This window comes from Streptomyces sp. B15 (assembly GCF_018070605.1).
Classification (GTDB): Bacteria; Actinomycetota; Actinomycetes; order Streptomycetales; family Streptomycetaceae; genus Streptomyces; species Streptomyces smyrnaeus.
Genome location: NZ_JAGPXJ010000011.1, coordinates 56546 through 111223 on the forward strand (window position 1 = coordinate 56546; position 54678 = coordinate 111223).

At 72.1% G+C, this 54678-nt stretch carries 59 protein-coding genes (2 of these 59 only partly in view); 35 read left to right on the forward strand and 24 right to left on the reverse strand.

What is annotated here, in order from left to right:
- A protein-coding gene (locus KBY19_RS07865) for an acyl-CoA dehydrogenase family protein (protein WP_099884975.1) crosses the window boundary here: on the forward strand, positions 1-492 show its 3' end. It extends 1188 nt beyond the left edge of the window; only the last 492 of its 1680 coding nucleotides appear in the window; the start codon falls outside the window, past its left edge; its stop codon occupies positions 490-492.
- A 125-nt stretch (positions 493-617) separates the two neighbouring features.
- Here the strand turns inward: KBY19_RS07865 and KBY19_RS07870 are convergent, their stop codons facing one another.
- Positions 618-1229, reverse strand: coding sequence for a TetR/AcrR family transcriptional regulator (locus KBY19_RS07870; RefSeq protein ID WP_210955729.1), 612 nt, complete (start codon positions 1227-1229; stop codon positions 618-620).
- Positions 1230-1321: 92 nt separating this feature from the next.
- On the opposite strand from KBY19_RS07870, the gene KBY19_RS07875 reads away from it, so the two are divergent.
- Together KBY19_RS07875 and KBY19_RS07880 are read left to right on the forward strand one after the other, a co-directional pair.
- On the forward strand, positions 1322-2287 hold the full coding sequence (locus KBY19_RS07875; RefSeq protein ID WP_210965457.1) for a beta-ketoacyl-ACP synthase III: 966 nt from the start codon (positions 1322-1324) through the stop codon (positions 2285-2287).
- 34 nt (positions 2288-2321) lie between these two features.
- On the forward strand, positions 2322-2732 hold the full coding sequence (locus KBY19_RS07880; protein ID WP_099884972.1) for an NUDIX domain-containing protein: 411 nt from the start codon (positions 2322-2324) through the stop codon (positions 2730-2732).
- A gap of 4 nt (positions 2733-2736) precedes the next feature.
- Here KBY19_RS07880 and KBY19_RS07885 read toward each other — a convergent pair whose 3' ends face one another.
- The 6 genes from KBY19_RS07885 to KBY19_RS07910 form a co-directional block, all read right to left on the reverse strand.
- A complete protein-coding gene (locus KBY19_RS07885; protein WP_210965458.1) occupies positions 2737-3693 on the reverse strand; it encodes a carbohydrate kinase in 957 nt (318 codons plus the stop codon).
- 138 nt (positions 3694-3831) lie between these two features.
- Positions 3832-4935: a metallophosphoesterase gene (locus KBY19_RS07890; RefSeq protein WP_210965459.1), complete on the reverse strand. Its 1104-nt coding sequence runs from the start codon at positions 4933-4935 to the stop codon at positions 3832-3834.
- A gap of 106 nt (positions 4936-5041) precedes the next feature.
- The gene (locus tag KBY19_RS07895) at positions 5042-6490 is read right to left on the reverse strand and encodes an MFS transporter (protein WP_210965460.1); all 1449 of its coding nucleotides are present in this window, start codon (positions 6488-6490) and stop codon (positions 5042-5044) included.
- Positions 6487-7116: a TetR/AcrR family transcriptional regulator gene (locus tag KBY19_RS07900; RefSeq protein WP_210965461.1), complete on the reverse strand. Its 630-nt coding sequence runs from the start codon at positions 7114-7116 to the stop codon at positions 6487-6489. The genes KBY19_RS07895 and KBY19_RS07900 overlap by 4 nt, the downstream gene beginning before the upstream one ends.
- Positions 7117-7149: 33 nt before the next feature.
- On the reverse strand, positions 7150-7581 hold the full coding sequence (locus tag KBY19_RS07905; RefSeq protein ID WP_307843465.1) for an ATP-binding protein: 432 nt from the start codon (positions 7579-7581) through the stop codon (positions 7150-7152).
- On the reverse strand, positions 7578-7820 hold the full coding sequence (locus tag KBY19_RS07910) for a hypothetical protein (protein ID WP_210965462.1): 243 nt from the start codon (positions 7818-7820) through the stop codon (positions 7578-7580). Before KBY19_RS07910 ends, KBY19_RS07905 begins: the two co-directional genes overlap by 4 nt.
- Before the next feature lie 181 nt (positions 7821-8001).
- Here KBY19_RS07910 and KBY19_RS07915 point away from each other — a divergent pair, with 181 nt between their 5' ends.
- The 5 genes from KBY19_RS07915 (at position 8002) to KBY19_RS07935 (ending at position 10290) form a co-directional block, all read left to right on the forward strand.
- On the forward strand, positions 8002-8856 hold the full coding sequence (locus tag KBY19_RS07915; protein WP_210955736.1) for a helix-turn-helix transcriptional regulator: 855 nt from the start codon (positions 8002-8004) through the stop codon (positions 8854-8856).
- Entirely contained in the window at positions 8837-9058 is a 222-nt protein-coding gene (locus KBY19_RS07920; protein ID WP_210955737.1) for a DUF397 domain-containing protein, read from the forward strand. The genes KBY19_RS07915 and KBY19_RS07920 overlap by 20 nt, the downstream gene beginning before the upstream one ends.
- Before the next feature lie 37 nt (positions 9059-9095).
- Positions 9096-9401, forward strand: coding sequence for a DUF397 domain-containing protein (locus KBY19_RS07925; protein ID WP_210955738.1), 306 nt, complete (start codon positions 9096-9098; stop codon positions 9399-9401).
- A 71-nt stretch (positions 9402-9472) separates the two neighbouring features.
- Positions 9473-9832: a DUF4180 domain-containing protein gene (locus tag KBY19_RS07930; protein ID WP_210955739.1), complete on the forward strand. Its 360-nt coding sequence runs from the start codon at positions 9473-9475 to the stop codon at positions 9830-9832.
- A complete protein-coding gene (locus tag KBY19_RS07935; RefSeq protein WP_307842401.1) occupies positions 9829-10290 on the forward strand; it encodes an SMI1/KNR4 family protein in 462 nt (153 codons plus the stop codon). Before KBY19_RS07930 ends, KBY19_RS07935 begins: the two co-directional genes overlap by 4 nt.
- 314 nt (positions 10291-10604) lie before the next feature.
- Here the strand turns inward: KBY19_RS07935 and KBY19_RS07940 are convergent, their stop codons facing one another.
- Both KBY19_RS07940 and KBY19_RS07945 read right to left on the reverse strand, forming a co-directional pair.
- Positions 10605-11336 (reverse strand): dienelactone hydrolase family protein, encoded by a 732-nt coding sequence (locus tag KBY19_RS07940; protein ID WP_210965463.1) that lies wholly within the window; start codon positions 11334-11336, stop codon positions 10605-10607.
- Positions 11337-11587: 251 nt separating this feature from the next.
- On the reverse strand, positions 11588-12520 hold the full coding sequence (locus KBY19_RS07945) for an NAD(P)-dependent oxidoreductase (RefSeq protein WP_210965485.1): 933 nt from the start codon (positions 12518-12520) through the stop codon (positions 11588-11590).
- A 179-nt stretch (positions 12521-12699) separates the two neighbouring features.
- Between KBY19_RS07945 and KBY19_RS07950 the strand changes: the two genes are divergently transcribed.
- Both KBY19_RS07950 and KBY19_RS07955 read left to right on the forward strand, forming a co-directional pair.
- Positions 12700-13029 carry a helix-turn-helix domain-containing protein gene (locus tag KBY19_RS07950; protein WP_210965464.1) on the forward strand — a complete coding sequence of 110 codons (330 nt, stop codon included), beginning with the start codon at positions 12700-12702 and terminating at the stop codon, positions 13027-13029.
- A 77-nt stretch (positions 13030-13106) separates the two neighbouring features.
- Positions 13107-13646, forward strand: coding sequence for a GNAT family N-acetyltransferase (locus tag KBY19_RS07955; RefSeq protein WP_210965486.1), 540 nt, complete (start codon positions 13107-13109; stop codon positions 13644-13646).
- Positions 13647-13651: 5 nt separating this feature from the next.
- Here KBY19_RS07955 and KBY19_RS07960 read toward each other — a convergent pair whose 3' ends face one another.
- Positions 13652-14494, reverse strand: a complete 843-nt coding sequence (locus tag KBY19_RS07960; RefSeq protein ID WP_210965465.1) for an aminotransferase class IV family protein — start codon at positions 14492-14494, stop codon at positions 13652-13654.
- Between the two features lie 63 nt (positions 14495-14557).
- Here KBY19_RS07960 and KBY19_RS07965 point away from each other — a divergent pair, with 63 nt between their 5' ends.
- Positions 14558-14911 (forward strand): MerR family transcriptional regulator, encoded by a 354-nt coding sequence (locus KBY19_RS07965; RefSeq protein WP_099884959.1) that lies wholly within the window; start codon positions 14558-14560, stop codon positions 14909-14911.
- A gap of 47 nt (positions 14912-14958) precedes the next feature.
- On the opposite strand, the gene KBY19_RS07970 is transcribed toward KBY19_RS07965, so the two are convergent.
- Both KBY19_RS07970 and KBY19_RS07975 read right to left on the reverse strand, forming a co-directional pair.
- Entirely contained in the window at positions 14959-15420 is a 462-nt protein-coding gene (locus tag KBY19_RS07970; protein WP_210965466.1) for a TIGR03618 family F420-dependent PPOX class oxidoreductase, read from the reverse strand.
- Positions 15421-15497: 77 nt separating this feature from the next.
- Positions 15498-15686: a hypothetical protein gene (locus KBY19_RS07975; RefSeq protein WP_210965467.1), complete on the reverse strand. Its 189-nt coding sequence runs from the start codon at positions 15684-15686 to the stop codon at positions 15498-15500.
- Between the two features lie 121 nt (positions 15687-15807).
- Between KBY19_RS07975 and KBY19_RS07980 the strand changes: the two genes are divergently transcribed.
- The 3 genes from KBY19_RS07980 (at position 15808) to KBY19_RS07990 (ending at position 17570) form a co-directional block, all read left to right on the forward strand.
- On the forward strand, positions 15808-16299 hold the full coding sequence (locus KBY19_RS07980) for a MarR family winged helix-turn-helix transcriptional regulator (protein WP_185019557.1): 492 nt from the start codon (positions 15808-15810) through the stop codon (positions 16297-16299).
- A 159-nt stretch (positions 16300-16458) separates the two neighbouring features.
- Positions 16459-16764: an acylphosphatase gene (locus tag KBY19_RS07985; protein WP_180289787.1), complete on the forward strand. Its 306-nt coding sequence runs from the start codon at positions 16459-16461 to the stop codon at positions 16762-16764.
- Entirely contained in the window at positions 16761-17570 is an 810-nt protein-coding gene (locus KBY19_RS07990) for a Mut7-C RNAse domain-containing protein (RefSeq protein WP_099884955.1), read from the forward strand. The genes KBY19_RS07985 and KBY19_RS07990 overlap by 4 nt, the downstream gene beginning before the upstream one ends.
- Before the next feature lie 38 nt (positions 17571-17608).
- Here KBY19_RS07990 and KBY19_RS07995 read toward each other — a convergent pair whose 3' ends face one another.
- Positions 17609-18043 carry a protein-tyrosine phosphatase family protein gene (locus KBY19_RS07995; protein ID WP_210965468.1) on the reverse strand — a complete coding sequence of 145 codons (435 nt, stop codon included), beginning with the start codon at positions 18041-18043 and terminating at the stop codon, positions 17609-17611.
- Positions 18044-18263: 220 nt separating this feature from the next.
- On the opposite strand from KBY19_RS07995, the gene KBY19_RS08000 reads away from it, so the two are divergent.
- Positions 18264-18794, forward strand: a complete 531-nt coding sequence (locus KBY19_RS08000; protein WP_185018370.1) for an SRPBCC family protein — start codon at positions 18264-18266, stop codon at positions 18792-18794.
- Positions 18795-18849: 55 nt separating this feature from the next.
- Here KBY19_RS08000 and KBY19_RS08005 read toward each other — a convergent pair whose 3' ends face one another.
- Entirely contained in the window at positions 18850-19983 is a 1134-nt protein-coding gene (locus tag KBY19_RS08005; RefSeq protein ID WP_099884952.1) for an MFS transporter, read from the reverse strand.
- A gap of 310 nt (positions 19984-20293) precedes the next feature.
- Between KBY19_RS08005 and KBY19_RS08010 the strand changes: the two genes are divergently transcribed.
- The 14 genes from KBY19_RS08010 (at position 20294) to KBY19_RS08075 (ending at position 33598) form a co-directional block, all read left to right on the forward strand.
- Complete coding sequence (locus KBY19_RS08010; RefSeq protein ID WP_210965469.1) at positions 20294-22141, forward strand: ABC-ATPase domain-containing protein; 1848 nt, start codon at positions 20294-20296, stop codon at positions 22139-22141.
- Between the two features lie 124 nt (positions 22142-22265).
- The gene (locus KBY19_RS08015) at positions 22266-22841 is read left to right on the forward strand and encodes a GNAT family N-acetyltransferase (RefSeq protein ID WP_210965470.1); all 576 of its coding nucleotides are present in this window, start codon (positions 22266-22268) and stop codon (positions 22839-22841) included.
- Positions 22842-22843: 2 nt separating this feature from the next.
- The gene (locus KBY19_RS08020; protein ID WP_210965471.1) at positions 22844-23704 is read left to right on the forward strand and encodes a hypothetical protein; all 861 of its coding nucleotides are present in this window, start codon (positions 22844-22846) and stop codon (positions 23702-23704) included.
- A 117-nt stretch (positions 23705-23821) separates the two neighbouring features.
- Positions 23822-23905, forward strand: a complete 84-nt coding sequence (locus tag KBY19_RS37750) for a putative leader peptide (protein WP_344569275.1) — start codon at positions 23822-23824, stop codon at positions 23903-23905.
- 233 nt (positions 23906-24138) lie between these two features.
- Positions 24139-25863 carry a nitrite/sulfite reductase gene (locus KBY19_RS08025; RefSeq protein WP_221506060.1) on the forward strand — a complete coding sequence of 575 codons (1725 nt, stop codon included), beginning with the start codon at positions 24139-24141 and terminating at the stop codon, positions 25861-25863.
- A complete protein-coding gene (locus tag KBY19_RS08030) occupies positions 25860-26057 on the forward strand; it encodes a hypothetical protein (RefSeq protein ID WP_099884947.1) in 198 nt (65 codons plus the stop codon). Before KBY19_RS08025 ends, KBY19_RS08030 begins: the two co-directional genes overlap by 4 nt.
- On the forward strand, positions 26057-26773 hold the full coding sequence (locus tag KBY19_RS08035) for a phosphoadenylyl-sulfate reductase (RefSeq protein ID WP_210965472.1): 717 nt from the start codon (positions 26057-26059) through the stop codon (positions 26771-26773). The genes KBY19_RS08030 and KBY19_RS08035 overlap by 1 nt, the downstream gene beginning before the upstream one ends.
- A 51-nt stretch (positions 26774-26824) precedes the next feature.
- Positions 26825-27367, forward strand: coding sequence for an adenylyl-sulfate kinase (gene cysC / locus KBY19_RS08040; RefSeq protein WP_185018367.1), 543 nt, complete (start codon positions 26825-26827; stop codon positions 27365-27367).
- Positions 27364-28299 (forward strand): sulfate adenylyltransferase subunit CysD, encoded by a 936-nt coding sequence (gene cysD, locus KBY19_RS08045; RefSeq protein ID WP_099884944.1) that lies wholly within the window; start codon positions 27364-27366, stop codon positions 28297-28299. The genes cysC and cysD overlap by 4 nt, the downstream gene beginning before the upstream one ends.
- 3 nt (positions 28300-28302) lie before the next feature.
- Positions 28303-29709 carry a sulfate adenylyltransferase subunit 1 gene (locus KBY19_RS08050; RefSeq protein WP_210965473.1) on the forward strand — a complete coding sequence of 469 codons (1407 nt, stop codon included), beginning with the start codon at positions 28303-28305 and terminating at the stop codon, positions 29707-29709.
- Positions 29710-29957: 248 nt separating this feature from the next.
- The gene (locus KBY19_RS08060) at positions 29958-31031 is read left to right on the forward strand and encodes an ABC transporter substrate-binding protein (RefSeq protein ID WP_247690738.1); all 1074 of its coding nucleotides are present in this window, start codon (positions 29958-29960) and stop codon (positions 31029-31031) included.
- Positions 31031-31813, forward strand: coding sequence for an ABC transporter ATP-binding protein (locus tag KBY19_RS08065; RefSeq protein WP_210955746.1), 783 nt, complete (start codon positions 31031-31033; stop codon positions 31811-31813). The genes KBY19_RS08060 and KBY19_RS08065 overlap by 1 nt, the downstream gene beginning before the upstream one ends.
- Positions 31800-32807, forward strand: coding sequence for an ABC transporter permease (locus KBY19_RS08070; RefSeq protein ID WP_210955747.1), 1008 nt, complete (start codon positions 31800-31802; stop codon positions 32805-32807). Before KBY19_RS08065 ends, KBY19_RS08070 begins: the two co-directional genes overlap by 14 nt.
- Positions 32807-33598: a sirohydrochlorin chelatase gene (locus tag KBY19_RS08075; protein ID WP_185018363.1), complete on the forward strand. Its 792-nt coding sequence runs from the start codon at positions 32807-32809 to the stop codon at positions 33596-33598. Before KBY19_RS08070 ends, KBY19_RS08075 begins: the two co-directional genes overlap by 1 nt.
- 136 nt (positions 33599-33734) lie before the next feature.
- Here KBY19_RS08075 and KBY19_RS08080 read toward each other — a convergent pair whose 3' ends face one another.
- Together KBY19_RS08080 and KBY19_RS08085 are read right to left on the reverse strand one after the other, a co-directional pair.
- The gene (locus tag KBY19_RS08080; RefSeq protein ID WP_099884940.1) at positions 33735-34973 is read right to left on the reverse strand and encodes a S8 family peptidase; all 1239 of its coding nucleotides are present in this window, start codon (positions 34971-34973) and stop codon (positions 33735-33737) included.
- A 145-nt stretch (positions 34974-35118) separates the two neighbouring features.
- Positions 35119-36444 carry an SAV2148 family HEPN domain-containing protein gene (locus tag KBY19_RS08085; protein WP_247690739.1) on the reverse strand — a complete coding sequence of 442 codons (1326 nt, stop codon included), beginning with the start codon at positions 36442-36444 and terminating at the stop codon, positions 35119-35121.
- Positions 36445-36640: 196 nt separating this feature from the next.
- On the opposite strand from KBY19_RS08085, the gene glgX reads away from it, so the two are divergent.
- Positions 36641-38794 carry a glycogen debranching protein GlgX gene (gene glgX, locus KBY19_RS08090; protein WP_210965474.1) on the forward strand — a complete coding sequence of 718 codons (2154 nt, stop codon included), beginning with the start codon at positions 36641-36643 and terminating at the stop codon, positions 38792-38794.
- 62 nt (positions 38795-38856) lie between these two features.
- Positions 38857-41265: a malto-oligosyltrehalose synthase gene (treY, locus tag KBY19_RS08095; RefSeq protein ID WP_210965475.1), complete on the forward strand. Its 2409-nt coding sequence runs from the start codon at positions 38857-38859 to the stop codon at positions 41263-41265.
- On the opposite strand, the gene KBY19_RS08100 is transcribed toward treY, so the two are convergent.
- Positions 41262-42170 carry a LysR family transcriptional regulator gene (locus tag KBY19_RS08100; protein WP_099884937.1) on the reverse strand — a complete coding sequence of 303 codons (909 nt, stop codon included), beginning with the start codon at positions 42168-42170 and terminating at the stop codon, positions 41262-41264. The genes treY and KBY19_RS08100 overlap by 4 nt on opposite strands.
- A gap of 105 nt (positions 42171-42275) precedes the next feature.
- Here KBY19_RS08100 and lpdA point away from each other — a divergent pair, with 105 nt between their 5' ends.
- Both lpdA and treZ read left to right on the forward strand, forming a co-directional pair.
- A complete protein-coding gene (gene lpdA / locus KBY19_RS08105; RefSeq protein WP_210965476.1) occupies positions 42276-43730 on the forward strand; it encodes a dihydrolipoyl dehydrogenase in 1455 nt (484 codons plus the stop codon).
- Between the two features lie 58 nt (positions 43731-43788).
- Entirely contained in the window at positions 43789-45546 is a 1758-nt protein-coding gene (gene treZ, locus KBY19_RS08110) for a malto-oligosyltrehalose trehalohydrolase (protein ID WP_210965477.1), read from the forward strand.
- Here the strand turns inward: treZ and KBY19_RS08115 are convergent.
- The 5 genes from KBY19_RS08115 to KBY19_RS08135 all read right to left on the reverse strand — a co-directional run bounded on the left by KBY19_RS08115 (position 45543) and on the right by KBY19_RS08135 (position 50622).
- A complete protein-coding gene (locus KBY19_RS08115) occupies positions 45543-47054 on the reverse strand; it encodes an MFS transporter (protein WP_247690740.1) in 1512 nt (503 codons plus the stop codon). The genes treZ and KBY19_RS08115 overlap by 4 nt on opposite strands.
- 157 nt (positions 47055-47211) lie before the next feature.
- The gene (gene msrB / locus KBY19_RS08120; protein ID WP_099884934.1) at positions 47212-47625 is read right to left on the reverse strand and encodes a peptide-methionine (R)-S-oxide reductase MsrB; all 414 of its coding nucleotides are present in this window, start codon (positions 47623-47625) and stop codon (positions 47212-47214) included.
- 52 nt (positions 47626-47677) lie between these two features.
- Positions 47678-49093 carry a UDP-N-acetylmuramate--L-alanine ligase gene (murC, locus tag KBY19_RS08125; RefSeq protein ID WP_210965478.1) on the reverse strand — a complete coding sequence of 472 codons (1416 nt, stop codon included), beginning with the start codon at positions 49091-49093 and terminating at the stop codon, positions 47678-47680.
- Positions 49094-49226: 133 nt separating this feature from the next.
- On the reverse strand, positions 49227-49700 hold the full coding sequence (locus KBY19_RS08130; RefSeq protein WP_099884932.1) for an indole-3-glycerol phosphate synthase: 474 nt from the start codon (positions 49698-49700) through the stop codon (positions 49227-49229).
- Positions 49701-49800: 100 nt separating this feature from the next.
- Positions 49801-50622 carry a pyrimidine reductase family protein gene (locus tag KBY19_RS08135; protein ID WP_210965479.1) on the reverse strand — a complete coding sequence of 274 codons (822 nt, stop codon included), beginning with the start codon at positions 50620-50622 and terminating at the stop codon, positions 49801-49803.
- Positions 50623-50686: 64 nt separating this feature from the next.
- On the opposite strand from KBY19_RS08135, the gene zapE reads away from it, so the two are divergent.
- Positions 50687-51811, forward strand: a complete 1125-nt coding sequence (gene zapE, locus KBY19_RS08140; protein WP_099884930.1) for a cell division protein ZapE — start codon at positions 50687-50689, stop codon at positions 51809-51811.
- 219 nt (positions 51812-52030) lie between these two features.
- Positions 52031-53428, forward strand: coding sequence for an alkaline phosphatase PhoX (locus KBY19_RS08145; protein WP_210965480.1), 1398 nt, complete (start codon positions 52031-52033; stop codon positions 53426-53428).
- Positions 53429-53475: 47 nt separating this feature from the next.
- On the opposite strand, the gene KBY19_RS08150 is transcribed toward KBY19_RS08145, so the two are convergent.
- Together KBY19_RS08150 and KBY19_RS08155 are read right to left on the reverse strand one after the other, a co-directional pair.
- The gene (locus KBY19_RS08150) at positions 53476-54153 is read right to left on the reverse strand and encodes an ABC transporter (RefSeq protein WP_099884928.1); all 678 of its coding nucleotides are present in this window, start codon (positions 54151-54153) and stop codon (positions 53476-53478) included.
- Positions 54150-54678: the 3' portion of an ATP-binding cassette domain-containing protein gene (locus KBY19_RS08155; protein WP_307843466.1), read on the reverse strand. The gene runs 347 nt beyond the window's last position; the window shows 529 of its 876 coding nt (coding positions 348-876); its start codon lies off the right edge, out of view; it ends in the stop codon at positions 54150-54152. The genes KBY19_RS08150 and KBY19_RS08155 overlap by 4 nt, the downstream gene beginning before the upstream one ends.

Below are 54678 nucleotides of genomic sequence, written 5' to 3' on the forward strand. Positions count from 1 at the left end.
GCGAAGTACTGGGTGACCAAGCGGTGTGTGCCGCTGGCGGGCGAGGCGCTGGAGTGCCTGGGCGGCAACGGCTATGTGGAGGAGTCGCCGATGCCGGGGCTGCTGCGCGAGTCGCCGCTCAACTCGCTGTGGGAGGGCTCGGGCAACGTCCAGGCCCTGGATGTGCTGCGGGCGCTGCAGCGCTCCCCCGAGTCGTTGAACGCCTTCCTGACCGAGATCGGGCAGGCGCACGGCGCCGACCACCGGCTGGACGCCGCGACCAAGGACGTGTTCTCCCAGCTGGCCGACCTGGAGGGGATCGAGTCCCGGGCGCGGCGGCTGGTGGAGCGGATGGCGCTGGTGCTCCAGGGGTCGCTGCTGGTGCGGTTCGCGCCGCCCGCGGTCTCCGACGCCTTCTGCGCCTCCCGGCTGGGCGGCGACTGGGGGGCCGCTTTCGGCACCCTGCCCTCGGGCCTCGACCTGGCGGCGATCGTGGAGCGGGCGCTGCCGTAGGCTGCGCCCGCTCAGCTGCTGGGGAGGGGTGCCCCTGTCGGTCACTCGCAGGCTGCGAGTGCTTTGTGGTTTGTCGCGCAGTTCCCCGCGCCCCTTCGGGGCGCGTCCCCTGCGGCGTCTGGGGATCAGGCACTGGGACCCAGCAGCCGGTCCAGCGCCCGGCGCGTCCGCGCCGGCGCGGTGGCGTCGGCGAAGAGCTGGAGCTCCTGGTTGAGCCCCATGTAGAGCCCGTGCAGTTCGAAGGCGAGCTGTTCGGGCTCCACATCGCCGGGGAGCTCCCCCACCTCGACGGCGATGCGCAGATCGTTCACGAGCAGCCGCCGGCCGCGCAGCATGAAGCGCGCCACCGTGTCGTGGACCGGGCCGCCGCGGGTGTCGAACTCGACGGACGCGGCGGTGAACAGGCAGCCGCCGGGGAAGGCCGTGCGTTCCACCTCCAGATAGCGGATCCATGCCTCGCAGAAGGCCCGCAGCCTGATCAGGCCCGGTCGCAGTCCGGCGACGGGCTCCCACACCAGCCGGGTGAACAGCCCGGAGGCGCCGTGCAGCGCGGCGAGCTGGAGCGCCTGTTTGGAGCCGAAGTGACCGAGCACGCCCGCCTTGCTCATGCCGAGGTCGGTGGCGAGCCGCCCGATGGTCAATCCCTCCAGCCCCTCGACGGAACCGATGGCGACGCTGCGCTCGATGATCCGCTCCCGCGTTCTGCGGGCCTCGGCGGCGGACTTGCGTGGGCTCATGCACCCATCGTAACCAGCCCACCCGTTTAACTTCCGATCGATCGGTTGCTATATTCCCGCCATTCCATTCCCTCAGCGAGGAGAAGAACACCGTGCCGGGAACCCGCATCGCAGCGCTGGGCCACCACCAGCCCGAACGCGTCATGACCAACGACGAGCTGGCGGACATGGTGGAGACCAGCGACGCGTGGATCCGCCAGCGCACCGGAATCGTCACCCGGCGCATCGCCGCCGAGACCGAGACGGTCGCCGACCTGGCCACCGTGGCGGCGGGCAAGGCGCTCGCCGCGGCCGGACTGGACCCCGCCGACATCGACCTGGTCGTGCTGGCGACCTGTTCGGCGCGGGACCGCTGCCCCAGCAACGCGGCGCAGGTCGCCCGCGCCCTCGGCATCCCCTCCGCCGTCGCCTACGACCTCAACAACGGCTGCGCGGGCTTTTGCACCGCGCTGGCCTCCGCGAGCCATTCGGTGAGCGCGGGCGCGGCTCGGCACGCGCTGGTGATCGGCGCGGAGAAGATGTCCGACGTCACGGACTGGACCGACCGCACCACCTGCGTCCTGCTGGCCGACGGAGCGGGCGCGGCGGTCGTCAGTGCCGTCCCGGAGGCCGAACAGCAGGGCGGGCCGGAGGGCATCGGGCCCGTCGAGTGGGGCTCGGACCCGTCGCGGGGCGACACGGTACGGCTGCTGGACGACTGGCAGCCGCGGTTCGCACAGGAGGGGCAGGCCGTCTTCCGCTGGGTCACCACCGAACTTCCCGCACTGGCCCGCCGCGCGTGCGAACGGGCCGGGCTCACGCCGGGCGACCTGGCGGGTGTGGTCACCCACCAGGCCAACCTGCGCATGATCGAGGCCCTGCTGCGCCAGCTGGATCTCGCCGAGGACGTGGTGATCGCCCGGGACGTGGTGGAGTCGGGCAACACCTCGGCCGCCTCCGTACCGCTGGCCCTCGCCAAGCTGGTGGAGCGGCGCGAACTCGCGCCGGGCGCCCCCGTGCTGCTGCTCAGCTTCGGCGGCGGCCTCTCCTGGGCGGGCCAGGTGGTGCGCTGCCCGTGAGCGAGGACCGGGCGGCGCCTGGGATGATCGCCCCATGAATCCCGCAACCGCTCGGCAGGCCGCCGCCGCCGAACTCGTCGTCTCGGCGGCGGCCGTCGTACAGGAGGGGCGACTGCTGGTGGTGAGCAAAACGGCGGCGCCCCACCTCTTCTACCTCCCCGGCGGCAAGCCGGAGCCCGGCGAGAGCCTGCGCGCGGCCCTGGACCGCGAACTGCGTGAGGAACTGGGCGTCACACCCCGGTCCGTCACCCCGCTCATCGAGATACGGGCGACGGCGGCGCTGGAGGGCGTACCGATGCGGCTGGCGGTCTTCCGCGCCACGCTGGACGGACAGCCCGAACCCGCCGCCGAGATCGCCGCCCTCCGCTGGACCGACGGCTCGGGGCTTTCGGGCGTCACCCTCGCCCCTGCCGTACGGAACCATGTGCTGCCGTTGGTGCTCTGAGCCCCTACTCCGCCGCCCGGAGCTCCTTCGCCCAGGGCGGGTTGGCTCCGCGTACCGAGACCACGGCGGCGGCCACCCGTACGCCGAACTCCAGGGCTTCGGTTACCTGCTGCCCGGTGAGGCCGTCCAGTCTGCCGCCCAGCGCCCCGGCCGTGTGCAGGGCGTGCAGGAAGCCGGCCATGAAGGAGTCGCCCGCACCCACGGTGTCCACGACCCGGGTGGGCGGCGTCGGTACATGGACGCGGGCGCCGTTGAGCGAGGCCAGGACGCCCTCGGCGCCCAGGGTGACCACGACCAGCGGCACACCGTCCGCGTGGAAGATGTCGGCGGCGTCCTCGGGAGCGGCGCCGGGGTGCAGCTGGGCCAGATCGTCGTCGGACAGGCGCAGGATGTCGGCCGCCGCGCACCAGCGGGGCAGCGCCTCGCGGTAGACGGCCGGGTCGACCAGCAGCGGACGCACATTGGGGTCGATCGAGACGGTGGCGCGGTCGCGTATCGCCGCCAGCAGCCGCTCGACGGCCGGACCGCCGGGCTGCTGGACCAGCGCGAGCGAGCCGGTGTGCAGACAGGTCAGGGGGCCGGCGGTTGCGGTGGCCAGCTCGTCGTCGGTCCACTGCCAGTCGGCGGTCTGCTGCGCGTGGAAGGCGTAGTCGGCGGTGCCGTCCTCGGCGACGTCCGCCACGGCCAGGGTGCTGGGTTCGGCCGCGCGCACCGTGTGGCTCAGGTCGACCCCGGACTCCGCGAGGTGGGAGGTGAACAGCCGCCCGAACACGTCGTGCGAGAGCCGGCCCAGGAATCGGGTGGGGGTGCCCAACCGCGCCAGCGCCACCGCCGTGTTGGCGGGGCCGCCCCCGGGGAAGACGTCCAGCGCGAGCGGCGCGGCAGCCTCGCCGCCCGGCGGTGCGACGAACGCGTCGGCAACGCACTCGCCCAGCACGGCGATGGGGTGTTCAGCGGTCATCTCGGCCCTCTCGGTCTCGCCTCGAACGCGGCTCCGGTCACGACGGGGTACACGGTACGGCCCTGCTCCGGGCGGTGAGCCCCTGGTGGGGCCCACCGGTCGGGGCGCGCGACGGCACCGGAGGGGAGGGCGGAGGCGTCAGGCGGTGGGCAGCCGGTCGGTGCGGGTGTGGTGGTAGGCGTGGGTGGGTTCGCCCGTGCCGGGGTCGACGGTGTAGGCGTCCACGGCCACCTGCTGCGCGTTGATGGTCAGCAGCATGAAGCCGAGCGTGTCGTACGCCTCCCAGAACGCCTTGTTGCTCGGCTCGTCCGCGCGCCCCTTGGTCTTGGCGGCGGCGCCGCACACGATCTGCTGGGTGCCCTGGTAGTCGGCACCGGTGTCCAGGATCTGCAGCGTGTGGTCGTGGCCGGAGAGGATGAACTCGGCCTTGCCGACCACGACTTCCTCGTACAGCTTCTTGACGTGCTTGCCGCTCAGGTAGTCGCCGCAGCTGATGCCCTCGTACTCGCCGGCGTTGCGGTGCGTGCCGTTGTTGCGCAGCGGGTGATGGGCGAACACGAACTTCCAGCGGGCGCGGGAGGCGGCGAGCGACTTCGCCAGCCAGGCGCGCTGCTCGCGTGCGAAGGGCCCGTTCCAGTAGTACTCGGGGTCGGTCTGGAGCACGTAGGAGGACAGCGGCGTGGTGTCGAGCGCGAAGAACTCGGCCACCGGCTCGGCGGCGCCGCCGGGTACGGCCACGGAGTAGTAGCGGCTGGGCATGTACCAGCGCGCCGAGTGCGCGTGGTACGCCACCTCGTGGTCGCCGCGTGAGGGCCACCCGCCGCTGCCGGGGATGATGCCGCTGGTGTCGTGGTTGCCGAGCACCATCAGCCAGGGGACGTCGATACCGGTGTTGGGGCGTTCGAACTTGGACTGGAACTCGTCGTCCGTGGAGCTCTCGGGACCGTTCTCGTAGATGTTGTCGCCGAGCCCGATCGCCAGGTCCACACCGCGCCGGGCGCACACCGCGCGGGCGGCGTCGGCGACCTTCCACTGGCCGGCCTCGCCGGTGCCCGCGTCGCCGGTCAGCAGCACGGTCAGCTCGGCCTTGTCGGGTATCGGCAGCTTGTCGGCCCCGCCCCCGGCGGCGTGTGCGGGGTGCGCCAGTGCGCCGCCGCCCAGTACGGCGGCGGCGCCCGCGCCGCCGACCCCCGCGAGCACCGTCCGTCTGCTGACGCCGCTGCCGGTCCCCTCGGTCCCCATGCGTCTCTCCTCCCGCGCCACAGGTGTCCTGCGCACACGCCACCTCCCACAGCTGAAGGTGGCATGTACACGGCGCAGCTAAGAGTGGGCGCGGCGGTGACAGGTGTCAATACTTGCCGGTAACCCCGCTTCGCTCCCCGACGGCGGCCGGACTTCCGGACCCGCGCACACTCTGGCCCGGGACGGTGAGCCGGGCGGCCGGCAGCAGACCGGCACCCGCCGCCAGCGCCAGCGCCGTCAGAGTGGGGCCCGCCGCCGCGACGAACGCGGCGTCCGCCGACCGTCCGACAGGCGTCCAGGCGGACATCAGCGTCGTCGCCACCGCGACACCCGCCGCGGGCCCGAGGTGCATCACCGTCTGCTTCAGTCCGCCCGCCACCCCCGCGTGTTGCGCCGGGGCCCGGCGTACGACGACGGACGTGGCGGTCACCATCACGGCCGCGAACCCCGCACCCAGCGCGAAGAACGCCACCCCGACCGCACCGGCACCCGTGTCCGCGTCCGTACGGGACAGCAGCCCCACCCCGGCCGCGAGCACCACCACCCCTCCCCGGGCGACGCGGCGCGGACCGTACCGCCGCAGCAGTACGGCGCACAGCGGTGCGCCCGCCACCATGGTCGCCGCCAGCGGCAGCGTGCGCAGCCCGCACTCGAAGGGATCGAGTCCGATCACGTCCTGCAGCAGGAACGTCCCGATGAACAGCGTCCCGTGCAGCGCCGCCGAAGCCAGCAGCAGCAGTGCCAGCGCAGGCGAGATGCCCGGCGTACGCAGCAGCCCGGCAGGCAGCAACGGCTGGGCCCGGGTTCGGCGTTCGTGGCGTACGAAGGCGACGGCCGCCGCCGCGCCCGCGACCGCCGCGAGCCCGCTGATCGCCGTCCAGCCGCCCTGCGGTACGGCGATCAGCGTGTGCACCAGACACAGCAGCGCCACCGCGAACAGACCGGCGCCGGGCAGGTCGAGGCCGCCGGGCGAGGCGGACACCGGGGCGCCCCGTCTCACCAGCAGCACGGGCAGCCCCACCGCCAGCGCGGCCGGGACATTGAGGAAGAACACCGCACGCCAGCCCAGTTCGGCCGCCACCACCCCGCCGAGCACCGGGCCCGTCGCGGCGGCCAGCCCGATGACGCTCGTCCGCACGGCAATCGGCATCCCGAGCCGCTCCGGCGGGAAGGCCGTGCGCAGCATGCCGAGCGTGGCCGGCTGCAGCAGTGCACCGAAAACCCCCTGCACGGCACGCAGTCCGATGACCCAGCCGATGCCGTCGGCGACACCGATCCCCGCCGAAGCGGCGCCGAAGCCGAGCATGCCAAGGGCGAAGAGCCGCCGGTGCCCGTACCGGTCGCCGAGCCGCCCGGCGAAGACCAGCAAACCGGCGACCGCGACCAGGTAGCCGGTGCTCGTCCACTGCACCTGCGCGAGCGTCGCTCCCAACTCCCGCTGCAGCGACGGCTGGACGACGACGAGCACGGTGCCGTCCAGCGCCACGACGGCGGCCCCGGTGGCGCTGGCGACGAGGGTGAGCGCCCGTATGCCCCGCCCGGAGGGCGCACTCACGCGCCCTCCGGACCGAGATACGCCTCCAAAGCGGCACGCAGCACTTCGTCCTCCTCGGCCCCGGTGGCCAGTTGGAGGCTGCGCCAGGCGCCCAGCTGAGCGATACCGTGCAGGCTCGCCCAGAGGGCGCCCGCGACGGTACGCGGGTCCGCCACCCCCGGGCCGCCGTCGCGGTTGCCGCTGCCGCCGATTCCATCGTCGCGCCGAGCACGTGCGACCAGGTCCGCCAGGACGTCGAACAGCGGCAGGCTCACCTCGCGCAGCCCCAGCTCGCCGCTCTCCAGCAGATCGTGGCGGAACATCAGCTCGTACATCCCGCGCTGGTCCCGGGCGAAGGCCAGGTAGACGCCCGCCAGCGCGGTCAGCTGTGCCCGGGGGCCGTCCTCCTCCCGCTCGGCCAGTACGCGTCCGGCCTCAGCCGCCAGCCGGGCGAACCCCTCGCGGGCGATGGCGGACAGCAGCGAGAGATGGGTCGGAAAGTACCGGCGTGGCGCCCCGTGGGAGACACCCGCGTGCCGGGCGATCTCCCTGAGGGAGACCCCCCGGGCACCTTCCCTCGCGACCAGCTCCACCCCTGCGTCGACCAGCCGTTCGCGCAACCCGGCCGCCGTGTTCGATTCATCCATAGACACTGTCTACCAGCTCGTCGTAGACACTGTCTACGCGGTCGGCGCCGCAGGCACCTCGCACCACACCGTCTTCGCGTACGCCCCCTGCTCCACTCCCCACCGCAGCGCCAGCGCGTCGATGAGCGCGATCCCCCTGCCGCCCTCCGCGTCGGGCGCCGCCGCGAGGAGAACGGGGAGCGGGCGCGGGTCCGGATCCGTCACCCCGACCCGGACCCGCTCACTCCCGCACCAGGTCACCCGCACGGTCGCGGGAACGCCCTCCCCCACGTGCAGCACGACATTGGTGAGCAGTTCGCTGACACAGAGCGCCGCCACCTCGGCCGCCTGCGGCGCTCCCCACCGCGCGCAGTGGGCGGCCACCTCATGGCGCACCGCGCCGATGTCCGCGGCTCGCGCCAGCACCGCGAGGGAGAGCGCGGGCCGCTGCGGGGTGGCGGTGATCCGCCATGTCTGGGTCCTCACCCCTCGACCCGCCCCTCCCCCGCCGCGTGGCGCAGCACTGCTGCGAGGGCACGAGCGGTGGCGGTGTTGCAGTTGCCCAGCGAGATCAGCGTGTACGGCTGCCCTCCGGCATACGTCACCGGATCGACGCCGAGCGAGGGCAACGTGAGCCCATGGGCGCGGAGCGCCGCATCCAACTCGGCGATACAGTCCTCGCTTTCCCCGTCGCTTTTCGATCGCCCGTACGCACATTCGTTCATTTGTCGCACCCTTCCTGAGCACTGCGTGACGAACCCCTCACACAATGGCCCCAGTGCGGGTAGCGTTGCTGCTCATCGGGCTCCCGCAAGCGAACTGCCCATCAGCTACGACCAATTGCGGACCCACCGGGAATGGCTCCCACCCGAACGAAAACAGCCATCACTCTCTCGGCGGTGAACCGTGCCAGGACCCAAGGACATCGACGGCTCAGCAGGCGTGCCCACCTTCTACGGGAAGGAGCTCCGCTGGAAGCGCGAGCAGGCCGGACTGACCCAGCAACAACTGGTGGAGGGCAGCTTCTACGGCTACAGCCACCTCAGTGAGATCGAACGCGGGGAGCGGCGCATGCCCCCGGACCTCGCCGCGCACGTGGACGACGTATTGAAGACGGATGGGTTCTTCAGTCGCCGGTGTGAGGATGTGCGCAATGCGCGCAGGAGGGGGCACGCCTGGTACTTCGAGAAGGTGCTGGAGGTGGAGAAAGGAGCCGAATCCATTGAGGAATGGAGTCCTACGCTGTTCCCCGGCCTCCTTCAAACTGAGGCATACGCACGCGCGGTCGTTCAGGCAACTCATCCAATGGCGAGCGATGAAGAGGTCGCAGTCAAGGTCGGTGCCCGAGTGGAGCGGGCGCAGCTCTTCGAGAAGGACGGCACGAAACCTCTGTACTGGGCGGTCCTTAGCGAAGCGCTGCTACACCAAACGATCTTGCCGCCGCATGAGATGGCCGACCAGTTGGAGCACATCCTAGAGTTGGTTGAGCAGCGGCTCGTGGTTCCACAAGTAATGCCGCCCAACGCTGGAGCTCATCCGCTCATGCTGGGCACCGTCACGTTGATGAGCTTCTCGGATGCTCCTCCGCTGGTCTACACCGAGTCGGCCTACAGCGGCAGCACGATTGATGATCCAGCCATCGTGAAGATGTACTCGAGGGCATACGATCTGGTCAGGGCCGCCGCACTGCCTCCGAAGGCGTCCCTCACCATCATCCAGGAAGCCGCAGGGGAACACCGAAATGGTAAACAAGAAGAGTGATGTCAGTGCCCTCAAGTGGCGGAAAAGCAGCTACAGCAACGGAGATGGCGGCAACTGCGTAGAGGTCGCTGCCGGTGCCACCGACGGCATCGTCCCGGTCCGCGACACCAAGACCGCCCCCACCGGCCCTGTCCTCACCTTCCCCATGTCTCAGTGGAGGCACTTCATCAGGGCACTGCACAATGAGGACTTGAACGCCTGACACCAGGCGGGTGCACTCCCATACAGAGGAGCCCAAGATGCCAGGAATCCGACCTGACCTCAGCACCGCACGCTGGCGAAAGAGCACTCACAGCAACGGCAGCGGCGGCGACTGCCTCGAAGTCGGGCAAGACTTCCCCGGAGCCGCGCACTGGCGCAAAAGCTCGTACTGCAACGGCGACGGCGGCGAATGCGTGGAGGTCGCCATCGAGGGGACCGGTGGCGGCATCGTCCCGGTCCGCGACAGCAAGACCGCACCCACCGGCCAGGTGATCACCTTCCCCGCAACCCAGTGGACGCACTTCATCGGGGCGCTCCGCAGCGGAGACGTGAGCGGGGCCTGACATCGGCGACGGCGGCGGCGGCGCCACAATTGCGTCGCCGTCGGCGGCGAAGCCGTCTAACCTCGGCAGCCATGAGCAGCCTGGAGACGATCAGCGGCGTCACTGTCCTCGTCCACCCCGCCGAGGGGCAGACCATCGCCGGTGAGCGCGATGCGCTGGACATCATCGGCGACACGTCGTACCAGGGTGCCGAGTGGGCGGTCGTCCCCGTCTCCCGGCTGGACGAGGGGTTCTTCCGGCTGCGTACCCGCCTCGCCGGCGACATCATCCAGAAGTTCGTCCAGTACCGGGTCGGGCTCGCGGTCGTCGGTGACCTCTCCGCGCAGTTGGAGGCGAGCTCCGCGCTCCGCGACTTCGTGACGGAGTGCAACCGTGGGCGGCAGACCTGGTTCCTGGCCGACATGGAAGAGCTGCGGGAACGGCTGGCGTGACGTTGCGACCCGGGCCGTGGAGGCAGGCCGTCCACCAGTCGTGCCCGGAGGCCGAATTCGGGGAGCCGGTCCACCCGGACAGGGTGGCGGACGCGGAGCAGCGGCTGGGTTGCCGTCTGCCGTCCCAGCTGGCGGATCTTCTGCGGGAGACCGACGGCATCGTGGGGCACGACGGGGTGGACACCGTCTGGACATTGCACCGGATCGTGGAGGACAACCTCCGCTTCTGGTCCGACAGCGGCTTCGCGGCCCTCTACATGCCGTTCCAGCCGTTGCTCTTCTTCGGCGACAACGGAGGCGGCGACCAGTTCGCCTTCGTTCGCACGCCTCCCCGGGCCGACATCTTCGTATGGGAGCACGAGGACGACAGCCGTCGGTGGGTCGCCGGGGATCTGCGGGACTACCTCGGCCGGTCGCTCGCGGACGGCGACGACGACTGGTACCGCCACCGCGCTTGAATGCGTAAGGCCGGCCGACGGCCGATCGCCGAGGACGGCGGGCACGGCGGGCACGGCGAGGACACGGCACGACGGGCGCCTCGGTCGGACCGGCGAGCACCACACCGACGACCCGCTCCGCGTCCGCGCGGGTGGGCCCACCGCCAAGTCGCTACTGACCCAGTACCTCTGCGGATGTTGCGCAGCCGGTGCTGTCACTCGTCAACGTCGGTCTGTCGAACCTGAACGCTGTCGGCCACACCGGCAGGTTTCGGTGAACGCGCCGATCCGGAACCGGGTCCGGATCGGCGCGTCACAGAGCACGTGCGGCGGATTCAGCCGAGGTGCCGCGCGAAGAACCTCAGTGTGCTTTCCAGCTCGAATCCCGGGATCTCCCCGTGCTTGCCGGGGTTCGCGTGCAACGTCTTCTCGGTCGAGGCCAAGGCGTCGAACAGTGCCAAGCTCTGCTCCCGCGGCACCCGCTCGTCGTCCCACTGCACCAGGAACTCCACCGGGACGGTGATCCGCGCGGCGGCCTCAGCCTGGCCAAGCACCCCGCCCAAGCCCAGTACCGCCGCGCGTACGCGTGGTTCGGCAGCGACGAAGGGAATGCCGAGTCCGCACCCCAGCGAGACCCCCCAGTAGCCCACCGGACCGGCGCCGACATGATCGAGTTGCTGGACCGCGTCCAGGACTTCGCGCCATTCCGGCACGGTCTGGCGGGCCACCAGCGCCTGGAAGTCGGCCATCAACTGAGCCAACTCTTCACCGGCTTCCACGCGAGCCTGGTTCTCGGTCACGATCCGGTCGTATTCCTCGACCTTCGGCCGGTCGCCGTGGGCGGGCACGTCGACCGCCACGACCGCGAAACCGCAGTCGGCCACGAAACGGCGTGCACGCGCAAGGACGCCAGGGGCCTGCTTGTGCTGGCCGCCACCGTGTCCCATCAGGACGAGCGGACGCGTGCCGACGGAATCCTCCGGCGTCCACAACACGCCAGGAATCTCGCCGAGAGTGAAGAGCTGTTCGCGGACGCCGTCGAACGACGTCTCAGAGAGGAAGCGCATAGCGATTCGTGCCTTTCGGGATGCCTTTGCGGGCGCTCCCTAGGCCATGCGGGGGAGGGAGGCCCGACCTGTCGAAGCGTTGATCGGTCTCACCTCCTCAGTTCGCAGTAGCGCACGGCGGCTGGAACGTATCACGACGGCAACCACCGGGCCAGACAGGTCCGCAAGGGTGAGTGGGGGGAGCGCGGAGACTGCGGGGGCTGCGCGACCAACAGGGCATCGCGCCCCACTCCGAGCTGGAGCCGAACCATCTACGCCAAGGCGGTGGCCGCCTCCCTCTCGACGGAATGGAGCTGTCCGGTGTGCCCAGGGTTCTTGAGGATTTCTGTCAGGGCAGAGATGCTGTGGTCGCCGTGGCCGGCTTCGACCGCTCGCTCCAGCAGGTCGTGGAAGGGCTTGTGCCAACTCATGTCGAGGCTCGCTTCCTTGCCGAGTTCCTCGTCATGGGCAGCCCCGGCCAGGAACAGGTTTACGGAGGAGGCGGGCTTGCTGTAATCGCCGCTGTCGATCTCCTCGGCGAATACCGGCAGTACCGAGTTGATCATTTCGAACCATTTGACGCTGAACCGAACCATCGAGGCCGCCGTGAGGCCACGGGCCTGCATTGCTGCCGCGCCCTGGAAGAATCCGACGAGCGCGGGCAGCAGGGTGCCGCCCACCGCCATTTCGTACAGGGCGGCGAGGTCGGAGTCGGCCCCGAGGTAGACGGTGTCGCCACCCAGCACCCGCAGCGTCGAAGCGAACTCCTCGAAGACGCTGTTGTCGCCGCCGTAGTACAGGAGGGTGTTCTCGGCGCCCACAGCGGACGGCACGTTCTTGATCGCTCCACCGAGGTAGCGTGCTCCGTGCCCGAGCGCCCACTCGGCCAGCTGCCGGGCCCCGGCCGGTGAACCGCTGTTCAGGGTCACCAGGGCTCGCCCCTTGAGCCGGGCAGCGGCCGGTTCGAGGGCCTCCATCGTGTTTTCATACGTCGTCAGGCAGGCGATGACCAACGGACTCGCCGCAAGCGCCTCATCCATCGTGTGCGCGTGAACGGCACCGTTGGACACGAGCGGCGTGGCCTTCGACGGGGTCCTGTTCCAGACGGTGGTCGGATGTCCGGCGTCGAGGAATGCGCCAGCCAGTGCGCTGCCCATCGAGCCCAGCCCGACGACGGTCACGGGAGTGCGGTGCTGCCCTGTCATTCGTTGCTCCTGCCTGAAACGGAATTTTGCGAGCGCCTGAAACGACACCGAAGGAAGGCCATTCGCGCGGAATTGCCGCGAGCCCGGTGCGATGCCTGCTCCATGCTGTGGGTGCACCAACGCATCTGCAAGTACCTACAATTCTGTCCGGTACTCACATTTTTGTTAGGGGGATGCTGATGAAGAGGCGGAGCTATACCTGCGGGCTGGACGCTGCCATCGACGTCATGGGAGGGAAATGGAAGGGGCTGATCCTCTTCTGGCTCGAAGAAAAGCCGCTGCGATTCGGCGAGTTGCGTCGGACGGTGTCCGGTATCAGTGAGCGGATGTTGATCCTGCAACTGCGGGACCTGGAGGCCAAGGGCCTGGTGCACCGCGAGGTCCATCACCAGGTCCCACCCAAGGTGGAGTACTCGCTGACCGACTTCGGTCACTCGCTCATCGCCGCTCTCGTCCCACTCGGCCAGTGGGGCGAGGAACACATGGAGCGTCTTGAGGCCCTCCCGTGAGCCGGGCACGGCAGCCGCCGGGAGGTAATTCCATCGCCGCCCGGTCAATGGACCGTTAGGTTGGCGCGGTGACAGAGATGACAGAGCTGCGCACCGACCGTCTGCTGCTGCGCGGATGGCGGGAGAGCGATCTCGCGCCGTGGGCGGCGATGAACGCCGACCCCGAGGTGCGCAGGTATTTTCCGGGCGTCCTCAGCCGGGAGGAGAGCGACGCGTCGGTGGCCCGGTTCCAGCGGGACCTTATGACGCGGGGCTGGGGATGGTGGGCGGTCGAAGTCCGGGAGACCGGCGAGTTCGTCGGGTTCACCGGGCTGGACCCGGTGGAGGACGAGTTGCCGGTCACCGGGGTGGAGGCGGGGTGGCGGCTGACCCGCTCGGCCTGGGGCCGGGGCTATGCGACCGAAGCGGGCCGGGCGGTACTGGAGTTCGGCTTCGACTCGCTCGCCCTCCCGGAGATCGTGGCGATCACCACCGCCACCAATCTGCCCTCCCAGGCGGTGATGCGGCGCCTGGACATGACCCGCGATCCGGCCGACGACTTCGACGATCCCACCGTGCCACCGGGTCCGCTGCGGCCCAGCGTGGTGTATCGGCGGTCCCGTCCGCTCTCAGGGTGACACTCTCAGGGTGAGGTGAGAGGTTCGGCCTGGTGCGCCCGGTGCAGCAGGTCCAGGAAGGACGGTGCGGCGGGCAGGGCCACTGCGCCGATGCGGTGCACGGCGACACCCGGGGTCCAGGAGTTCATGACCACGGCCCCGGCCAGCGCGGGCAGGTCGTCGAGGGTGATTTCCCGGTCGTGCTGGGGAATGCCGAGGCGGTCCAGTTGGCGGCGGACCGTCTGCATCATGGTCCCGCCCAGCATCGCGGCCGTGGGCCAGACGACCGCCTCGCCGTCCCAGAAGGCCAGGTTCCAGATCGTGGCCTCGCTGAACCGGCCACGCCGGTCGACGAAGGCGGCGTCGTCGAAGCCCTCGCCCACGGCCTGCCGGAGGTAGTAGGTCTTGGCCACCTCGCCGACATGCTTCACCTGGGGAAGTACGCGCTCGTACTCGACCGTGCCCAGGGACAGCGGTCCCGTCGGCCCGGAGGCGGGCGGCCCGGTGCGGACGAGCACGGAGAGGTCCGCCTCCGGCCCGGCGGTGAACTCGCCGCCGGGCGCGTAGACGGTCGCCGTCAGGGAAACGTCCGCCGGCCCGCTCTGCAGCGCCGTCCGCAGATGCGACCGGATCAGGTCGTCCGGCAGTGCCCGGCCGAACAGTTCGGTGGAGGCCGCCCGCAGCCGTGCCAGATGGAGGTCGAGCCCCCGCACCTGGTGGTCCCGTACCTGCATGGCGGTGAAGTGGGCGTAGCCCGCGAAGGCGAGCGGGGTCAGGTCCTCGGCGGTGGCGGTCCGCCCGTCGCGCTGGGCGATGTACGGGGCCGGTCGGGTCCGCCCCTCGGGGGCGTTCGTGGAATGTGCGTTCATGCGGCGAGGTTAAGGTCTGACACCGATGTGAAGGTCAACACGAGAAGGGCAGGTCGCAGGCACATGCTGATCGGGGAGTTGTCCCGGCGCACCGGGGCCAGCACCCGGATGCTGCGCTACTACGAGGCGCAGGGGCTGCTGACCGCCGAGCGCGGGCCGAACGGCTACCGCGACTACGCCGAGGACGCGGTGGTCACCGTGCAGCAGATCCGCTCCCTGCTGCGGGCGGGCCTGTCCACCGAGGTGATCCGCTCGGTGCTGCCGTGTGCCCGGGGCGAGCAGCCGGCCATCCACTGGTGTGCGGAGCTGCGTGCCGTTCTGAACGGGGAGTTGGAGGCGATGGACGAGCAGATCGACGCTCTCCAGCGCAGCCGCGGCACCCTCGCCGACCTCCTGACCCCCTCGAACGCCTCCTGAGCCGGGGGCCGGAGGGGCCCGGGGGGCGCGGGACCGGTCGGCGCGGGTCAGTCGGCCGCTGCTTCGACGTCGAGGGCGGTGCCGTACAGCCGTGCGACGTGGAGGCGGATGACCACCCGCTCCTCCTCGACCGCCTCGGCCAAGAACGCCTCCTCGTCCCCAGGGGTGGCGAAGGGGCCGGCCATGGCGGCGAGTTCACGGCCGACCGCGTCACCGGGGACGGCGGTGGGCTCGGACACCTCCGCTTCCCCTTCGGCGACCGCGTATGTCCACACGTCCTTGCTCACATGCAGCGCAGCGTGCGGGTCGGCGCGGAAGTGGCGGGGCTTGAGGCGGGTGCGTGTCGTGGAGATCCGCAGGACGCTTTCCGTCTCGTCCCAGCGGTACAGCACCGTGGTCAGATGCGGATGACCGCTCTTGCGGACGCTGGCCAGCACACCGAACTCCTGCTCGGCGAGGAGGCGATGGAGCTCGGATGCGGTGAGCGGGCGGGGTGCCGGACCGGACATGGGAGGATTCCTTCGGGTCGGAGGGGAGCGGGTCGAAGTGGCGGGGGCGGAGGGCGGCGGGGGGCCGCAGACGGTGGTCAGCCCGCGGAACGCGGTCCGGAGGCCGCCGACGGGTCCGGGGCGGTCGCCGGGTCCGCCGGGGTGCGGGGCTTGCCGAGCGTCACGGAGGCGACGACGAGCAGTCCGGTCCCGGCGGCGATGACGCCCAGGGCGAGAGTGCGCGGGCGTCTGGCGCTGGAGCCGTTTTCTGCAGGTATGGCGGGCATGTCGGCCTCTCTGGTCGCACAGCGAGTGGAGGAACGAGGGGTGGTGCGATGGTGAGACCGTAGCAGATAGTTTTGTTGCAGACGATATTTTTCGGAACCACTCCCCGGTAAACTGGCCGCCATGACCGCCATGACGCCACCGGCCCGCACCCAGCCGGACCTCTCCTACCTGCTGGACCACACCAGTCATGTGCTGCGCACCCAGATGGCGGCAGCGCTCGCCGAGATCGGGCTGACCGCACGGATGCACTGCGTCCTGGTGCACGCGCTGGAGCGGGAGCGCACCCAGAGCGAACTCGCCGAGATCGGCGACATGGACAAGACCACGATGGTGGTCACCGTCGATGCCCTGGAGAAGGCCGGGCTCGCCGAGCGCCGCCCCTCCAGCACCGATCGCCGGGCACGGATCATCGCGGTCACCGAGGAGGGAGCGCGGACGGCCGAGCACAGCCGGCGCATCGTGGACGAGGTGCACGAACAGGCGCTGGGCGCACTGCCGGAGGGCGACCGCAAGACGTTTCTGCGGCTGCTCGACCATCTGGCCACCGGCCACCTCAGCAGCCCCGCCCCCTCCCCCACCCCGGCCCGCCGGGCACGGCAGAGCAGCCGGTGACGCGGGCACGGCCATGACCGGGTCGGCGGCGCCCACAGGCGGCGGCGCCACCGGCCGGGGCACCATCCGCCGGGGGTGCCCGGCAACGGCCTTCGCGCGACCATGGAGCGCGAGCGCTCAGGGACGAGGAGCCAACCACGGGACGGCTGAGGTGAACCGATGACGGCGACGGCGACATCCAAGCGCGTGATCGTGACCGGACAGGTGCAGGGGGTCTTCTTCCGGGACACCTGTCGGCAGACAGCCGCAGCGCACGGCGTCCGGGGATGGGTGCGCAATCTGCCCGACGGCAGCGTGGAGGCCGTGTTCGAGGGAGAGCCGCAAGCCGTCGACGCGCTGGTGGAGTGGGCGCACGAGGGGCCGCCCGCCGCGTTCGTCGACGAGGTGCGGGTGACCGAGCAGGAGCCGCAGGGGCACGACACCTTCCAGGTGCGGGCCACCGCGCCGCCGGGGAACGGAGGATGACCGGCCCCCAGGCCCACGGCGGCGAGGCCGCCCTCCACGTCCACGTCCCCGCCGAACTGCGCCTCTTCCTGCCCTCACGGCTGCGCCGCCGAGCCGCCGCGGAGGACCCGCACGGTGTGTCCTGTCCGTACGACGGCACCTCCTCGCTCGGACACGTCGTGCAGTCGCTCGGCGTTCCGCTGACGGAAGTGTCCGAGCTGCGGGTCGACGGCGTGGCCGTCCCGGACTCCCACCGCCCGCCGGACGGTACCCACCTCACGCTGATCCCGGTGCCCCGCCCGCAGCCGCTGCCGCCGTCCGCGCCCGCGCCGCTCCGCTTCGTGCTCGACGTACACCTGGGAGCGCTGGCCCGCCGCCTGCGGCTGCTCGGCGTGGACACCGCCTACCGCAACGACGCGGACGACGCGGAACTGGTGCGGCAGGCCAACGCCGAGCGGCGCGTCCTGCTGACCCAGGACCGCGGACTGCTGCGCCGACGGACCCTGTGGCTTGGGGCCTATGTGCGGGGCAGTCGACCGGACGACCAGGTCACCGACGTGCTCGCCCGCTTCGCGCCACCGCTGCACCCCTGGACGCGCTGCCCCGCGTGCAACGGGACGCTGGCGGCCGTCGCCAAGGATCAGATCGCGGATCAGCTGCCGCCCGGGACACGGCGTACGTACCAGAGCTTCACCCGGTGCGTCGCATGCGGACGCCTCTACTGGGCGGGAGCGCACCACGCCCGTCTGACGGCCCGGGTCGAGGCGGCGCGGCGCGCCTCCGAAGGGGACGGCGAAGACCCGGGCGAGGGCGAGGAACCGGGTTAGGCCGCCGCCCTACGCTTCCGTCCTCGCCCCCACCTGGGCTACGCCGGCTGGAAGCGGGCCACGTAGCGGCGCTGCCAGGGCGTCTCCACCGCGCGGCGCGAGTAGTGCGTACGGACGTAGTCGACCGCCTCGCCCGGCGGTACTCCGTCCAGGACGGCCAGGCAGGCCAGGGCCGTGCCCGTACGGCCCTGGCCGCCGCCGCAGGCGACCTCCACCCGCTCGGACCCGGCGCGCTCCCACACGTGGTGCAGGGCCTCACGCGCCTCGGCCCGGTCGCTCGGCAACCGGAAGTCGGGCCAGCGCAGCCAGCGGTACTCCCAGTCGAGAGGGGACGGCGGGCGGCCCAGCAGATAGAGGCCGAAGTGCGGTTCGGGGCCGGACGGCAGGGGGTGGCGCATCCCCCGGCCGCGGACGAGCCGGCCGGACGGCAGGCGCAGCACCCCCGTCGCTTCGGGTTCCCAGGCGGCGGACATGCGGCGAGCCTAGCCCGCTCCCCGGCCCGGCGTGGGGCGTTCCAGAAGGGCTCCGGGAGCCCCCGCGAAGCAAGGCCCCGAAGGCCACCAAGGCCCTGAATGTTCCGACGGCCCCGTCCCACCCGTACGGACCCGCTCGGGGAGCGGACGCAGCCACCGGGCAGGAGACTCGGCGGGACGGCAGCCCGGGCAGCCGGCCGGCGAAAGGCGTGGACGTGGCATGAACGTGGAGCTGGGGATCTTCGTGGAACGGGACGGGCTGCCCGCCGTACGGCTGGAGCGCCCGTTCGCCGTGGGAGCGGAGGAGGTGTGGCGAGCGCTGACGGAACCGAACCGGATGGCGGCGTGGTTCCCCTCACCGACCGTGCACATCGAGCCGATGGTGGGCGGGCGCGTCGACTTCGCCGGCGACCCGTACGCGGAGGACCACTCCGGCACGGTCCTGGAGTACGACCCGCCGCGGCGGCTGGGCTACACCTGGGGCGACGACGAGCTCCTGTTCGAGATCGGCCGGCGCGGCGAGGGCTGCGTACTGGCCCTCACCGATGTGCTGGAGGGCCGCGAGGCCGCCGCCCGCAACGCGGCGGGCTGGGACGTGTGCCTCGACGAGTTGACCAAGCTCCTCAGCGGCGGCACCCCCTCCGGCCCGCACGACGGCACCGCCACCGACTGGCAGGCCCGCTACGACGCGTACGTCGCCGCCGGTATGCCGTCGGGCGCCCCGCTGCCCGACGGCGGCGACCCGGGCTGAGACGGCGGGGACGGACGACAGGTGGGGGGCCGCGGGCGGCAAGGGCGCGCGCGGGTCACCGCCAGCGGCGGGCCACGTACAGCGTCCAGCAGGTGAGGGCGGCGCACAGGACGCCGCCGGCGGCGAAGACGGTGGCGTGCCTGCCGTCCTCCAGCAGCGAGGTGGTCAACGCCACCGTCGCGGAGCTGGCCAGCATGGCGGAGGCGGAGAAGAGCGACGCGGCGCGGGCCCGGGCCGGGGCGGGCAGCAGCCGGGGTAGCCAGGTCTGCAGCGTGGTGTGGAGATAGCTCCACGCCGTGCCCAACAGCGCGGCGCACACCATCAGTACAGCCGTGCCGGGCACCAAGGCGGCCAGCAGCGCCCCCGCGACACCCGTCGAACCGCCGGTGGCCAACAGCTTCCTGGGGCCCCAGACCCGCGCGTGCCGGCGCAGCACGAACGTGCTCGACAGCACGCCGAGGGCGTAGCTGACCAGGACGGCGGAGGTCGACGCCTGCCCGCCGGTGGTGGCCAGCGCGGGCGCGAGGAGAGCGGGCAGCCCGAGCATCACGGCGCCTTCGGCGGCGCCGAGTCCGAGCACGGTCGCGTAGGCGGCCACGGGCCGGCCGGTCGCGGGGCCCGGCACCTCGTCGGGGGTCCGGTCCCGCCGCGGGGGCGCGGGGCCGGGGCGCGCGGCCTGGATACGGCAGACCGTCACCGCGGTGAGGACGGCGATGACGGCGAAAGCGGGCCGCCAGGAGCCGCAGCGCAGCACGGTGTCCGCGAGTACGGGCGAAGCGATGGCGCTCGCCGCGGTGACGGTGGTGAGGGTGGCGAACGCGCGTTGTCTGGTCTGCGCGGGGCGCAGCGACTCGTAGTACAGGGAGACCGAGGGTGTGACGGTGGCGAAGCCCGCGCCGGCCGCCGTGCGCAGGACGATCCACCAGGCGGGTCCCGGGCACAGGGCCGAGCCCACGGAGGCGGCTGCCGCCACCAGCAGCCCGGTGCGCAGACTGCGCCCGGGCCCGTAGCGGTCGGCCAGCCAGCCCCACAGGGGGAGCGCGAGCCCCTGGCCGAGGGAGTAGGCGGCAAGGCCCGTGGTGACGGTGCCGATGTCGGTGTGCCAGGCCGTCGCGAGGGCGGCGAGCAGGGGGGCCGCCAGGTGCCAGTCGGCGTTGCCGAGGGCGGCTGCCCAGCGCAGCGCTGACATGGTGCCCCCTCTCTCCTGGTTTTCCCGGTGGTCGGCCGGGCGTCGCCCCGGTGGTCGGCCAGGACGCGGTCGGCTCGCCTGCGGCGAACCCCATGGGACGAGAGAATATGGGCGATTTCCCCAAGAAGATGGCCTGTGCTGGAATTTGACCCCTTCTGGGGACTCGGTCAGCATTCCCTCGCGGGACCGCTTTCCCGGCCGGGTCCGTACCGGACCGAACCACCAGCGGAGTTTCGGGGCAGTCGGTTCGGCACCGTATCGTCAGGTTCCGCGCACCACCCGACCGACAACAGAAAGGCAGGCGAGCGGCGTGCGGGAGCAGTCCTCGGGAGCCGGCGGGCAGCGGCGCGGCGGCGGGCGACCCTACGGGCGCGGCGGCCACGGAGGGCCGCGCGGCGGGCACCGGCCGCGCGGACACGGCGGCCCGCCGCGCGAGCACCCCGGCCGCTCCGCGTACGACGAGCACCGGCCGCGCACCCTGCGCACCGGGCTGGCGGCGGAGCTGCGGGCGCTGGAGGGCGCGCAGTACGGGCGGTACAAGGGACTGGTCGGGCGCTGGGAGATGCCCGGCGGGGAGCTGCTGGAGCTGGTGCGCGGGCAGTCCGACCCGTACGCGCCGCCCGCCCGGGTCGCCCTCCACGTACCGGCACAGCTCGCCGCACTGCCGGCCGAGCTGTGGCGCACCGCGACCCGGCGCCGCGCACTCTCCTCCTATCTGGTGCGGCAGGCCGCGCGCACGGTGCGCGGCGAGAAGGCGCTGCGGGTGGACGCGGGCGGGCAGGAGGTGCTGGAGCGCAGCTCGTGCACCGTCAGCGGCGAGGACGGCTCGGTCACCCTGCGGCTGGGTGCCGCGCTGCCGGGCCACGGGAGGCGGATCGACGGGCGGGAGGCCGAGCGGCTGCTGTGCCGGGTGCTGCCCCGGGTGGTCGAACAGGCCCTGCGCTACGCGGCGTTGGACGCGGCCGAGGTCCGGCGCTTCGTCGAGACGGTCGAGGACTCGGTGGCGCTGCGGGACGCGCTGGCGGGCCTGGGGCTGGTGGGGTTCGTCGCCGACGGTGCGGTGCTGCCGCGCCGCAGCGGCGTGGACGACCGGCCGGCCACCGGTGACGGTGTGGTGCCGTTCGCCTCCCCCGACCAGCTGCGGGTGACGGTCGAGCTGCCGCACGCGGGCACGGTGACCGGCATGGGGGTGCCGGAGGGCGTGAACCTCGTCGTCGGCGGCGGCTTCCACGGCAAGTCGACGCTGCTGCGCGCGCTGGAGACCGGCATCTGGGACCATGTGCCGGGCGACGGGCGCGAGCTGGTCGTCTCACGGAACGAGACGGTGAAGCTGCGTGCCGAGGACGGCCGCAGGGTCGAGCGGGTCGATGTGCACGCGTTCGTCGACCATCTGCCGGACGGCTCGGACACCTCCGACTTCTCCACCGACAACGCCTCCGGCTCCACCTCGCAGGCCGCCTCGCTGTGCGAGGCCGTGGAGGCGGGGGCCCGGGTGCTGCTGATCGACGAGGACACTGCGGCGACGAACCTGATGATCCGGGACGCCCGGATGCAGTCGCTGGTGGCCAAGGACCGCGAACCGCTGACCCCGCTGGTGGACACCATCCGCTCGCTCCACCGCGACCACGGCGTCTCCACGGTGCTGGTGATGGGCGGCTCCGGGGACTATCTGGAGGTCGCCGACCGGGTGGTGATGTTGGACGCCTACCGCCCCTCGGACGTCACCGCGCGGGCACACGAGCTCGCTGCGGTGCCCACCGGTCGGCACGCCGAGGCGGAGTCGTTCCCCGGCGTCGTCGCACGGGTGCCCGACCCCTCGTCGCTCGACGCCGAGGTACGGGGGCGCTCCCGCATCCGGGCACGGGGCGAGGACGTGCTCTCCTTCGGCGACCACGAGGTGGATCTGCGCGCCGTCGAGCAGATCGCCGACCCGCGCCAGGTCACCGGGATCGGCCTGGCCCTGGAGCTGATGGTGCGGCGCGGACTGCTGGACGGGCGGCGGACCCTCGGCGAGGCCCTCGATCTGCTGGACGAGCTGCTGGCGGACGGCCCCACCGGCCCGCTGCTCAGCATCCGGGACGAGGATTTCGCCGCGCCCCGGCGCTTCGAGACGGCCGCCGCGATCAACCGGGTCAGAGGGCTGCGGATGCTCCGCTGAGGAGACCCGGCCGGACGCGGAGCCGGGCGGGCGGGGAGCCGGGCGGGCGGGGAGCCGGGCGGGCGGAGCCGGGCGGGCGGGGACCCGGCCGAGCGGGGAGGAACGGGCGTGGTTGGCTGTCCCCATGAGCGCGACCGTGGACGTCACCACCTGGTACCTGGAACAGACCTCGGCTGCGGACCTGGTGCCCGCGCGGGTGCCCGGCCACGACGCCGGGGTCGGTGTCGCGCGCGCCGAGGTGCCCAGCCCGGAGTTCAGCCGGTTCCTGTACGCCTCGGTCGGCGCGGACAACACCTGGGTCGACCGGCTGCCGTGGACGTACGACCAGTGGCAGCGCTTCTTGGACCGTCCCGGCGTCGAGACGTGGGTCGCCTACGAACGGGGCACCCCCGCCGGGTTCGTCGAACTGGACGGCGCGAGCGAGCCGGGGTCGGTGGAGATCAGCTACTTCGGACTGCTGCCCGCCTTCCGCGGCCGGGGCATCGGCGGCCACCTGCTCTCCTACGGCACCGCACGCGCCTGGGACCTGGCCGAACGCCGGGAGGGCCACCCGGCAACACGGCGCGTGTGGTTGCACACCTGCTCACTCGACGGCCGCTACGCCCGCGCCAACTACGAGCGCCGGGGCTTCCGCGTCCACCGCACCGAGACGAAGCCCGAGCCGCAGGCCGCCCCGCCGGGACCCTGGCCGGGAGCCTGAGCGTGTCGCAGCGGGGGCGGACACCGAAGGAGCGCGGCTACCGCCGCTCGGTACTGGTGGGCACGGCCACCCTGCTGTGCGAGTTCGCGGTGCTGGCGGTGCTCGCCCGCCATGTGCTGCGCGCGCGGGAGAACCTGGGCGGCGGCCCTCATCTCAGCCCGCCGGCCGTCCTGGTTCTCCCGCTCCTCGTGCCCCTGTGCGTACTGCTCACGGTCTGCTTCGCGCTGCCCGCACTGGTGGTGGCCGAGGCGGTGGGGCGCGAGTCGTGGCCGTGGGTCCTGCTGATCGCGACCGGCATCGGTGCGGTGCCCTTCGGCACGCCGGGCGGGTTCGCGGCCGCGGCGGCGGGGGCCGTGACGGCCACGCTGGTCGCGGGCTGCGTGCTCGGCGTCGCGGCGCTGGCGGGCCGGGCCGCCCGGCGGCGGGTTCGCGCCACGAGCGCCCGGCGGGCGCTGGGCCGCACCCTGGGGGCGGGCGCGCTCGCCGTCGCGCTCACCGTGCTGCTGGGCCACGGTGCGTACGCCACCGGGCTGGTCACTCCGTACGCGCCGCCGCGCCTGGGGCCGGGGGCGACGCTCCACGGTCTGTGGCAGCACGAGTCGGGAGCGCTCCTGAAGCTGGACCCGGACGGCCGGGCGCTGGCCGTCGGGCTCGGCGCCCCGCAGCACCGCGGATGCGGCGGGAGGGGCACCTGGCGGCTGCACCGCGGGGAGAACACCTGGCAGCAGCGGGTGCGGGTGGACATCGCCGCGTGCGGCGCCGTGCAGCTGTGGTCCGTCCTGGGTACGGAGGAGCATCCGAAGCTGTACCGGACCAGTGGCGATCCGGACTCCCCGGATGTGTACACACTGGACAAATACTGATCGCCGACGGCCCCGGCCGGTGGGCGCTCCACTCAGCCATCCCAGTATCCGGTATGGATTTGTCCATCATATGGATGGCAGTGGACTGACGTCAGACGCGCGTGCGACGCTTCCGTCATGTCTCGCGCTGGAATCGCCTTGGTGAGTCGACGTCACGTCGACCTCGTTCGCGTGTCCAGCGCCATCTGTCCGGCGAGCTGACAGTCACAGCACCGCCGTTCTGACACCCCCCTCCTGACGTCCTCCGACGCCGACCCGGTATCGCCGAACCGCAGCCGCCGCCCTCACCGTCGCGGGCGAGCCGCCCGGGAGCGGTGCCGAAACCCCTGCGTACGGGCGCCTCGACCGCTCTTGACGAGACCGGACCGCCCGGCGCACCCCGACCGCACCCGCCCGACGTGTGCCCGCGCCCCCTGCCCGAAGGATCTCCCGCCATGGCCGACACCTCCGAGCGCCCCTCCCCCGAGCTCTCCGAGCAGGGGGTGCCCCCAGCCCCCGCCCGCCGCAAGGCAGGACGCCACCGCGGCGAAGGGCAGTGGGCCGCTGGTCACTTCACGCCGCTCAACGGCAACGAGCAGACCAAGAAGGACGACGATGGTCTCAATGTGCGGACGCGCATTGAGACGATTTACGCTCATCGCGGTTTCGAGTCCATCGACGGCGCCGACCTGCGCGGCCGGATGCGCTGGTGGGGCCTCTACACCCAGCGCAAGCCCGGAATCAGCGGCGGCAAGACCGCCGTACTGGAGCCGGAGGAGCTGGACGACGAGTACTTCATGCTCCGCGTCCGCATCGACGGCGGACGGCTGACCACCGGGCAGCTGCGGGTCATCGGGGACATCTCCCAGGAGTTCGCCCGCGGCACCGCCGACATCACCGACCGGCAGAACGTGCAGTTCCACTGGATCCGCATCGAGGACATGCCGGAGATCTGGCGGCGGCTGGAGGGCGTCGGGCTGTCCACCACCGAAGCCTGCGGCGACACCCCGCGCGTGATCCTCGGCTCCCCCGTCGCGGGCATCGCGGCCGACGAGATCATCGACGGCACCCCCGCCGTGGAGGAGATCCACCGCCGCGTCGTGGGCAACCCCGCCTACTCCAATCTGCCCCGCAAGTTCAAGACGGCCGTCTCCGGATCGCCCCTGCTGGATGTCGCGCACGAGATCAACGACGTGGCGTTCGTCGGCGTGGAACACCCCGAGCACGGGCCCGGCTTCGACGTGTGGGTCGGCGGCGCGCTGTCCACCAACCCCAAGCTGGGCGTGCGGCTGGGCGCCTGGGTGCCGCTGGAGGAGGTCGCCGACGTCCACGAGGGCGTCACCGGCATCTTCCGCGACTACGGCTACCGGCGGCTGCGCAACCGCGCCCGGTTGAAGTTCCTGGTCGCCGACTGGGGCCCGGAGAAGTTCCGGCAGGTGCTGGAGGACGAGTACCTGCTGCGCAAGATGATCGACGGCCCGGCGCCCGCGCAGCCGGCCCAGCAGTGGCGCGACCACATCGGCGTGCACGAGCAGAAGGACGGCCGCTACTACGTGGGCTTCGCCCCGCGGGTGGGCCGGATCGACGGTGCGACCCTCAGCAAGATCGCCGACCTCGCGGAGGCCCACGGGTCGGGGCGGGTGCGCACCACCGTCGAGCAGAAGATGCTCGTGCTCGACGTCGAGCAGGACCAGGTCGAGTCGCTGGCCGAGGGCCTGGAGGCACTCGACCTGACCACCCGGCCCTCCGTCTTCCGGCGCGGGACGATGGCGTGCACCGGCATCGAGTTCTGCAAGCTGGCCATCGTGGAGACCAAGGGCCGCGGCTCCTGGCTGATCGACGAACTGGAGCGCAGGCTCCCCGGCTTCGACCAGCCCGTCACCATCAACCTCAACGGCTGCCCCAACTCCTGCGCCCGCATCCAGGTCGCGGACATCGGGCTGAAGGGCCAGCTGGTCACCGACGCCGACGGCAACCAGGTCGAGGGCTACCAGGTGCACCTGGGCGGCTCCTTGGGCATGGAGCCCGGCTTCGGCCGCAAGGTGCGCGGGCTGAAGGTGACCGCCCAGCAGCTTCCCGACTACATCGAACGCGTGCTGCGCGCCTTCCAGGCCCAGCGCGAGGACGGCGAACGGTTCGCCCAGTGGGCGGCACGGGCCGCGGAGAGTGATCTCAAATGAGTGAGAGGGCCGCGCCGTTCTACTGCCCGTACTGCGGGGACGAGGACCTGCGCCCCAGCGAAGAGGAGACACCTGCGGGGCAAGGCGCAGCGTGGGAGTGCTCCGCCTGCAACCGGGCGTTCCGGCTGAAGTTCCTCGGGCTGCTCGCCTCCGGGCTGCGCCCGGCACACTCCGATGGAGAGGAACCCCTCTGATGAGCACCGCGCACATAGCCCGGCAGCGCTCTGCCGACCAGCTGCGTTCGCTGGCCGAACAGGCGGGCCGCGACTTCGAGGAGGCCGACGCGCTGGAGGTACTGCGCTGGGCCGCCGACACCTTCGGGCACCGGTTCTGCGTGACCTCCTCCATGGAGGACGCCGTGGTCGCGCATCTGGCCTCCCGCGTCTTCCCCGGCGTACGCGTCGTCTTCCTCGACACCGGCTACCACTTCCCCGAGACCATCGGCACCCGCGACGCCGTCAAGGCCGTCATGGACGTCGAGGTCATCACCCTCACCCCCCGCCGGTCGGTCGCCCAGCAGGACGCGGAGCACGGCCCCAGGCTGCACGACCGCGACCCCGATCTGTGCTGCGCGCTGCGCAAGGTGCAGCCGCTGGAGGAGGGACTGCGCGACTACGACGCCTGGGCCACGGGCCTGCGCCGCGAGGAGTCCCCGACCCGGGCGAACACCCCGGTGGTCGGCTGGGACGAGAAGCGGCAGAAGGTCAAGGTCTCCCCCATCGCCCGCTGGACCCAGCAGGACGTGGACGACTACATCGCCGAGCACGGCGTGCTGACCAATCCGCTGCTGTCCGACGGTTACGCCTCCATCGGCTGCGCCCCCTGCACCCGCCGGGTGCTGGCGGGCGAGGACGCACGCGCCGGGCGCTGGGCAGGCAGCGGCAAGACCGAGTGCGGGCTGCACCAGTGACAACGGGGCATCAGGGACAAAGCGACCGAACCAGACGAGCAGGGGAGACCGATGAGCGGAGCACGCGGCGCCACGGTATGGCTGACCGGCCTGCCCAGCGCGGGCAAGACGACGATCGCCACGGCGCTCGCCGAGCGGCTGCGCGGCGAGGGACGCCGGGTCGAGGTACTGGACGGCGACGAGATCCGCACCTTCCTCTCCGCCGGACTCGGCTTCTCCCGTACCGACCGGGACACCAACGTGCAGCGCATCGGCTTCGTCTCCGAACTGCTGGCCTCGCACGGGGTGATCGCGCTGGTGCCGGTCATCGCGCCGTACGCCGACAGCCGGGAGGCGGTGCGCAAGCGGCACATGGCCGAGGGCACGCCCTACCTGGAGGTGCACGTGGCCACACCGGTCGAGGTGTGCTCGCAGCGCGATGTGAAGGGCCTGTACGCCAAGCAGGCCACCGGCGAACTGACGGGACTGACGGGTGTCGACGACCCGTACGAGGAGCCGGCCGACCCGGACCTGCGCCTGGAGACACACGGACGTGACGTGGCCGAATCGGCCGGCACGCTGCACACCTTGCTGAAGGAGAGGGGACTGCTATGACCACGGCGGTGACCGCGCCGGAGGAGATCGACAACCCCTTCGCGCTGACCCACCTGGACGCGCTGGAGTCGGAGGCGGTGCACATCTTCCGCGAGGTCGCGGGAGAGTTCGAGCGCCCGGTGATCCTCTTCTCCGGCGGCAAGGACTCGATCGTCATGCTGCACCTGGCGCTGAAGGCCTTCGCCCCGGCGCCGCTGCCCTTCGGGCTGCTGCACGTGGACACCGGGCACAACTTCCCCGAGGTGCTGCGCTTCCGGGACGAGACGGTGGCCGAGCACGGACTGCGGCTGTACGTCGCCTCGGTGCAGGACTACATCGACGCGGGCACCCTGCGCGAGCGCCCGGACGGCACCCGCAACCCGCTGCAGACGCTTCCGCTGCTGGAGGCCATCAACGAGCACCGCTTCGACGCGGTCTTCGGCGGCGGACGCCGGGACGAGGAGAAGGCCCGGGCCAAGGAGCGCGTCTTCTCGCTGCGCGACGAGTTCGGCGGCTGGGACCCCCGCAGGCAGCGCCCCGAACTGTGGCAGCTCTACAACGGGCGGCACGCCCCGGGCGAGCATGTGCGGGTCTTCCCGCTGTCCAACTGGACCGAGCTGGACGTGTGGCAGTACATCGCGCGGGAGAAGATCGAACTCCCCCCGATCTACTACGCGCACGAGCGGGAGGTCTTCTCCCGCTCGGGGATGTGGCTCGCCCCCGGTGAGTGGGGCGGCCCCAAGGACGAAGAGCGGGTGGAGACCCGTCTGGTGCGCTACCGCACCGTCGGCGACATGTCCTGCACCGGCGCCGTGGACTCCGACGCGGACACGGTGGAGAAGGTGATCACCGAGATCGCCGCCTCCCGGCTGACCGAGCGCGGCGCCACCCGGGCCGACGACAAGCTCTCCGAGGCCGCGATGGAAGACCGCAAGCGGGAAGGCTACTTCTAGACGATGAGCACCACAGCCGGAACAGCTCAGGCCGCCGAAGCGTCGGCGGCCACCTCACTGCTGCGGTTCGCCACCGCCGGAAGCGTCGACGACGGCAAGTCCACCCTGGTGGGCCGCCTGCTGCACGACTCCAAGTCGGTGCTGACCGACCAGCTGGAGGCGGTCTCCCGGGCCTCGCAGGCACGCGGCCAGGAAGCACCCGACCTGGCGCTGCTCACCGACGGGCTGCGCGCCGAGCGCGAGCAGGGCATCACCATCGACGTGGCCTACCGCTACTTCGCCACCCCCAGGCGCCGGTTCATCCTGGCCGACACCCCGGGGCATGTGCAGTACACCCGGAACATGGTCACCGGCGCCTCCACCGCCGAGCTGGCCGTCGTCCTGGTCGACGCCCGTAACGGCGTGGTCGAGCAGACCCGCCGGCACGCCGCCGTCGCCGCGCTGCTGCGCGTCCCGCACGTGGTGCTCGCCGTCAACAAGATGGACCTGGTCGACTACGCCGAGGAGACGTTCGCGCGGATCGCGGGCGAGTTCTCCGACTACGCCACCTCCCTGGGCGTGCCCGAGGTGACCGCCGTCCCGATCTCCGCGCTGGAGGGCGACAACGTGGTGACGCCCTCCGCGCACATGGACTGGTACAGCGGGCCGACCGTCCTGGAACACCTGGAGACGGTCGCGGTCACCCACGACCCCACCGACGACCCGGCCCGCTTCCCCGTCCAGTACGTCATCCGCCCGCCCGTCACCCGCCCCCGCCCGCACAACGACGCGCTTCGCGCGGCCCCTTCTGCTCAGACCGCCGAGCACCGCGACTACCGGGGCTACGCCGGCCAGTTGGCTTCCGGCGTGCTGCGCGTCGGCGACCGCGTCACCGTCCACCCCTCCGGCCGCTCCAGCACCATCGAGGCGATCGACGCACTGGGGGAATCGGTGGACGTGGCCTGGGCGCCCCAGTCGGTCACCGTCCGGCTCGCCGACGACCTGGACATCTCACGCGGTGACCTGATCGCCCCGGCCGAGGCATCGGTGCGGCCCAGCCAGGATCTGACCGCGACCGTCTGCCATCTGCACGACCGGCCGCTGCGGCCCGGCGACCGGGTACTGCTCAAGCACACCACCCGCACGGTCAAGGCCATCGTCAAGGAGATCCCCTCCCGGCTGACCCTGGCCGACCTCTCCCACCACCCGGCGCCCGGAGAACTGGCCGCCAACGACATCGGCCGCGTCGTGCTGCGCACCGCCGAGCCGCTGCCCGTCGACCCGTACGCGAGCTCGCGGCGCACCGGCTCCTTCCTGCTGATCGACCCGGCCGACGGCTCCACCCTGACGGCCGGAATGGCCGGCGAGGCCTTCGCCGGCGCCCGGACGGCATCCGCGCCGGCGCCCGACGACGACGGCTGGGACTTCTGAGCCATGGGCATCCGCATCCCGGGAGAGGCCTTCTCCACCTTCGACCAGACCGGTGGCCGCATCGGCAGCGGCGCACGCGGCAGCGGCCAGGGCGGAGTCGGGCGATGTGGACGGTGACGAGCGTAGGTGAGTACGCCCGGTCCCCGTCCCGCATCCCCTCCTGAGAGGACGCCCTCGTGTCCCCTGTCCGCATCCCGAGCCCTCGGCCGCCGCGCCACGTCCGCCGCACCCGCACCGCTCTCGGCGCCCTGGTCGCCGTGCCCTCCCTGCTGCTGGCCGCCGGCTGCGGCTACGGCTCCAAAGCCGTCGAGAGCGGCGACCCGAAGCCCGTGGGCGGCAAGAAGGTCGACGGGCTGGCCGAGGTGAAGCTCGGCTACTTCCCCAACGTCACCCACACCACCCCTCTGGTGGGGCTGCGCTCGGGCGGACCCGTCCCGCAGGAGCTGGGCGGAACGCGGGTCAGGACACAGGTCTTCAACGCGGGCCCCTCCGCGATAGAGGCGCTCAACGCGAAGGCCGTGGACATGGCGTGGGTCGGACCGTCGCCGTCCATCAACGGATATGTGCAATCCGGCGGGAAGAACCTGCGCATCGTCGCGGGCGCGACCTCCGGCGGGGCCTCGCTCGTCGTCGACCCGGAGAAGGTCGACTCCCTCAAGGACCTCAAGGGCAAGAAGATCGCCACCCCGCAGCTGGGCAACACCCAGGACGTCGCTCTGCTGCACTACCTCAAGACCAAGGGCATCAAGGTCGACCCCGAGACGGGCGAAGGCGCGACCTCGGTACTGCGGCAGGACAACAAGGAGATCCCCACCACCTTCCAGCAGGGCGGCATCGACGGCGCCTGGGTGCCAGAGCCGACCGCCTCCAGGCTCGTCAGCAAGGGCGGAAAGGTCCTGCTGAACGAGGAAAAGCTGTGGAAGGACGGCAAGTTCGTCACCACGAACCTGGTGGTGCGGCAGGACTTCCTCAAGGAACACCCGGACGCCGTCGAGGCGGTGGTGCGCGGGTCCGTGCGCACGAACGCGTGGATCCGCTCGCACCCGGACGCGGCCAAGAAGCACCTCAACGAAGCCCTCCGGCGGGACGCGGGCAAGCCCCTGCCCCACAAGGTGCTCGACCGCGCGTTCGCACAGATCGATGTGACGGACGACCCGCTGGCCGCCACCTTGCGCCGGCAGGCCGAGCACGCGGCCTCGGTGGACCTGCTGAAGAAGCCCCGCCTGTCCAGGATCTACGACCTGACCCCGCTGACCCGGGTCCTCAAGAGCGAGGGCCGCCCCGCTCCGAGCGACGCCGGGCTGGGCCGGAACGACCGCTGATGACCACTGCAGGAGGTGAACCGGTGACCGTGACAACGACCAGGCGCGCCGCTGCCGCCCGTATCGCGAACGTCTCCAAGACGTTCGGCCAGCAGCAGGTGCTGGACGACATCAGCATCGATGTCGCCGACGGCGAGTTCGTCACCTTGCTGGGCGCGTCGGGATGCGGCAAGAGCACGCTGCTCAACCTCGTCGCCGGGCTCGACAGCCCCACCTCGGGCACCGTCGAGGTGCCCGGTGGCCGCCCGGCGCTGATGTTCCAGGAGCACGCGCTCTTCCCGTGGCTGACGGCGGGCAAGAACATCGAGCTGGCGCTCAAGCTGCGCGGCATGCCCAAGGCGGAGCGCCCGGCCGAGGCCGAGCGGCTGCTGGAGCTCGTACGGCTCAAGGGCGCGCACCGCAAGCGGGTGCACGAGCTGTCCGGCGGGATGCGGCAGCGGGTCGCGCTGGCCCGCGCGCTGGCGCAGGACAGCAAGCTGCTGCTGATGGACGAGCCGTTCGCCGCGCTGGACGCCATCACCCGCGACGTCCTGCACGAGGAGCTGACCCGCATCTGGTCGGAGACGGACGTCGCCGTCCTGTTCGTCACGCACAACGTCCGGGAGGCCGTACGCCTGGCCGAACGCGTCGTGCTGCTCTCCTCCCGGCCCGGGCGGATCGCCCGGGAATGGCAGGTCGGCATCCCGCACCCGCGCCGGATCGAGGACGCGGACGTGGCCGGACTGTCCGTCGAGATCACCGAACAGCTCCGGGGGGAGATCCGCCGCCATGGCCAGCACTGAGACACAGCCGAAAGCCGACGACGAACGGGTGGCGTCCGCCGCCGGGGCCGCCGCCGCAGAGGGTGCTGCCGCGGACGCCACCGCCGCCGGGGCCGGGGCCGCCGCCGGGCCCACCGCCGCCCCAGGGAAGAGCCGCGAGGCCGGCAGCGACCTGGCCGGACTGGAGGCGGGCCTCGACGCGCTCGACACCCGCACCGCGGCCCGCACACCGCTGCCGGTCCTGCTGCGCCGCAAGGCGCTGCCGCCGCTGGTGGCCGTCGCCCTCGTACTGGGGCTGTGGCAGGCCGCGTTCGCGCTCGACCTGAAGCCCGACTACCAGCTGCCGAGCCCGCTGATGGTGTGGGACGCGCTGGCCGAGGAGTGGTACAAGGGCACCATCCTCAGCATCATCTGGCAGAGCGTCTCACGGGGCGCGCTGGGCTTCGTGGTGGCGCTGGCGGTCGGTACCCCGTTGGGGCTGCTGGTGGCGCGGGTGCGACCGGTACGCGCGGCGATCGGGCCGATACTGTCGGGGCTGCAGTCGCTGCCGTCGGTGGCCTGGGTGCCCGCCGCCATCATCTGGTTCGGGCTGACGGACGCCACGATCTACGCGGTGGTACTGCTCGGCGCCGTCCCCTCCATCGCCAACGGGCTGGTCGCAGGCGTGGACCGGATCGATCCGCTGCATCTGCGCGCCGGAAAGGTCCTCGGCGCGACAGGAGTGAGCGGCGTACGGCATGTGCTGCTGCCCGCCGCGCTGCCGGGCTACATCTCGGGCCTCAAGCAGGGCTGGGCGTTCTCCTGGCGCTCCCTGATGGCGGCCGAACTCATCGCCACCTCCCCCGAGCTGGGCGCCGGCCTGGGCCGGCTGCTGGAGACCGGACGCTCCTACCAGGACATGCCGCTGGTGCTCGGGGCGATTCTGCTCATCCTGCTGGTGGGCATCGGCATCGAACTGCTCATCTTCGCGCCCGTCGAGCGGCGCGTCCTGCGCCACCGGGGGCTGCTGCGCTGATGTTCCCCGCACCACCGGACCCCGCCGGCCGGCGGCCGCCCGCACTGCTGCTCGTCGCGCACGGGAGCCGGGACCCCAGGCACGCCGCGACGATCGGCGCGCTCACCACCCGGGTACGGCGGCGGCTGCCCGGCGTCCGGGTGGCGGCCGGCTATCTGGACTTCGACGCGCCGTCGGTGCACGGGGCGCTGGGACGGCTGTACGCGGCCGGGACCCGCGAGGTCGTGGCCGTCCCGCTCCTGCTCACCCGTGCCTTCCACGCCAAGACCGACATCCCGGGGGTACTGGCCGAGGTGACGTCCGCACTGCCGGACCTGACCGTCCAGCAGGCCGACGTACTGGGCCCGCACCCCCTGCTGACCGCCGCCTTGGAGCGGCGGCTGCGCGCGGCCGGACTGCCCCCCGGCGACGCGCACTCGACCGGCGTCGTTCTGGCGTCCGCCGGTTCCTCGGACCCGGAGGCGAGCGCAGTGATCGCTGAAATCGCGCGGGAGTGGCGGCGTACCACCGGTTGGTGTGCCGTGCGGCCTGCGTTCGCCTCCGCTGCTCGACCCCGCACGGCGGACGCCGTGCGGGACCTGCGCGCCGCCGGAGCCCGCCGGGTCGCCGTCGCCCCCTACGTGCTGGCCCCCGGCCGCCTCCCCGACCGCATCGCGGCCGGAGCCCACGAGGCCGGAGCCGACATCCTCGCCCCGGCGCTGGGCGCGGCACCGGAGGTGGCCCGGGTGGTGATCGAGCGCTACACGGCCGCCACGACCACCCGCCTCCCGGTCCCCGCCACAGCCGCCTGACGGCTGCCGAAGCGGCGCCGGTACGGGAGCGGCCCGCCGTGCCCCGTGGGGGGAGGGCGCGGCGGGCCTGGTGGGCGCTTACCCGGAAATCCGGGGTTACGCACGGGCGTCGGTCAGAAATGACCGTGAATGAGCGTTACTTGGGCACGCGCAGCAGCTTGTTGGGCGTACCGGTGCTCGGGTTGGTGATCGCCGACTTGGTCGCGCCGTCCGTGAGCGCCTCGGCGACCTGCGCGGGAGTGGCCGTCTTGTGCCGGCTCAGATAGAGGGCGGCGGCGCCGGAGACGTGCGGGGTGGCCATGGAGGTGCCCCAGCCGGCCATGGAGGCGCTGTCGCTCCTGTTGCTGGCCGAGACGACGTCGATGCCGGGGGCGTACAGGTCGACGCTCTTGCCGTAGTTGGAGAAGTCCGTCTGCCGGTCCTGCTGGTCGCTGGCTGCCACCGTGATGGCCTGGGGCACCCGGGCCGGGGAGGCGGCGGAGGCGTCACCGCTGTCGTTGCCGGCCGCGACGACGCAGGTGATGTTCGCGGCGACGGCCCGTTCGACGGCCTCGTCCAGCGCGTAGTCCTTGAAGCCGCCGATGCTCATGTTGGCCACGGCCGGGCCGCCCTTGGCCTTGTGGTCCTTGATCATCCAGTCGATGCCGGCGACGGCGTCGGCCGTGGTGCCCCTGTTGTCGTCGCCGAGGATGCGCACGGCGACGATCTTCGCCTTCTTGGCTATGCCGTACTTGGTGCCCGCGATGGTGCCGGAGACGTGTGTGCCGTGGTTGGCGCCGTCCTGCGCGGTCTTGTCGCCGTCCACGACGTCGTAGCCGTTGACGGCCCGGCCGCCGAAGTCCTGGTGGCTGACGCGCACGCCGCTGTCGACGACGTACGCCCGCACGCCCGAACCGGCGCTGTCGGGGTAGCCGTACTTCTTGTCGAGCGTCTTGGCCGCCTGGTCGACCCGGTCCTGTCCCCAGGAGGGTGGATCGGTCTGGGTGGCCTGTCCGGTGATCACCCGGGCCTGGACGACCTTCGCCACCTTGTCGTCGGCCGCCAGCCGCCGGGCGTCCTCGGCGCTGAGCCCCTTGGTGGAGTAGCCGTTGAGCGCGGCGTGGTACGTGTGCTCGACCTTGCCGCCGTACTCGTCGGACAGGTCCTCGGCCTCGGTGGCAGCCCTGGCCCCGGTGCCCTTGGCGGGGTCACCCTTGAGCAGCACGATGTAGTCGCCCTTGACCGCGCCCTCGGCGCCGGCTCCCAGGACGGTGCCCTCTGCGGGTGCGGCACCGGCCGGGAGGGTCAGCAGTGTCGCTCCCCCCGCGACGGCGACGGCGGCGCCGATCGCGAGGGATATCCGGCGCTTGGTGTGGCGTGCCCCGTGTTGTGCCATGCCGAGGAAGTCCTCCGAAGTGTGCGGTCGAGCCGATCCGTCGATGGATCGTTCGAAACACTGTCGGATTGCTCGGTGTGGCTCAAGGGACTTGGGGGACTGTGACACACACGACACACGGGGGTGGCCGCCTGCTGCCGCACATCTATGACACCGGCCGCGAGTCCGCCCAGAACGACTCGAACTCCTCGCGGTAGGCGGGGAAGAGCGCCCCCTCCGACTCGTCGCGGGCGGCCGACGAGACCGTACGTCCGGGACCGCGCAGCACGAAGACAGGCGTCTCCATCCCCCGCGCGCCGCGCAGATACGACTGGACGACCGCCAGCCCGTCGGGGCCGTCCCCGTCGACCATGTACGCGGTGAACCGCGGGGTCTCGTCGAAGACGTGGATCTCGAAGGCCGCCTGGTCCCGCAGCCGGGAGCGGACCCGCCGCATATGGAGGATGTTGGTCTCCACCGAACGGGCCAGTTCGCCCCGCTTGAGGCCCAGCTCCCGCTCCCGCCGCTTCACGGCGCTGCTGGCCGGGTTGAGGAACAGCAGCCGCACCCGGCAGCCCGCCTCGGCCAGCCGCACCAGCCGCCGCCCGCTGTAGTTCTGCACCAGCAGATTGAGCCCGATCCCGATGGCGTCCAGCCGTCGCGCCCCGCCGAACAGGTCCTCGGCGGGGAGTTGCCGCTGGAGCCGCACCCGGTCGGCGTGCACACCGACCACATCGGCGAAGCGGTCCCCGACCAACTCCTCCACGGCGTCGACCGGCAGCCGGCCGACCGCGGCCGCCCCCTCGGGCACGGTCCCCAGCAACTCCAGCAGCCGTCGGCACATCCGCTCGGCCTGTGCGAGCACCGTCTCGGACAGCGCGCGGTTGCGCGCCACCGCGCTGCGCGCCACCTCCAGTTCGTCCAGCGCCAGCTCCACCTCGCGCCGGTCGTCGAAGTACGGCTCGAAGCAGGGCCAGTGCTGCACCATCAACTCGCGCAGCTGCGGCAGCGTCAGGAACGAGATGAGGGTGTCGTCGGCGGGGTCCAGGAGATAGCCCTTGCGCCGGCTGACCTCCCGTACGGCCGCGGCCCGTTGCACCCACTCCTGCCCCGCCGGTCCGGCCGCGGCGATCACCCACTCCTCGCCGTGGACGGGTTCGTAGATCGGCCGCAGTACGGCGGCGACGACGGCCCGCGTCCGCTGTTCGACCAGGTTCAGCCAGACGTAGGCGCGCCCGGCGCGCTGCGCCCTGGTGCGTACCTCGGCCCAGTCGTCCTCGCTCCAGCCCACGTCCGCGCCGATCTCCATGGGGCGCGCCAGCGGGACGGCGCCGGGCTGCAGCCCCGCCTCCCCCAGCCTCCGGCCGGGCGGTCCTCCCATCCCCAGCCCGCCCATGGGATCGTCCGCCGTTCCGGCTTCCGAGGCGGCACCGCCGCCTTCCGGCCCCTCACCGCCGTCGCCTGGGGGGAGTTCAAGCCCTCCCGCGCCCAACTGCGCACCGCCTTCCACGCCCGGTCTCGGCCCCCGCTGTTCGATCAAGGAAGACTACTGCGGCCGTCCGACAGGTGCACCCGGAACCCCTGTCAACTTCCGGTAACCGCACCGGCGGACGGGGGAAGATGACGACGGGGCCCACCGCGCCCGCCGCGGTGCCGTAGCGACACGTCGATGGGGAAGAGACACTCCTATGCAGGTCTGGCCGGGACACGCGTACCCCTTGGGGGCCAACTACGACGGCGCGGGCACCAATTTCGCCGTCTTCTCCGAGGCGGCGGAGCGCGTAGAGGTGTGCTTGCTGTACGAGGACGGTTCGGAGACGGCGGTCGAGCTGCGCGAGTCGGACGGGTTCGTACGGCACGCCTATCTGCCCGGGGTGCTGCCCGGCCAGCGCTACGGCTTCCGCGCCCACGGCCCGTACGCGCCGGAGAACGGCCGGCGCTGCAACAGCGCCAAACTGCTGCTCGATCCGTATGCGAAGGCCATCAGCGGCTCGGTCGACTGGAACGAGGCCGTCTTCGGCTACCACTTCGACGACCCCGAGCGGCGCAACGACCTGGACTCCGCACCGCACACCATGACCTCCGTGGTGATCAACCCCTACTTCGACTGGGGCGACGACCGCTCGCCGCGCACCGACTACCACCGCACGGTGCTCTACGAGGCACATGTGAAGGGCCTCACCATGCTGCACCCGCAGTTGCCGGACGAGCTGCGCGGCACCTACGCGGCGCTGGCGCACCCCGCGGTCATCGCCCATCTGACTCAGCTGGGCGTCACCGCGCTGGAGCTGATGCCGGTGCACCAGTCGGTCACCGACCACCGGCTCGCCGAGGCGGGTCTGAGCAACTACTGGGGCTACAACACCATCGGCTTCTTCGCCCCGCACAGCGCCTACGCCTCCTGGGGCGAGCGCGGCCAGCAGGTGCAGGAGTTCAAACACGCCGTGCGCGCACTGCACGAGGCAGGCATCGAGGTCATCCTCGACGTCGTCTACAACCACACGGCGGAAGGCAACCACCTCGGCCCCACGCTCTCCTTCCGGGGACTGGACAACGCCTCGTACTACCGCCTCGCGGACGATCCGCGCTACTACCTGGACACGACGGGCACGGGGAATTCACTCCTGATGCGCAGCCCCCACGTCCTCCAGCTCATCATGGACTCGCTGCGCTACTGGGTGCTGGAGATGCACGTGGACGGCTTCCGCTTCGATCTGGCCGCCACCCTGGCGCGGCAGTTCCACGAGGTCGACCGGCTCTCCTCCTTCTTCGACCTGGTGCAGCAGGATCCCGTCGTCAGCCAGGTGAAGCTGATCGCCGAGCCGTGGGACCTGGGGGAGGGCGGCTACCAGGTGGGCAACTTCCCGTCCCTGTGGACCGAGTGGAACGGGCGCTACCGCGACACCGTGCGCGACCTGTGGCGGGGCGAACCGCGCGCCATGGCCGAGTTCGGCTTCCGGCTCACCGGCTCCTCCGACCTCTACCAGGACGACGGACGCCGCCCGCTGGCCTCCATAAACTTCGTCACCTGCCACGACGGATTCACCCTGCACGACCTGGTCTCGTACGACCTGGTCTCGTACAACGACAAGCAGAACGAGGCCAACGGCGAGGACAACCGCGACGGAGAGAGCTACAACAGATCGTGGAACTGCGGCGCCGAGGGACCCACGGAAGACGCCGCGGTGGTGGCACTGCGGCGCCGCCAGAAGCGGAACCTGATCGCCACACTGATGCTGTCCCAGGGTGTGCCGATGCTCAGCCACGGCGACGAGTTCGGCCGCACACAGCACGGCAACAACAACGCCTACTGCCAGGACGGTCCGCTGGCCTGGGTGCGGTGGCCGGACGACGGCGCCCCCACCGACTGGTCCGGTGCGCCCGACCAGGCGCTGTGCGACTTCGTACGCGCCATGGTGTGGCTGCGGCGCGACCACCCCGTCTTCCGCCGCCGCCGGTTCTTCCACGGGCGGCCCATGGAGGGCACCCACGACGAGCTCTCCGACATCGCCTGGTTCACCCCGCAGGGCGCCGAGATGACCCAGCGCGAATGGCAGGCCGCCCACACCCGCTCCCTGACCGTCTTCCTCAACGGCAACGCCATCTCCGAGCCGGGCGAGCGCGGGGAGCGCATCACGGACGACTCGTTCCTGCTGCTGTTTAACGCGCACCACGAGCCGGTGGACTTCGTGATCCCCGTCAACCACGGCCGGGAGTGGGAGGTCGTCGTCGACACCGCCCAGGAGGAGACCTACGCGCAAGGAGGGGGCCCGAAGGTGGCCGTGGGCGCGCAACTGCCCCTGGAGTCCCACAACATGGCGGTGCTGCAACGCCCGGTGTGACTGACGGTGTCACCCTCCGCCCTCCCGTCTGAGGGTGTCCCCGGCCGGGAATGAGGGCTCATATGACATGTGAGGGCACTCCGTCGGTGGCCGCGCCCACGGCGACCTACCGCCTCCAGCTCCAGCCGGACTTCCCGTTCGCCGCCGCCGAGCGCGCCGTCCCCTACCTGGCGCGGCTCGGCGTCTCGCATCTGCACCTGTCCCCCGTGCTGACGTCCGTACCGGGCTCCACCCACGGCTACGACGTGACCGAGCACGGCTCGGTGCGCCAGGAGCTGGGGGGCGAGCGCGGGCTGCGGGCGCTGGCGGCCACCGCCGGCGCCCACGGGCTGGGGCTGGTCCTGGACATCGTGCCGAACCATATGGCCGTCCCCTCCGACACCCGGCTGAACCGCCCGCTGTGGGAGGTGCTGCGCCAGGGCCCCGCCTCCCCTTGGGCGCGCTGGTTCGACATCGACTGGGCGGCGGGCGACGGGCGGGTGCTGCTGCCGGTGCTCGGGGAACGGTTGCACGAGGCGCTGCCCGAGATGCGGGTCGAGGACGGCACCCTGCGCTACCGCGATCATGTGCTGCCCCTGCGCGAGGGCACCGAGCAGCTGCCGCTGCCCGAACTGTGCGTGGCGCAGCACTACCGCCTGGCGTGGTGGCGGCTGGGCAGGAGCGAGCTCAACTACCGCCGCTTCTTCACCATTTCGGGTCTCATCGGGGTACGGGTCGAGGACCCGGAGGTGTTCGCGGCCACCCACCGCAAGGTGCTCCAGCTGCTGCGCGAGGGCGTCGTCGACGGGTTGCGCGTCGACCATCCGGACGGTCTCGCCGCTCCGGGCGGCTATCTGCGGCGGCTGCACGAGCAGAGCGGAGGCCGCTGGACGATCGTGGAGAAGATCCTCGCCGACGGTGAAGCGCTGCCTCGCGACTGGCCGGTGGCGGGCACGACGGGGTACGACGCGCTCCGGCACGTGGACGGGCTCTTCACCGACCCGCACGGCCACCGCGAACTGGTCGAGGCGTACCGGGCGTTCACCGGGGCGCCGGCGGACCTGGGTGGCGAGTGGGAGGCGACCCGGCAGCGCGCCGCCCGTCGCGTGCTGACCCACGATCTGGCCGCGGAGACGGAACGGCTGACCCGTACCGCCTCACGGGCGTGTGCCGCGTCCCCGGACCTGGCGCTGCGCGACCACGCGCCCTGGGCGCTGCGGACCGCGCTGTGCGAGCTGCTGGTGCGGCTGCCGGTGTACCGCCCGTACACCGCGCACGGCGCTCCCCCCGGGCCGGAGGACGCCGCGCTGCTGGAGCGTGCCGCGGCAGGAGCCCGGGAGGTCTTCCGGCCGGCCGAGGAGGCAGCAGCGGTGGACGCCGTACTGCGGCTCGCGCTGGGCGACGCCTCGACCGGGCCCGGCACGGACAGCAGACGGTTCCCTGTGCGGTTCGCGCAGTTGTCCTCCGCGCTGCGCGCCAAGTCGGTGGAGGACGCGGCCTTCTACCGCTATGTGCCGCTGCTGTCGGCGTGCGAGGTGGGCGGCGAGCCGGGCAGCCCGGCGGTGCCGCCCGAGGAGTTCCACGCGTACTGCGCCCGTATGCAGCGGGAGCGGCCCACATCGGGCGTGGTGCTGTCCACACACGACACCAAACGCAGCGGTGACGCCCGCGCCGCACTGGCCGTACTGAGCGAGTGCCCAGGGCAGTGGGCCGAACTGCTGGCGCGGACCGACACCTCGGCGGCGCCCGACCGCCACACGGCCTGGGTGTACCGGCAGACCGCGCTCGCCCTCGGCGTGTTCCCGCCGCCGCCCGAACGGCTGGTGCCCGCCCTGCTGAAGGCGGTACGGGAAGCGGGGTTGCGCACGACCTGGACGGAGCCGGACGCGGAGTACGAAGCCGCCGTCGAGCGCTTCGTCACCGTCCAGCGCGACAGCGCGGACGCACAGGCGACAGCCGCATTCGCGACCGGTCTCGCCCCTCATGTGCGGGCCAACGTGCTGGGTGCCGCACTGGTGCAGCTGACGATGCCCGGCGTGCCCGATCTGTACCAGGGCACCGAGCACACCTACCGGGCGCTCGTGGACCCCGACAACCGGGACCCGGCGGTGCTGGGCGAGCGGCACGGAAGCAGTCTGCCGGCCACGGAGAAGGCGCGGCTGACGGCGACGGCGCTGCGGCTGCGCGCCGACCACCCGGAGCTGTTCCTCTCCAGGGCCGCGGCCGCGTACGAACCGTTGTACGCCCAGGGCGAGCAGGCCGCGCACTGCGTGGCGTTCGTACGGAGCGGTGCGGTGCTGGTCGCGGTCACCCGGCTGTCGTTGCGCCTGGGCCGGCACGGCGGCTGGGGCCCCACGAGCCTGACGCTGCCGGAGGGCATCTGGCGGGACGCCCTCCCGGACGGCGGCGGCACGCGCGAGCTGTCCGGCACCGTGTTGTTGAGCCACCTCTTCCGGAGCGCACCGGTGGCCCTGCTCGAACGCCGGGCCTAGCCGGGCCGGTCGCCGGGCGGCTGCCCCTGCCGCAGTACGCGCAGGAAGGCCTCCGCCGCCCCGGTCGGCCGGGAGCGGCAGAAGGCGGTGAGCGGGCGGCGCCAGGGTGGGCCGATGTCCACGAGTTGCCGGGCGGGCACGAGGGCAGGCGTCAGATGGGCCGAGACGAGGCAGATGCCCGCGCCGGCGGCGGCCATCCGGGCCGCCGTCGTCGGGTGCTCGACCCGCAGGGCGGTGTGCGGGACGAACCCGGCCCGGCCGCAGACCAGGTCGACGAAGGGCCGGCCCTCGATCCGGGGTTCCATCCCGCACCGCACCCAGCCGCGGTCGGCCAGTTCCTCCAGCGCCACCGGCTCCCCCTGGGCGCCCGGGCGGTCGCACAGCGGGTCGTCGGGCGGGACGACGAGGACGATCCTCTCCTCACCGACCTCCCAGCAGGGGCCGTGCCAGTCCTCGATCCGGTAGCCGAGGGCGAGGTCGGCGACCCCGCGTGCCATCCGTTCCCGCAGTTCCTCCTCCGTCGCGTACTCGCGCAGCCGCAGCGTCACCCGCGGGTGGAGCTGCCGCATCCGCGCGACGGCCTCCGTCAGGACGCCGACCGCCAGCCCGTGCACGGTGGCGATCTCCAGCTCACCGCCGCCCGCACCGGCCGCGGCGCGGGCCGCACGGCGGGCCTGGCGGGCGCTGCGGACGGCGAGTTCGGCGTCCGGCAGGAAGGCGCGCCCCATGGGGGTCAGCCGTACGCCGCGCGGCAGCCGTTCCAGCAGCGGGCCACCGACCTCGCGCTCCAGCGCCTTGATCTGGTGCGAAAGTGCCGACTGGGTGACGTGCAGCGCCTCGGCGGCGCGCGTGAAGGAGGTCTCCTCGACGACCGTCACCAGATACTCCATCTGCCGCAGACTCACCAGTCGACCTCCGAACCCCTGCCGAAACTGCCATGAACGCTTTTCATTGCTTCCATAGAATCATTGCGTTGGACTCATCCCCCGGCGGGGGCGGAGGCTGGGGCCATGAGTGGGAACACCACAGATGTGATCGTCATCGGCGGCGGAACGGGCGGCTACAGCACGGCACTTCGCGCCGCACACCTGGGTCTCGACGTCACCCTCGTCGAGCGGGAGTTGGTCGGCGGCACCTGTCTGCATCGCGGCTGTGTGCCCAGCAAGGCGATGCTGCACGCCGCGGAACTGGTCGACGGGGTGGCCGAGGCCCGCGAGCGGTGGGGCGTCAAGGCCACGCTGGACAGCGTCGATTGGAGCGCCCTGGTCGCCACCCGCGACGACATCGTCTCGCGCAACCACAAGGGCGTGGAGGGCCAGCTCTCCAAGGCCGGCGTCACGGTCGTACGGGGCACCGCGACGCTGGCCGGGTCCCGCCATGTCGACGTCGACGCCGCGGCGCACGGGGGACGCGAGCGGTGGACGGCCCGGCGCGGTCTCGTCCTGGCGACCGGCTCCCGGCCGCGTACGCTGCCCGGCCTGGAGCCGGACGGGGAGCACGTGGTCACCAGCGACGACGCGCTGTTCGCTCCCGGACTGCCGGGCAGCGTGCTGGTGCTGGGCGGCGGAGCGATCGGTGTGGAGTACGCCTCGTTCCACCGCTCCATGGGCGCCGAGGTCACCCTGGTGGAGGCGGCGGAGCGGCTGCTGCCGCTGGAGGACGCGGATATCAGCCGGCAGCTGACCCGCGCGCTGAAGAAGCGGGGCATCACCGTGCTGACGGGCGCCCGCCTGGTGGACGCCCACCGGACCGGCGCGGGGCGGCCCGGCGGATCGGGCGCGGGTGTCGAGGCGCGGGTGCAGCCGGCGCGCGGGGCGGAGACCGTCCTGGCGGTAGAACGGCTGCTGGTGGCGGTGGGCCGCGTCCCGGTCACCGACGGGCTGGGCCTGGCGGCGGCCGGGGTGGCGACGGACGAGCGGGGCCATGTGCCACCGGCCGACTGGACCACGCTGGAGACGGCCGTCCCCGGTGTGCACGTCGTCGGCGATCTCCTCCCGCCGCCCTCCCTGGGGCTGGCGCACGCCTCGTTCGCGGAGGGGCTGGTGGTCGCGGAGACGCTGGCAGGACTCTCGCCCCGTCCGGTGGACTACGCGGCGGTGCCGCGTGTGACGTACTCCAGCCCGCAGACGGCTTCGGTCGGGCTGAGCGAGGCGGCGGCCAGGGCCGACGGGCACGAGGTGGTGACCAATGTGCTGCCGTTGACCGCCACGGCCAAGGGCATGGTGCACGGTCAGGGCGGCATGGTGAAGGTCGTCGCCGAACCCGGCCCCGACGGGCGGGTACTGGGTGTGCATCTGGTGGGCCCGCACGTCTCCGAGATGATCGCGGAATCCCAGCTCGCCGTCGCCTGGGACGCCTCCCCCGAGGACATCGCCCAGCACATCCACCCGCACCCGACGCTGAGCGAGGCGGTCGGGGAGGCCTTCCTGACGCTGGCGGGACGGGGACTGCACCAACACGGGTGAGCGGCGCGGTCCCGGCCGCCCGGCGACAGGTGCCGGGCGGCCGGTGAGAATGGGGCGCATGCTGTTCGACGTATGGGCTCCCACCGCGCGAACCGTCACCCTGCATCTCCCGCCCGCCTCCGGGCTCCCGATGACCCCCTCGCCCACCCACCGGGGCTGGTGGCAGGCCGAGGCACCGGCCCGGGACGGCACCCGGTACGGCTTCTCCCTCGACGGCGGGCCGGTACTGCCGGATCCGAGATCGCGCCGCCAGCCCGACGGGCCCGAAGGGCTCAGCGCCGTCGTCGAACACGACGCGTACACCTGGCGGCACCCCTGGCGGGGGGTGCCGCTGCCCGGGGCCGTCCTGTACGAGCTGCACATCGGCACCTTCACGCCCCAGGGCACCTTCGAGGCGGCGATCGACCGTCTCGGCCATCTGGCGGACCTGGGCGTCAGCCATATCGAGCTGATGCCCGTCTGTCCGTTCCCCGGCACCCACGGCTGGGGCTACGACGGAGTGGCGCTGTGGGCGGTGCACGAGCCCTACGGGGGGCCGGACGGGCTGAAGGCGTTCGTGGACGCCGCACACGGCCACGGCCTCGGGGTCGTCCTGGACGTCGTGCACAACCATCTGGGCCCCTCCGGGAACCGACTGCCCGCGTTCGGGCCGTACTTCACCGACCGCCACCGCACCCCCTGGGGTTCGGCCGTCAACCTGGACGCACCCGGTTCCGACGAGGTGCGCGCCCACCTCATCGGCAGCGCGCTGGCCTTTCTGCGCGACCACCACCTCGACGGGCTGCGGCTGGACGCCGTCCACGCGCTGGCCGACACCCGTGCGGAGCACTTCCTGGCCCAGCTGTCCGAGGCCGTCGACGCGCTGGCCGCACACACCGGGCGCCCGCTGTTCCTGATCGCCGAGTCCGATCTGAACGACCCGCGCACCACGGCCCCGCGCAGCGCCAACGGCCACGGCGTGCACGCCCAGTGGAACGACGACTTCCACCACGCCCTGCACACCGCGCTGACCGGCGAGTCGCACGGCTACTACGCCGACTTCGCAGCCGCACCGCTCGCCGCCCTCACCAAGACGCTGACCGGCGCCTTCTTCCACGACGGTACGTACTCCAGCTTCCGCGGGCGCGGCCACGGCCGGCCCGTGCGCCGTCCCGGAGCCGCCGAGACCCCGGCACACCGCTTCCTGGCGTACGCGCAGACGCACGACCAGATCGGCAACCGGGCGCTGGGCGACCGGCTTTCCCTGTCCCTGCCGCCCGGACTGCTGGCGTGCGCGGCCGCACTGGTACTGCTGGCGCCGGGGACGCCGATGCTGTTCATGGGCGAGGAGTGGGGCGCCCGCACCCCCTGGCAGTACTTCACCGACCACCAGGACGCCGAGCTGGCCGAGGCCGTACGCGCGGGGCGGCGACGGGAGTTCGCGGAGCACGGGTGGGAGGCCGAGGCCATCCCCGACCCGCAGGACCCGGCGACCCGCCGCCGCTCGTGCCTGGACTGGGACGAGCCCTCCCGGGCACCGCACGCTCGGCTGCTGGACTGGCACCGCACGCTGCTGGGGGTGCGCCGGGCCCACCCCGTGCTGGCGCACCTGCCGCTGGGCGAGGCGGGTGTCCGCTGCGCGGAGGGCGGCGATGAGCAGTGGTTGCTGCTCCGCAACGGGCCGCTGTACGTCGCGGTGAACTTCTCCGCGGAGCATGCGGCAACCGTGCCGGTGCCCTCCGCGCGGACGGCGCTGCTCGCCGCCTGGGAGCCGGAGACGCGGGTGGTGGACGGTGCGGTGCGGCTGCCGCCGGCGTCCGCCGCGGTGCTGCGCTAGCGGTTCGGAGAGGGGGTGCCCCTCCCGGTCGTTCGCAGACTGCGGGTGCTCTGTGGCAGCTCGCGCAGTTCCCCGCGCCTTTGACGGGGCGCGCCGGTGTCGGGGCCGGAGGATGACGGCAGGAACGCGGCGATCAGGAGGCCCAGCACCGCCGCGCCCGCCGCGATGAGGAAGGCCGTACGGAAGCCGTCCATGTTGGGCACCCGGGTGGCGCCGAGCGGGCTGGTCATATGGGCGAGGACCACGCCGACGACCGCGCTCGACGTCGATGTCCCGATCGAACGCATCAGGGTGTTCAGTCCGTTGGCCGCGCCGGACTCGGAGGGGGCGACGGCTCCGAGGATGAGTGCGGGCATCGCGGAGTAGGCGATTCCGATGCCGACGCCGATCAGCACGGACAGCACCACCGTCTGCCACACCGCCGACATCAGCTGGGTGCCCAGCAGATAGGAGACGGCCAGGATCAGCAGACCCGTCATCAGCGACACCTTGGGGCCGCGAGCCTTGGACAGCCGCGCCGACAGCGAGGAGACGAGCATCATGGCGATGCCCATGGGCGCCACACACAGCCCGGAGACCACCATCGACTGGCCGAGCCCGTATCCGGTGGCGGCGGGAAGCTGCAGGAGCTGCGGCAGGACCAGCGTGAGGGCGTAGAAGGCGAGGCCGACCATGATGGAGGCGAGGTTGGTCAGCAGCACCTGGCGGCGGGCCGTCGTACGCAGATCCACCAGCGGGTGGGGGATCCGCAGTTCGAACAGCCCCCAGACGGCGAAGATCACCGCGGCGGAACCGAACAGGCTCAGCACGGTGCCGCTCGACCAGCCCCAGTCACCGCCCTTGGAGACGGGCAGCAGCAGCGTCACCAGTCCCGCGGTCAGCCCCAGGGTGCCCAGCACGTCGAAGCGGCCCGGGGTGCGGGTCGGGGACTCGGGCACCAGGAGGGCGACGAGCACCATGGCGAGGGCGCCGATGCCCGCCGAGCCGAAGAAGAGCACATGCCAGTCGGTGTACTGGGCGACGTAGGCGGCCAGCGGCATGCCCAGCGCGCCGCCCACTCCGAGCGACGAGCTCATGAACGCCATGGCCGAGCCCAGTCGTTCGGGCGGCAGCGCGTCGCGCATGATGCCGATGCCCAGCGGAATGGCGCCCATCGCGAACCCCTGCACGGCTCGCCCGGCGACCATCGGCACCAGTGCCGAGGTGAAGCCGCACATCAGCGAGCCGAGCACCATCAGTCCCAGGCTCAGCAGCACGATCCGCCGCTTCCCGTACAGGTCACCGAGCCTGCCCATGATGGGCGTGGCGACGGCACCGGACAGCAGCGTGGAGGTGATCACCCAGGAGGCGTTGGACGTCGTGGTGTGCAGCAGGGTCGGCAGTTGGGCGACGACCGGGACGATGAGGGTCTGCATGACGGCGACGGAGATTCCGCCGAACGCCAGTACGGGGACGATCCAACGCCCGCCCGCCGCCGTACCTATGTGCCCACCAGGCCCCGCAGCCAAGCTCTCCCCCACGCGCGTCGCCACCCCTTCACTGTTGAGTTCACTGTTGCGCTGTCCACTGTGTCGCGCCGCATGACCAGACGCATCACATCAGCTGCGTGCAGCGTACAAATGAACTGCCGGGGTCGGTCGCGTATTCCGCCGGGGGGCGGGCACTTCAGTCTTCTTGATCCTTGGGCTCCAGCTTCAAGGAGATCGAGTTGATGCAGTAGCGCTGATCCGTGGGCGTCGGATAGCCCTCGCCCTCGAAAACGTGCCCGAGGTGGGAGCCGCAGCGGGCGCAGCGGACCTCGGTGCGGACCATGCCCAGGGAGCTGTCGGTCAGCAGCTCGACGGCGTCCGAGTCGGCCGGGTCGTAGAAGCTGGGCCAACCACAGTGGGAGGCGAACTTGGTGTCCGAGCGGAACAGCTCGGCGCCGCAGGCCCGGCAGGTGTAGACGCCCGTGGTCCCGGTGTCGGTGTACTCACCGGTGAACGGGCGCTCCGTACCAGACTCGCGCAGCACGTGGTACTCCTCGGGCGTCAGCTCCGCGCGCCACTGCTCCTCGGTCTTGTCGATCTCGTAGGCCATCTCGGCTCCTCAGCGCTGTTCGGGGTACGGGCGGGGCGCGGGCCGCGGCCCGTCACTCCGCGAGCCGGGCGAGAATCCCGGGGCCCAGCTCCGTGACGTCACCCGCGCCCATGGTGAGAACGAGATCGCCGGGCTCGGCCATTCCCACCACCGCCTCCACGGCCTCGGCCGGCGCGTCCACGGCACGCACGGCCGCGCCCGCGGCCTGCGCCGCATCGGTGATCAGCGCGCTGGTCACGCCCGGGATCGGGTCCTCGCGCGCCGGATAGATCGGCAGCACGACCGAGCCGTCGGCCAGCGCCAGGGCCTCCCCCATCTCCTTGCCCAGCTCCTGGGTGCGGCTGAAGAGGTGCGGCTGGAAGACCACCAGTACCCGGCCGTCTCGCGCACCGCCCCTGATGGCCTCCAGGTCGGCGGTCATCTCGGTGGGGTGGTGGGCGTAGGAGTCGATCACCTGTACGCCGCGGGCCAGCCCCTTGAGCTGGAGGCGGCGCTTGACGCCGGTGTACGAGCCGAGCGCGCGCCCCAGCTCCCCGGCGGGCACCCCGAGCGCCGCACCCGCGGCGAGGGCCGCCACCGCGTTGAGGGCGTAGTGGTTGCCGGGGACCGCGACGTCGAAGGTCAGCTCCGCGCCGGCGAGCACGACGACGACCTCGCTGGTCAGCCCCTTCGGGGTGATCTTGACAACCCGTACGTCGGCGTCCTCGGCCTGCCCGTACGTACGGATGGTGAGCGCGCGCTCGCGCGGAGCGGCGCGCAGCCGCCGGGTCAGCTCCCGCGCCCCCTCCTGGTCGGCGGAGATCACCAGGGTGCCGCCGTCCACGATGCGGCCGGCGAACGTCTCGAAGGACTCGTAGATCTCCTCCATGGAGGCGTAGTTGGCGTGGTGGTCGAGTTCCACATTGAGGACGATGGCGACCTCGGGCGCGTACTTGTGGAAACTCCGGTCGCTCTCGTCCGCCTCCGCGACGAAGATCTCCCCGGTGCCCTGGTGGGCGTTGGAGCCGGGTCCCTCCAGATCGCCGCCGATCGCGTAGGAGGGGTCGAGGCCCAGATCGGCCAGGCTGACGGCGAGCATCGAGGTGGTCGTCGTCTTGCCATGGGTACCCGCGACGGCCAGCGGGCGCAGCCCCTCCATCAGCGCGGCCAGCGCGTCGGCGCGGTGCAGCACCGGAAGACCGCGCCGGTTCGCCTCGACCAGCTCCGGATTGTCCTCGCGGATGGCGCTGGAGACGACCACGACCGTCGCGTCCGGCGCCAGGTGCGCGGTGGCGTGACCGATGTGGACGGTCACGCCGAAACCGCGCAGCGCGTCGGCCGTCGCCGACTCACGGGCGTCGCTGCCCGCGACCCGGGCGCCGCGCACCGCCAGGATCTTCGCGATGCCGGACATCCCCGCGCCACCGATCCCGACGAAGTGCGGCCGCTCCATGGCGGAGGGGAGGGAGGGAGTGGCGGCAGCGGTCATACGGACTTCTCCTGCTGGCTCGATCGGGCACCTCCCGACCGCGGGCCGGGGAGGACGAGGAACGGCGCAAGCCTATGCGGTGCGGCCTCCCGTCCGGAGCACAGCCACCCCCTCCCCCGCTGCCTCCCGGCCGCTACTCCTCGTCGTTGTGCGCGAACAGCTTCAGCACCGGCACGCCGACCTTGTGCCGGGCCCGGGAGGCCCAGTCCCGGTGGAAGAACTCCTCGACCAGATGGGGGGCGGTCAAGACGATGACCTCGTCGGCGCGGGTCTGGTCGGCGACGGACTTCAGGACATCGAGGGGGTGATCCTCGATGATCTGACCGACGGCCTCGCAGCCGGCGTCTCTGAGGCGCTTCAAGGAGAGCTCCAGGGCCTGCTCGGCGGGGCCGACGGCGTCGCCGCCCTCGGGCTCGTCGCCCTCACGCACCACTTGGTCCAGTTCACCGAGCGCCACATCGTCCAGCGCTCGCAGCAGTCGGTCCTGGTCGCCGCGCGGCTGCATGAGGACGACGAAGGAGACGGGCTCCTCGCCGTGCAGCGTCGTCACCATCTCCGCGTCGGCGGACACCAGTGGCTTCTCGATCATCAGCACTGTCGTGATCACGACGGGCGCCCTTTCTGCGGTCGGAAAGAAACCCTGCTGCCCCGTGTTCCCACGGGTCCTGCGATTGTCAGTCTGCCCAGCGGCACAGAAGCGGAACGTCTCATTCCGCAGTGGCTCGCAACCGACGGTAACGCGTGAAGAGGAACCCTCCTTCTTCCAGCACCCCTTCCAGCGTGAACTCGTCGGGGTCCGGCAGGACGGGCCCGTTCATGATTCGCGGCGCCGATCCGGCGACGATTCGGGGGGAGATCGACAGACATAGCTCATCAAGTACCCCGGCATCGGCGAATTCCCCAAGCAATGTGGGGCCGCCCTCCGTCAGCTGCCGCCGCAGCCCTCGCGCGGCGAGCAGACCCGGCACTCGCGACGGGTCCGCGGAGCTGCCCTCACCTGCGAAGACGACCTCGACACCGGCCCGGCTCGCCTCCGCCACCCGGTCCGCCGGGGCACCGCTGCCGGTGATCAGCAGCGTGGGGACGACGGGCTCGGTGAACAGGGGAGCCGAGAAGTCCAGCTCCAGACCGGCGCTGACCACCGCGATGGCAGGCGCCGGCGCCTGCCCGGCGGCGGCACGGCGGTCGGCGAAGCCGCTGCGCCGCTTGGCGGGCCGGTACCCCTCCTGGCGTACGGTCCGGGCACCGACCACCACCACATCGGCGAGTGCCCGCAGCACCCCGAAGATCCACATGTCGGCCTTGGAGGAGAGCGGCTGCGACCGCCCGCCGTGGTGGATGGCACCGTCCAGGGAGGCGACCATGTTGCCGCGCAGCCACCGGTCCGCTTCGTCGGCGCCCTCGCCCACCGGCGGATAGGCGTACTCCTCGGCGATCTCGGCGATGCTCCACTCCGGGGCCGAGACGTCCGGTGCGGGCGCGTCAGGGGTCGGTACAGGGGCGCTACTCGATGGGAACAGGCGTCGCATGCAGCGCAGTGTGGCACGGCGCACGCCCGGCGGGCGGCACGCCCGCGGGGGCGGGCCGACTAGCATGACAATCGTGTCAACGACCGAAGCGCACATATCCGAGACCGGCTCCCGGGCCCCCGGCGACGCCCCCGCCGCCCTCACCGCACTGGAGCCGCGCGTACCGGCCGACCAGTTGGTGGCCGAGATGGTGCCGCCACCGCGCTTCGACGGCGTGCGCTTCGACACCTACATACCCGACCCCGCGCAGCCCAGCCAGACCGAGGCGGTCCAGGTACTGGCCGCGTTCGCACAGGGCCTCGGCGGCGCGGCGCGGAGCGGCGGCAGCGGCGGGCCGAAGCGCTGGTTCCGCCGGGTGCCCAAGCAGGCGGCCCCCGCCGGTCCCCGGGGCGTGTACCTGGACGGCGGCTACGGCGTCGGCAAGACCCATCTGCTCGCCTCCCTGTGGCACGCGGCACCGGCCGCCCCCGAGCGCAAGGCGTTCGGCACCTTCGTCGAGCTGACCAACCTGGTGGGCGCGCTGGGCTTCCAGCAGACCGTGCAGACGCTCAGCGACCACCAGTTGCTGTGCATCGACGAGTTCGAGCTGGACGACCCGGGCGACACGGTGCTCGTCTCCAGCCTGCTGGCCAGACTGGTGGAGAACGGCGTGGCCCTCGCGGCGACCTCGAACACGCTGCCGGGCAAGCTGGGCGAGGGGCGGTTCGCCGCCGCCGACTTCCTGCGGGAGATCCAGGGCCTGTCCGCACACTTCCGCACCCTGCGCATCGACGGCGAGGACTACCGCCACCGCGGGCTGCCCGAGGCCCCCGAGCCGTACACGGACGAAGAGGTCACCCGCGCCGCGCACCGGATACCCGGCGCCTCGCTGGACGCCTTCCCCGCGCTGCTGGACCATCTCTCGCGCGTCCACCCCAGCCGCTACGGCGCGCTGGTCAAGGGCGTGCAGGCGGTCTGTCTGACGGGGCTCGGGCCGGTGCCCGACCAGTCGACCGCGCTGCGCCTGGTCGTGCTCGCCGACCGGCTCTACGACCGCGAGGTCCCCGTGCTGGCCTCCGGAGTGCCCTTCGACGAGCTGTTCAGCGAGGAGATGCTCAAGGGCGGGTACCGCAAGAAGTACTTCCGGGCGATCTCCCGGCTGACCGCGCTCGCCCGGGACGGCGGCGGACTCGCCGGCACCGGTGGCTGATCCCCGGTCGGCACCGGCGGCCGAGGCACGCGCCGAGGCCGGCGGCTGACCCGCACCGGGGGCGGCTGACCCGCGTCGGGGCAGGCGGCTGATCCGCGTCGGCAGTGGGGTGCAGACCCGGCCGAGTTGACGCCGGTTGCGTCCTGAGCGGTGTGCGCTTGCTGGTACGCGTGGTACACACACTGGGTTCACCTGTCCGCCAACAGGGGAGAGTGCCCGATGTCCACGAGCCGACGTCAAGTGCTGGCAAGAACCGGAGCCGCTGGAGCCGCGGTCGCCTTCAGCGGCGCGCTTTCGGAACTGTTCACAGGGACCGCCGCCGCCCAGGCCACCGGCGGCAGGGCGGGCTACGGCCCGCTCGTCCCCGACCCCGACGGGCTGCTCGATCTGCCCAAGGGCTTCCGCTACAAGGTGCTCTCCCGCGAGGGCGATCAGCTCCGCTCAGGAGAGGGCAAGGTCCCCAGCAACTTCGACGGCATGGCCGCCTTCGCCGGTGAGCGGCGCGGCCACGGCCACGGTCACGGCAGGGGCCGCACCTGGCTGGTGCGCAACCACGAGAACCGGATGGACTCCCGGGTGCCCGTCTCCACGGTCGAGGGGCTGACCTACGACCCGGAGGCCGAGGGCGGCTGCACGGTCCTCGAAGTGGACGGCGACAACGACGTGCTGACCGAGCGCGTGGGCATCGCGGGCACCTCCACCAACTGCGCCGGCGGACCGAGCCTCTGGGGCACCTGGCTGACCTGCGAGGAAACCGAGTTCCGGGCCGGCGAGGAGGGCTACACCAAGGACCACGGCTTCATCTTCGAGGTCGGCTTCGACCGGCGCCGCCCCACCTCGGTCGAGCCGCTGAAGGCCATGGGCCGCTTCCAGCACGAGGCCGTCGCCTTCGATCCGCGTACCGGTGTCGTCTACGAGACCGAGGACGCCTTCGACAAACCCTTCGGGCTCTTCTACCGCTTCCTGCCCGACAAGCCCAAGGGCGGATACGGTTCGCTGCACGCGGGCGGCAGGCTGGAGGCCATGCGGGTGCCGGGCGTGCCCGACCTCTCGGCCGTCACCGAGACGGGCAGCTCCTTCGACGGCGTCGAGTGGGTGGAGGTCCCCGACCCGCTCGCCGCACAGACCCCCATCCGCCTCCAGGACTTCGGCAAGGGCGGCATCACCCACGCGCAGAAGCTGGAGGGGTGCTACTGGGGCGGCTCCTGCGTCTACTTCGTCTCCAGCTACGCGCGCAGCGCCGAGGGGTCGCAGGGCGACCACTTCGGGCAGATCTGGCGCTACGATCCGTCCCGCCGCCGACTCACCCTGGTCATCGTCTTCGGCCCCGACACCGATGTGCAGCTGCCGGGCGAGGAGCCCGACAACATCTGTCTCGCCCCCAACGGCGGACTGATGGTGTGCGAGGACGGCGCGGGAGCACAGCACGTCTACGGTCTCACCCGGAAGGGCACGGTCTACCCGATGGCGCGGGGCGCCCAGAACATCGGCACCCCAGAGGAACCGGAGTGGGGCGAGTTCGCGGGCGTGACCTTCGCACCCGACGGCCGGACCATGTACCTCAACTGCTACACACCTGGCACGACCTTCGCGGTCACCGGGCCCTGGAAACACTGACGGGACGCGCCCCGAAGGCGCCAGGGAGAAAGCGGGAAGAACAGCCCTCACTCGCGGCGGGTGGCCACGGCGCAGGCCGCCGTCGCGGCGAGGCCCGCGAGGGCCACGGCGCACAGCGACGGCACCCACGGCACCTGGACGGCTCCCTGTGCCGAGCCGCGGACCAGCCCCGTGACCGCCGCGTTGGCGGGTGAGGCGCCCAGGGCGAGCGCCGCCACGCTGCCCAGCAGCGTGGCGGCCACCGCATATCCCCGGGACCGGATCAGCGGCCGGTTGCCCAGCGCCCCCACCGCGGCCCCCGTCAGCACGCACGCGAGCATTCCGCACAGCCCGGCGCCCACGGCCGGCAGCAAGGGCACGGCGACCGACCCGTCCGTACTGCGCGGGGCACTCGTCGCGGCCACCAGCCCCACTCCCGCACACCCGAACAGCAGAGCCGCCACGCCCCCGGCCGCCACACCCGCGAGGTGCACCCGCCAGGCCCCCGCCGCGGCAGCCGCGCAGTGCCGGGCCGCGGGCGGCTCGGCCGTCACACAGCCGCGCACCAGCCAGGCGGCGGGGGGCAGCAGCGCGGCGGCGGCGAGCCCCAGCGAGTCCAGCAGCGGCTGCCCGGCCCGCACACCGACGGCCAGCAGCCCGGCGTACAGCAGCAGCGGCGCCAGCCACCGCTGGGAGCGCACCAGCAGGGCGAGTTGATAGCGGGTCAGCGCGAGCGTCACCCTCACCAGGCATTCCCCTCGTCATTCCCCTCGTCCGTCTCCCACTCCCCCAGCGGCCGTACCAAGCGGACGTGCCAGCCGGGTCGTGCGGCCAGCAGCGCCCGCAGCGCCGCGTCGGAAGCGGTGGCGGGCAGCGTCAGCGACAGCTCGCCGTCCGGCGTGAGCCGCGGGCGCGCGCCTGACGGCAACCCCTCAGGCACCCCGGCCCCGGGCGCCCCCAGCGCTTCGATGCGCGTCATCGAGGACCGCCGCGCGCCGGCCGGCACCTCGGCCGCCACCCGGCCCCCGGCCGCCACCCGGACGACGGCGTCCGGGGCGCCGGCGAGCCGTGCCGGATCGTGGTCGACGAAGACCACGGCGCCGCCCGCGGCCACCCGTTCGCGCACCACGCCGTCCAGGACCGTGCGCGCGTCCTGATCGAGGCCGGTCCAGGCCTCGTCGAGCAGCAGCAGTTCGGGGCCGCCGACCAGGGCCTGCGCGACGGCGACCTTCTGGGCGCTGCCCTTGGACAGCTCCCGCATCCGGGTGGCG

What these genes read in the sequence shown, in the direction of transcription:
- KBY19_RS07920 (WP_210955737.1), top strand. Translation starts at nt 8,837, where the DNA reads ATGGTAAACAAGAAGAGTGATGTCAGTGCCCTCAAGTGGCGGAAAAGC.
- KBY19_RS08080 (WP_099884940.1), bottom strand. Translation starts at nt 34,973, where the DNA reads ATGGCACAACACGGGGCACGCCACACCAAGCGCCGGATATCCCTCGCG.
- KBY19_RS07960 (WP_210965465.1), bottom strand. Translation starts at nt 14,494, where the DNA reads ATGAACGCACATTCCACGAACGCCCCCGAGGGGCGGACCCGACCGGCC.
- treZ (WP_210965477.1), top strand. Translation starts at nt 43,789, where the DNA reads ATGCTGTTCGACGTATGGGCTCCCACCGCGCGAACCGTCACCCTGCAT.
- KBY19_RS07870 (WP_210955729.1), bottom strand. Translation starts at nt 1,229, where the DNA reads ATGAGCCCACGCAAGTCCGCCGCCGAGGCCCGCAGAACGCGGGAGCGG.
- KBY19_RS08015 (WP_210965470.1), top strand. Translation starts at nt 22,266, where the DNA reads ATGAGCGCGACCGTGGACGTCACCACCTGGTACCTGGAACAGACCTCG.
- KBY19_RS07975 (WP_210965467.1), bottom strand. Translation starts at nt 15,686, where the DNA reads ATGCCCGCCATACCTGCAGAAAACGGCTCCAGCGCCAGACGCCCGCGC.
- KBY19_RS08025 (WP_221506060.1), top strand. Translation starts at nt 24,139, where the DNA reads ATGGCCGACACCTCCGAGCGCCCCTCCCCCGAGCTCTCCGAGCAGGGG.
- KBY19_RS07930 (WP_210955739.1), top strand. Translation starts at nt 9,473, where the DNA reads ATGAGCAGCCTGGAGACGATCAGCGGCGTCACTGTCCTCGTCCACCCC.
- KBY19_RS07890 (WP_210965459.1), bottom strand. Translation starts at nt 4,935, where the DNA reads ATGGGGACCGAGGGGACCGGCAGCGGCGTCAGCAGACGGACGGTGCTC.
- KBY19_RS07945 (WP_210965485.1), bottom strand. Translation starts at nt 12,520, where the DNA reads ATGACAGGGCAGCACCGCACTCCCGTGACCGTCGTCGGGCTGGGCTCG.
- lpdA (WP_210965476.1), top strand. Translation starts at nt 42,276, where the DNA reads ATGAGTGGGAACACCACAGATGTGATCGTCATCGGCGGCGGAACGGGC.
- KBY19_RS08065 (WP_210955746.1), top strand. Translation starts at nt 31,031, where the DNA reads ATGACCACTGCAGGAGGTGAACCGGTGACCGTGACAACGACCAGGCGC.
- msrB (WP_099884934.1), bottom strand. Translation starts at nt 47,625, where the DNA reads ATGGCCTACGAGATCGACAAGACCGAGGAGCAGTGGCGCGCGGAGCTG.
- KBY19_RS07985 (WP_180289787.1), top strand. Translation starts at nt 16,459, where the DNA reads ATGACGGCGACGGCGACATCCAAGCGCGTGATCGTGACCGGACAGGTG.
- KBY19_RS07880 (WP_099884972.1), top strand. Translation starts at nt 2,322, where the DNA reads ATGAATCCCGCAACCGCTCGGCAGGCCGCCGCCGCCGAACTCGTCGTC.
- KBY19_RS08135 (WP_210965479.1), bottom strand. Translation starts at nt 50,622, where the DNA reads ATGCGACGCCTGTTCCCATCGAGTAGCGCCCCTGTACCGACCCCTGAC.
- KBY19_RS07900 (WP_210965461.1), bottom strand. Translation starts at nt 7,116, where the DNA reads ATGGATGAATCGAACACGGCGGCCGGGTTGCGCGAACGGCTGGTCGAC.
- KBY19_RS07970 (WP_210965466.1), bottom strand. Translation starts at nt 15,420, where the DNA reads ATGTCCGGTCCGGCACCCCGCCCGCTCACCGCATCCGAGCTCCATCGC.
- KBY19_RS07950 (WP_210965464.1), top strand. Translation starts at nt 12,700, where the DNA reads ATGAAGAGGCGGAGCTATACCTGCGGGCTGGACGCTGCCATCGACGTC.
- KBY19_RS08050 (WP_210965473.1), top strand. Translation starts at nt 28,303, where the DNA reads ATGAGCACCACAGCCGGAACAGCTCAGGCCGCCGAAGCGTCGGCGGCC.
- KBY19_RS08030 (WP_099884947.1), top strand. Translation starts at nt 25,860, where the DNA reads ATGAGTGAGAGGGCCGCGCCGTTCTACTGCCCGTACTGCGGGGACGAG.
- KBY19_RS08035 (WP_210965472.1), top strand. Translation starts at nt 26,057, where the DNA reads ATGAGCACCGCGCACATAGCCCGGCAGCGCTCTGCCGACCAGCTGCGT.
- KBY19_RS07940 (WP_210965463.1), bottom strand. Translation starts at nt 11,336, where the DNA reads ATGCGCTTCCTCTCTGAGACGTCGTTCGACGGCGTCCGCGAACAGCTC.
- treY (WP_210965475.1), top strand. Translation starts at nt 38,857, where the DNA reads ATGACATGTGAGGGCACTCCGTCGGTGGCCGCGCCCACGGCGACCTAC.
- KBY19_RS37750 (WP_344569275.1), top strand. Translation starts at nt 23,822, where the DNA reads ATGTCTCGCGCTGGAATCGCCTTGGTGAGTCGACGTCACGTCGACCTC.
- KBY19_RS08075 (WP_185018363.1), top strand. Translation starts at nt 32,807, where the DNA reads ATGTTCCCCGCACCACCGGACCCCGCCGGCCGGCGGCCGCCCGCACTG.
- KBY19_RS08070 (WP_210955747.1), top strand. Translation starts at nt 31,800, where the DNA reads ATGGCCAGCACTGAGACACAGCCGAAAGCCGACGACGAACGGGTGGCG.
- KBY19_RS08000 (WP_185018370.1), top strand. Translation starts at nt 18,264, where the DNA reads ATGAACGTGGAGCTGGGGATCTTCGTGGAACGGGACGGGCTGCCCGCC.
- KBY19_RS07910 (WP_210965462.1), bottom strand. Translation starts at nt 7,820, where the DNA reads ATGAACGAATGTGCGTACGGGCGATCGAAAAGCGACGGGGAAAGCGAG.
- KBY19_RS07955 (WP_210965486.1), top strand. Translation starts at nt 13,107, where the DNA reads ATGACAGAGCTGCGCACCGACCGTCTGCTGCTGCGCGGATGGCGGGAG.
- murC (WP_210965478.1), bottom strand. Translation starts at nt 49,093, where the DNA reads ATGACCGCTGCCGCCACTCCCTCCCTCCCCTCCGCCATGGAGCGGCCG.
- KBY19_RS07885 (WP_210965458.1), bottom strand. Translation starts at nt 3,693, where the DNA reads ATGACCGCTGAACACCCCATCGCCGTGCTGGGCGAGTGCGTTGCCGAC.
- glgX (WP_210965474.1), top strand. Translation starts at nt 36,641, where the DNA reads ATGCAGGTCTGGCCGGGACACGCGTACCCCTTGGGGGCCAACTACGAC.
- KBY19_RS07995 (WP_210965468.1), bottom strand. Translation starts at nt 18,043, where the DNA reads ATGTCCGCCGCCTGGGAACCCGAAGCGACGGGGGTGCTGCGCCTGCCG.
- KBY19_RS08145 (WP_210965480.1), top strand. Translation starts at nt 52,031, where the DNA reads ATGTCCACGAGCCGACGTCAAGTGCTGGCAAGAACCGGAGCCGCTGGA.
- KBY19_RS07925 (WP_210955738.1), top strand. Translation starts at nt 9,096, where the DNA reads ATGCCAGGAATCCGACCTGACCTCAGCACCGCACGCTGGCGAAAGAGC.
- zapE (WP_099884930.1), top strand. Translation starts at nt 50,687, where the DNA reads ATGACAATCGTGTCAACGACCGAAGCGCACATATCCGAGACCGGCTCC.
- KBY19_RS07990 (WP_099884955.1), top strand. Translation starts at nt 16,761, where the DNA reads ATGACCGGCCCCCAGGCCCACGGCGGCGAGGCCGCCCTCCACGTCCAC.
- KBY19_RS08005 (WP_099884952.1), bottom strand. Translation starts at nt 19,983, where the DNA reads ATGTCAGCGCTGCGCTGGGCAGCCGCCCTCGGCAACGCCGACTGGCAC.
- cysD (WP_099884944.1), top strand. Translation starts at nt 27,364, where the DNA reads ATGACCACGGCGGTGACCGCGCCGGAGGAGATCGACAACCCCTTCGCG.
- KBY19_RS07965 (WP_099884959.1), top strand. Translation starts at nt 14,558, where the DNA reads ATGCTGATCGGGGAGTTGTCCCGGCGCACCGGGGCCAGCACCCGGATG.
- KBY19_RS07980 (WP_185019557.1), top strand. Translation starts at nt 15,808, where the DNA reads ATGACCGCCATGACGCCACCGGCCCGCACCCAGCCGGACCTCTCCTAC.
- cysC (WP_185018367.1), top strand. Translation starts at nt 26,825, where the DNA reads ATGAGCGGAGCACGCGGCGCCACGGTATGGCTGACCGGCCTGCCCAGC.